Here is a 56,588-nt window from a genome sequence, read left to right as displayed (position 1 = left end):
GCCGGTCTGGCCGGGAACGGCCTGCGCCGGGGCGACCGGATCGCCTACCTCGGCTTCAACAGCGTGACGTTCTTCGAGACGTTGATCGCGGCAGCCCACCTCGGGGCGGTCTTCGTCCCGGTCAACTTCCGGCTCGCCGCCGACGAGGTGCGCCACATCCTGAACGACTGCGGCGCCCACACCCTCGTCGTCGAGGAGACCCACCGCGAACTGGCCGAGTCGATCGCGGACGAGGTCCCGGCACGCCGGCACCTCCTGGTCGACACCGACCCCGCCTGCCCCCCGACCACCACCGCGGCCCCCCTGTGGACCCCCCTGTCGTCCTGTCTGGGCGGCGACCGGACCACCCGGGAGCCCGTGCCGCTGTACGACGACGATCTCGCCGTGCTCATGTACACCTCGGGCACGACGGGCCGGCCCAAGGGCGTCATGCTCAGCCACGGCAACATCTGGTGGAACGCGGTCAACGTCGACAGCGTCGTCGACACCCGCGCCGACGACGTGAACCTGGCCGTCGCCCCGCTGTTCCACATCGGCGGACTCAACGCCCTCACCCTGCGCACCCTGGTGCGCGGCGGCACCGTGATCCTGCGCCGCGGCTTCGACCCGGCCCAGTGCCTCGACGACCTGGTGCGGCACCGCGTCTCCACCTTCTTCGCGGTGCCCGCCATGTACGCCGCCCTCGCGCGCGTGCCCGGCTTCGCCGAGGCCGACCTGGGCGCCCTGCGGTCCGCGATCGTCGCCGGGGCCCCCGTACCACCGCAGCTGATCAGGGACTACGGCGAGCGCGGCATCCTGCTCCAGCAGGCGTGGGGGCTGACCGAGACGGCACCGTTCGCGACCTACCTGCCGGCCGGGCTGACCCTGCGCAAGGCGGGCTCGGCGGGGGCGCCCATGCCGTACACCGAGATCTGCCTCGTCGACCCCGTCACCGGCGTACGCGTCCCGGAGGCGGACGCGCGCGGCGAGATCTGCGTCCGCGGCCCGAACGTGACCGCCGGCTACTGGAACAACCCGGTCGCCACCCGCGCAGCCATCGACGACGCCGGCTGGTTCCACAGCGGCGACATCGCGTACCGGGACGAGGACGGCCACTACTACATCGTCGACCGCCTCAAGGACATGATCATCAGCGGTGGGGAGAACGTGTACCCCGCCGAGGTGGAACGCGTCCTCGCCGCCTGCCCCGGGGTCGTGGAGGCCGCCGTCATCGGGGTGCCGGACCCGAAGTGGGGCGAGACCGTGCTCGCCGTCCTCACCTGCGAGCCGGGCGTGGCGCCCACCGTGGAGGAGGTCCGCGCCTACGCGGGCGACCACCTGGCCCGCTACAAGCTGCCCACGCGCGTGATGGTGGCCGAGCGGCTGCCCCGCAACGCCAGCGGCAAGCTGGTCAAGGCGGAGCTGCGGCGCTGGGTCGAGGCGCACCGGCCCGCCGGGACGGTGTGAGCCCCGGCATGGCCGGCGCCTTCGGCACCGTACCGGCGCTCGGCGAACCCCGGCTCGGCGACAGGTGGCGGCTGCGCGCCCTCGTCGGGCCGCCCACCGGGCCTCCTCCCCGTCCGGGGGAGCGGACGTACGCCGTGCGCGCCGCGGCCGGCGGACCCGAACTGCTCCTGGACGTCCACCGCGTCTTTGCCCATCCGGTGCGCGCCTGCTATCCGTTCGGCGCCCACGATCTCGTGGTCGGCCTCGTCCTTCCGGGGCCCGACCCGGCCGGATCCGGGCGCGCTCTGGCCGCGCGTCTGCTGCGCGACCTGGTCCCCGCCCTGTTCGCCCTCGACCCACGGTGCCGCCGGGTGGTCGCCGCCCCGGACGAGGACGACACCGCCGGCCGGCTCGCCCTGGCGGAGGGCGGCTTCCGCCGGGTCGCGGAGGCGGACCTGCCCGGCGGCAGTGTGGTGCTGTTCGCCGCGGAGCCACCGCGGATCACCGCACTGTCCACGGCCCTGGACGACATGCCCCACTGACGACATGCCCCACTGACGGATCCCGCCCGCTGGCCCCGACCGGACCCGAGCCGGCCGGGGCAGCGGGCTGCCCGCGCCCAGGCACCGGCACAGGTCCGCCACAGGTCCGGCGCAAGTCCCGGTCCAGGCTGTTCCGCCGCCGGTCAGGGCGTCTTCGCCCCTCGCGCCCAGGGTGTGCTGCACAGCGGCACACCGGCTATGGCCCGATGCCCGGTCGGGGCGAACGTGAACGCGTGCTAGCTGCAACCGCGATTTCCCAGAGCGCCACCGACCCCCTGTCGGGGCTGGTCCTGCGCGACGTGCCCAGACCCGAGCCGAGGCCCGGCTGGTCCCGGGTGCGCGTCGAGGCCTCCTCCCTGAACATGCACGACCTCTGGACGCTGCGCGGCGTGGGCCACCCCGCCGACCGCCTCCCGATCGTCCTCGGCTGCGACGCCGCCGGCTACGACGACGACGGCAACCCGGTCATCGTCCACCCGGTGATCGGCGACCCGGACGCCGGAGGCGGCGACGAGACCCTCGACCCGAACCGCGCCCTGCTGTCCGAGCGGCACGACGGCACGTTCGCGGAGTACCTCGTCGTACCCACCCGCAACCTGGTGCCGAAACCGGCCTGGCTGTCCTTCGACGAGGCCGCCTGCCTGCCGGTCGCCTGGACCACCGCGTACCGCATGCTGTTCACGCAGGCCCGGACCAGGGCCGGCGACCGGGTGCTCGTGCAGGGGGCGGGCGGCGGGGTCGCCTCGGCCGCGATCAGGCTGGCCGTGGCGGCGGGGGCCGTCGTGTACGCCACCAGCCGCAGCGAGACCAAGCGCGCCGAGGCCCTCTCGTGGGGGGCGCGGGCCGCGCTGCCCACCGGTGAGCGGCTGCCCGAGCGGGTCGACGTCGTGATCGAGACCGTCGGCGAGGCGACCTGGTCGCACTCCCTGAAGTCGCTGCGGCCCGGCGGCACGGTCGTCGTCGCCGGCGCCACCAGCGGCGCCAACCCGCCCGCCGACCTGAGCCGGATCTTCTACCTCCAACAGCGCGTCCTCGGTTCCACCGGCTGCACGCGCGCCGAGCTGGTCGCGATGCTGCGCATGCTCGAGGCCACCGGCGTGCGTCCGGTGATCGACCGGGTCCTGTCGCTCTCCGGCATCCACAAGGGCTTCCAGCTCATGATCGACGGTGAGCTGACCGGAAAGCTCGTCATCCACCCGCCGGCTCCCCGGCAGTAAGGAACCACCAGCCATGACCGCCGCAGCCGTGGGACTGTCCCACTCGCCGCTCATCGGCAGGAACGACCCGGACGCCGAGGTCCTGGCCCGGGTCGACCGGGCCGTGGCGGACGCCCGGGAATTCGTCCGCGCGTTCGACCCCGACCTCGTGGTGCTGTACGCGCCCGACCATTACAACGGGTTCTTCTACAACGAGATGCCGCCGTTCTGTCTGGCGACCGAGGCGCACGCGGTGGGGGACTTCGGTTCCCCGGCGGGCCCGCTGTCGGTCGACACGGGCGCGGCCAGGGCCCTGGCGCAAGGTGTCCTCGACCGGGGCGTGGACCTCACCGTGTCCGCCCGGATGACCGTCGACCACGGGTTCGCGCAACCGCTGGAGGTGCTCTTCGGCGGCATCGACCAGGTGCCCGTCGTCCCCGTCTTCGTCAACGGGGTGGCCACCCCGCTCTGCCCCGTCAGCCGGATCAGGGCCCTCGGAACGGCGGTGGGCGAGGCCGTCGCGGACCTCGACCGGCGGGTGCTGTTCCTCGCCTCGGGCGGTCTCTCCCACGACCCGCCCGTCCCGGTCCTCGACGGCGCTCCGCCGCGGGTCGCCGACGCCCTCATCGAGGGCCGCCCGCCGACCCCCGAGCAGCGGGCCAGGGGCGAGGAACGCGTGGTCCGGGCCGGCCGTGACTACGCCGCCGGGTCGACCGCGATGATCCCCATCAACCCCGCCTGGGACAACCGGCTCCTCGACCACCTCGAGCGCGGCGAGCTCCCCGAGTTCGACGCGTGGACGGTGGAGTGGATGGCGAAGGAGGGCGGCGGCTCGGCGCACGAGGTCCGCGCCTGGATCGCGGCGTTCGCCTCCCTCGCGGCGACCGGCCCGTACGCCATGACGTCCCGGTTCTACGAGGCGATCCCCGCGTGGATCGCCGGGTTCGCCGTCGCCACGGCGCAGGGGCGGTGACCGTGACGGCACACACGCCCCTGGCCGCGGACGCGGTGGCACGGGCCGCCGCCCGGCTCCGCACCGCCGTCGACGAGGGCCGCCCCGTCGCCCCTGTACGCGATCTGATCGGCGAGCACGACCTGGCCGCCGCCTACGCCGTACAGCGGGAGCTGACCCGCCGTCGGCTGGCGGACGGAGCGGTCGTGGTGGGCCGCAAGATCGGCCTGACCTCCCCCGCCGTCCAGCGTCAACTCGGTGTGGACCAGCCCGACTTCGGGGTGCTCTTCGCCGACATGGACGTCTCCGGCGAGGCCGAGGTGCCGTCCGGGCGGCTGCTCCAGCCGAAGGCCGAGGCGGAGATCGCCTTCGTCCTCAAGGAGGACCTGGCCGACGGTGATCTGGACGCGGCGCGGGTACGCTCCGCGGTCGACCACGCGGTCGCCGCGCTGGAGATCGTGGACAGCCGCATCGCCGACTGGGACATCCGCCTCACCGACACCGTCGCGGACAACGCCTCCAGCGGACTGTTCGTCCTCGCGGACCAGCGGGTCGGCCTGGACGCGTTCGAGCCGCGCGAGACCGTCATGCGGCTGTACGCCGACGACGTGCCCGTCTCCGAGGGCCACGGCGCGGCCTGCCTGGGCGACCCGCTCAACGCGCTGGCCTGGCTGGCCCGTACCGCGCTGGAGTTCGGGGACCCGCTGCGGGCCGGGCAGGTCGTCCTGTCGGGCGCCCTCGGCCCCATGGTCCCGGCCCCGCCCGGCACCCGGATCCGGGCCGAGATCGGCTCGCTCGGCGTTGTCACCGCCTCGTTCTCCGAGAAGAGGGACATATGACCACCCCCAGGACCAGGGTCGCCAGGACCAAGGTCGCCGTCATCGGGTCGGGCAACATCGGCACCGACCTGATGATCAAGGTACTGCGTCTGTCGGACAGGCTGGAGATGGGTGCCATGGCCGGCATCGATCCCGCCTCCGACGGGCTCGCCCGGGCCGCACGGCTGGGCGTCCCCACCACGCACGAGGGCGTCGACGGCCTGATCGCGCTTCCCCACTTCGACGAGATCGACATCGTCTTCGACGCGACCTCGGCCAGGGCGCACCTCGCGAACGCCGCGAAGCTCGCCCCGTACGGCAAGCGGCTCATCGACCTCACCCCCGCCGCGATCGGCCCCTTCGTGGTCCCGCCGGTCAACCTGGACGAGCACCTGGACCTGGGGGCCGACAACCTCAACATGGTCACCTGCGGCGGCCAGGCCACGATTCCCATGGTCGCCGCCGTCTCCGCGGTGACACCTGTCCACTACGCGGAGATCGTGGCATCCATCGCCTCCAGGTCGGCGGGTCCGGGCACCCGCGCCAACATCGACGAGTTCACCGAGACCACCGCCCACGCCATCGAGTCCGTCGGCGGCGCGGCCCGCGGCAAGGCGGTCATCATCCTGAACCCGGCGGAACCACCGCTGATCATGCGGGACACCGTGTTCTGTCTGACCGGCGACGTCGACCGGGACGCCGTACGCGCCTCGGTGGCGGCCATGGCCGAGCGGGTCGCGCAGTACGTGCCCGGCTACCGCCTCAAGCAGGAGGTGCAGTTCACCCCGGTCACCGACGACGAACCCGTGCACACGCTCGTGCCGCGGGACGCGGGCCCGGTCACCACCCGGGTGTCGGTGTTCCTCGAAGTAGAGGGCGCCGCCCACTACCTGCCGGCCTACGCCGGAAACCTGGACATCATGACGTCGGCCGCCCTCCGGGTCGCCGAGTCGATCGCACAGCGCAGCACGGCCCCCGCGGAGGCGACCCGATGACGACCCCGGCGACAACCGCAGCGACAACCACAGCGACAACCGGACCGGCAACCGGACCGGCAGCGGGAACGGCAGCGGGAACGGCAACGGGAACGAAGCTCTACATCCAGGACGTCACCCTGCGGGACGGCATGCACGCCATCCGGCACCGCATCGAACCCACCGACGTGGCCCGCATCGCGGCCGCCCTCGACGCGGCCGGAGTCGACGCCGTCGAGGTCGCCCACGGCGACGGCCTCGCGGGCGGCTCGCTGAACTACGGCCCCGGCAGCCACACCGACTGGGAGTGGATCGAGGCCGCGGCCGACAGCATCGAGCACGCGCGCCTCACCACCCTGCTGCTGCCCGGCATCGGCACCATCAACGAACTGGAGCGCGCCCACGCGCTCGGCGTCCGCTCGGTGCGCGTGGCGACCCACTGCACCGAGGCCGACATCGCCGCCCAGCACATCGCCAAGGCCCGCGAACTCGGGATGGACGTCGCCGGGTTCCTGATGATGAGCCACATGGCCCCGCCCCGCGAACTCGCCGCGCAGGCACGGCTGATGGAGTCCTACGGCGCCACCTGCGTGTACGTCACGGACTCCGGCGGCCGGCTCACCCTCGACGGCACGCGCGAGCGCGTCCGCGCCTACCGCGACGTGCTGGACCCGGCCACCGAGATCGGCGTGCACGCACACGAGAACCTGTCCCTGTCCGTCGCCAACAGCGTCGTCGCCGTGGAGGAGGGCGTCACCCGGGTGGACGCCTCCCTCGCCGGTCAGGGCGCCGGCGCGGGGAACTGCCCGATCGAGGCGTTCATCGCCGTGGCGACACTCCAGGGCTGGACACACGGCTGCGACCTGTTCGCCCTCCAGGACGCGGCGGACGATCTGGTCCGGCCGCTGCGCGACCGCCCCGTGACCGTCGACCGCGAGACGCTGACCCTCGGCTACGCGGGCGTGTACTCGTCCTTCCTGCGGCACGCCGAGACGGCCGCCTCCCGCTACGGCGTGGACGCCCGGACCCTCCTGCTGGAGGTGGGCCGCCGGGGCCTCGTCGGCGGCCAGGAGGACATGATCATGGACATCGCGCTCGACCTGGCGGCAGCGGGTGAGGCAACCGCCCGACGATGACCCTCTGTTGGCTGGCGCCGGCCGGCGATCCTGGACACACTGCCGGTATGACGGGTGACCCGGGGCTGTTCACCCCCAGCAGCGTGACATGGCAGATGCACGGCGACCCCATGATGTGGGTCGCCGGCATCCGCGCCCTCTACCTCCAGGCGCTCCATCCGCGGGCCGTACGCGGGGTCATGGAGAACTCCGACTTCCGGCGTGACGCCTGGGGCCGGCTCATGCGCACCGCGAACTTCGTCGGCACCACGACGTACGGCACCACGGAGGCCGCCGAGAAGGCGGGGGCCCGGGTCCGCAAGATCCATCGCATGCTCTCCGCCACCGACCCCGACACCGGCGAGCGGTACCCGGTCGACGAACCCGCGCTGCTCCTGTGGGTGCACTGCGCCGAGATCGACTCCTATCTGCACGTCCTGCGCCGCTCCGGCTACCCCCTCACCGACGCCGCCGCCGACCGCTACATCTCCGAACACCGCGTCAGCGCCCGCCTGGTGGGCCTCGACCCCGCGGGCGTACCCGCCAACCGGGCCGAGCTGGACGCCTACTTCGAGAAGGTACGGCCCGAGCTCGCCGCCGGGGCCGATGCCATGGCCGTGGACGACTTCCTGCGCAGCCCGCCCGCCCACCCCCTGCTCGTCCCGGCGCGCGCCCTGCTGTGGCGGCGCGTGGCGAACCTGGCGTACGCCTCTCTGCCGCCGTACGCCCACGACCTGTACGGCAGACCGGCGCCGCGACCCGCCACCGTCACCCGGGGACTGCGCGCGACGGGCACCCTCCTGCGCTGCATCCCCGCACGGCTGCGCTGGCAACTCCCGCCCAAACACATCCTTCGGGCCATGGCGAGGCTCGGCCCGGACACCCGCCCCGCACCCTGCAAAGTCCCGCTATAGACCGCCATACTGGACGGGTCGGGCGGGGCCGGACAGTACGGGGGCGGCGGTCACCATGACGGAGAGCAGGCTGATCCAGGGCCGGTACCGGCTGCTGGAGCTCATCGGGCGCGGCGGCATGGGCGAGGTGTGGCGCTCGCGCGACGAGTCGCTGGGCCGGCAGGTCGCCGTGAAGTGCCTCAGGCCGCCCGGCCCGCACCACGATCCGGCCTTCTCGCGGGTGCTGCGCGAGCGGTTCCGCCGCGAGGCCCGCGTCGCCGCCGGGCTCCAGCACCGCGGGATCACCGTCGTCCACGACTTCGGCGAGTCCGAGGGTGTCCTGTTCCTCGTCATGGAGCTCCTGGACGGCCGCAACCTGTGCCGGCTGCTCGACGACGACGAACGCCGGCCGCTGCCCGTCCCGGACGTCGTGGACATCGCCGAACAGGTCGCCGCCGCCCTGGCTTACACGCACCGACAGGGCATCGTGCACCGTGATCTGAAACCGGCGAACATCGTGCGCCTCACCGACGGCACCGTGAAGATCTGCGACTTCGGCATCGCCCGCCTCGGCCATGACATCGGCTTCACCGCCAAGCTCACCGGCACCGGCATCGCGCTCGGCACCCCGCACTACATGTCCCCGGAGCAGATCGGCGGGGACGAGGTCGACCAGCGCAGCGACCTGTACTCGCTGGGCTGTGTCCTGTACGAACTCGCCACCGGGGCACCGCCGTTCGACCTCGGCGACCCCTGGGCGATCCTGATCGGCCACCGTGACACCGCGCCCCGGCCGGCCCGCGAACAGCGCCGGGACCTGCCCGACTACCTCGACCGGATCATCCTCGACCTGCTCGCCAAACGACCCGGACAACGCCCTTGCGACGCCCGTGAGGTGGGGCGCCGGATCACCGAGGGCCGCACCACCCCGCCGTACGTGCCGACCCTCGTCACCCGCCCGACAGAGCCGTACGGGCCCGAGTACGCCGGACGGGAGCCCACCGGCCCCGAGTACGCCGGACCAGAGCCCACCGGCCCCGGGCGGGCCCCGCTGCCCGGCTGGACCCGCGGTATGACCACCGGACACAAGGCCGCCCGCACCGCACTGCTCCCGGCACCCCCGGACGCCGGAGCCGCCCTGACCGGCGAATGGATCCCCCGCCCGGCCCTCGGCACGGTCCAGACCCCGCCCGAGCCGGACGCCCCGTCCCCGCACACGCTCGCCGTGCTCGCCGGACGGCACAACGCCGGCCTCAGCCTCGGCCGGCTCGGCCGCTGGAGCGAGGCCGGGGAGGTGCACCGCGCGGTCGCCGCCGAACGCGCCCACCTGCTCGGCCCCGACCACCCGGACACCCTCGCCAGCCGCTACGAGGTCGCCGTCACGCTCAGCCGCACCGGCCGGGCCGCCGACGCCGTCCGCGAGTACCAGCACGTGGCCGCCGCCCGCACCCGGATCCTGGGCGCCGACCACCCCGACACCCTCGCCACCCGCCAGGAGACGGCCTACGCGCTCGGCCTGCTCGGCCGGCACTTCGACGCCCACCAGCTCTACACCTCGGTCCTCGCCGCCCGGGAGCGCACGGCGGGCCCCGACCACCCCGACACCCTGCGCTGCCGCCACAACCTCGCCTTCAACCTCAGCAGGCTCGGCCGGCTCGAGGAGTCGTATCGCATGGCGTGCGAGGTGGCCGCCGCCCGGGCCCGTGCGCTGGGCCAGGAGCATCCGGACACCCTCCTCACCCGCTACGAAGTGGCGTACACGCTGGGCCAGTTGGGCCGCTGGTCGGAAGCGCTCCAGACCTACCGCGAGGTCGCCGACGCCCGCGCCCGGGCGCTCGGCCCCGACCACCCCGACACCCTCGCCGCCCGCTACGAGACCGGCATCAGCCTGGGCCGCCTCGGCCGCAGCACGGAGGCGCTCCAGCTCTACCGCGGCCTCGTCGACGACCGCACCCGGGTGCACGGCCCCGCCGACCCCGAGACCCTGCGCGCCCGGCACGGCCTGGGCGTCAACCTGGGCCGCCTCGGCCACTGGGAGGAGGCCCTCGCCGAGTCCCGCGACGTCTGCGCGATCCGCGAGCGCGTCCTCGGCGCCGACCACCCGGACACCCTGGTCAGCCGACGCGAGGTGGCCGTCTGCCTGGGCTGGCTGGGCCGCTGGGCCGACGCCCTGACCGAGTACCGCCGGGTGGCCGCCGCCCGCGAACGCCTCCTGGGCGCCGGCCACCCCGACACCCTGGCGATCCGCGGTGACGAGGCCCACTGCCTGGAACGCCTCGGCCGCGGCCGGGAAGCTGTGGCGCTGTACCGGAGGGTGGCGGCGCTGAGGGAGAGGCGGGCGGCGGGCGGGGCGTGAGCCACGCGGCGCGCAAGGGGGCGCGAGGTGGGGACCGGGCGGTTCACGACCGACCGGGAGCCCCGGCCTTGCACCCGCACCCGTACCCGCGTCAGTTCCCGGCCGGTGCTCCAGGACAGTCCGGCCCGCCCCGTCTCACTCCCAGCCCAGCTCCGTGTACGACCGTCCGCCACGGATGCCGTCGACCGCCGCCCGCGCGTAGTCGACCATCGGCTCCGGGAGCGCGTCCAGCGGCCACCAGTCCCAGCCCAGGCACTTGTCCGGTTCGAGCAGCCGCGGTTCGCCGCGCCAGCGGCGGGCGCGGAACACGAGCTGGATCCGGGGCCGCCGGAGGAAGCCGTTGTCGACGTGGACGGTGTGCACCAGCTCCACGTCCGCCGGGTCGATCTCCAGCCCCGCCTCCTCCCCGGCCTCCCGCACCAGACAGGCCACGGCCGACTCCTGTTCGCAGTGCCCGGCCAGGAAATGGTGGGTCAGGGGCGCGAAGGCCGCGTCCGGATGGCGCAGCCCGAGCAGGATCCTGCCGTCCCGCTCCAGGTAGAGATGGACGCCCACGACGTGCGGGGCCTCCCGCCGCACGGGCACGCTCCCGTCGCCCCGGTGCAGCGCGAGCACCTCGGCCGCCCACGGCGCCATCACGAGATGCCGGACCGTCGCCGCGTCGAAGAAGGCGAACATGATGCCCTCGCCGACCGGCAGCCGTGCCGGGTCCCCGTCCCAACGCCCCACGAACACCCGGGTGTTGCCGATCACCGTGAACCGGGTCAGCCCCTCGACCACCAGACCCGTCTCCTCGAGGAGTTCCCGCGCGACCCCCTCCTCGGGCGTTTCGTCCCCCTCCCGGGCGCCGCCGGGCAGCGACCAGGCGCCCGGATCCCAGATCGCCTTGTACGCGTCCCGCAGATGCAGCAGGTACTGTCCCCGTTCGTTGACCAGGAGCGCGGCCGTATGGCTCGGCTCGGTGTCCATCGAATACCCCCTCGTGTCCAGGCTGCGTGTCCAAGCTGACGTAGATCGTGTTACGAAGAACCATGCCTGCTCACGAGGGACACCACACCTACGACGCCGTCATCGTCGGCGGCGGACACAACGGCCTGGTCGCCGCCGCCTACCTGGCCCGGGCCGGACGGTCCGTGCTGGTGCTGGAACGGCTCGACCACACGGGCGGCGCCGCCGTCTCCACCCGCCCCTTCGCCGGCGTCGACGCCCGGCTGTCGCGCTACTCCTACCTGGTCAGCCTGCTCCCGCAGAAGATCGTGAAGGACCTCGGCCTGCGCTTTGGCGTCCAAGGGCGCACGATCTCGTCGTACACCCCCGTCGAGCGCGGCGGACGGCCCACGGGACTCCTCGTCGGCGGGGGAGAGGAGCGCACCCGGGAGGCCTTCGCGCGGCTGACGGGCGGGGAGCGCGAGTACGCGGCCTGGCAGCGCTTCTACGGCATGACCGGGCATGTCGCCCAGCGGGTCTTCCCCACGCTCACCGAACCCCTGCCCACCCGGGAGGAGCTGCGCCGCCGTATCGACGACGAGGAGGCCTGGCGCGCGCTGTTCGAGGAGCCGATCGGGGCCGCCGTGGAGGCGAACTTCACCGACGACCTCGTACGCGGCGTGGTCCTCACCGACGCCCTCATCGGCACCTTCGCCGACGCCCACGACCCCTCCCTCAAGCAGAACCGCTGCTTCCTCTACCACGTCATCGGCGGCGGCACCGGCGCCTGGGACGTGCCCGTCGGCGGCATGGGCGCCCTCACCGACGCGCTGGCCGCCGCCGCGCGCGACGCCGGAGCCGTCATCGCCACCGGCCACGAGGCCGTCCGTATCGCCACCGACGGGCGCAGCGCCGAGGTCACCTGGCGCACCGCCGACGGCGAGGGCGTCACCACCGCCCGCCACGTCCTGGTGGGCGCCTCCCCGCAGGCCCTCGCCGCCCTCACCGGCGACGCGCCGCCCGCCCCCGCCGAGGGCGCCCAGCTCAAGGTGAACATGCTGCTCAAGCGGCTGCCCAGGCTACGGGACGGTTCCGTCGATCCGCGCGAGGCGTTCGCCGGCACCTTCCACATCGCCGAGGGATACGAGCAGCTCGCCACCGCCCACGCCCAGGCCGCCGCCGGTGAGCTGCCCACCGCCCCGCCGTCCGAGATCTACTGCCACTCCCTGACCGACCCGACCATCCTCGGCCCCGACCTGGTCGGGCGGGGCTACCAGACCCTGACCCTGTTCGGCCTCCACACCCCCGCCCGGCTCTTCGCACGCGACAACGACGCCGTACGCGAGGAACTCCTCGGGGCCACCCTCGCCCAGCTCGACGCCCATCTCGCGGAACCGCTGGCCGACTGCCTCGCCACGGACGCCGACGGGCGCCCCTGCATCGAGGCGAGGACCCCGCTCGACCTGGAACGCGACCTCGGCCTGCCCGGCGGCAACATCTTCCACCGCGACCTGTCCTGGCCGTACGCGGACGAGAGCACCGGCCGCTGGGGCGTGGAGACCCCGCACGCCAACATCCTGCTGTGCGGCGCGGGCGCGGTCCGCGGGGGAGGGGTGAGCGGGGTGCCCGGGCACAACGCGGCGATGGCGGTACTGGAGGCGACCGCGGACCTCTAGATCCCAAGTCGACCCCGACCCAGTAAATCTGACGGTCTATCAGAAAACCTCTTCCGTCGGCCGGTCCGGTGCGGCATCCTGCGCCCATGCAGACGGAGCTGAGCAATCACCTGGGAGTCGAGCACGCCGTCTTCGGCTTCACGCCGTTCCCCGCCGTCGCCGCGGCCATCAGCCGCGCGGGCGGCTTCGGCGTGCTCGGCGCGGTCCGCTACACCGCACCCGACGACCTCAAACGCGACCTGGACTGGATCGAGGCGCACGTCGACGGAAAGCCGTACGGGCTCGACGTCGTCATGCCCGCGAAGAAGGTGGAAGGCGTCACCGAGGCCGACGTCGAGGCGATGATCCCCGAGGGGCACCGGCAGTTCGTGCGGGACACCCTCGCCAAGTACGGCGTCCCCGAGCTGGCCGAGGGCGAGGCGTCCGGCTGGCGGATCACCGGCTGGATGGAGCAGGTCGCCCGCAGCCAGCTCGACGTCGCCTTCGACTACCCGATCCGGCTGCTCGCCAACGCCCTCGGCTCCCCGCCCGCCGACGTCGTCGACCGCGCCCACGAGCGCGGCGTGCTGGTCGCCGCGCTCGCCGGGAGCGCCCGGCACGCCCGCAAGCACCAGGAGGCGGGCATCGACATCGTCGTCGCCCAGGGGTACGAGGCCGGCGGGCACACCGGCGACATCGCCTCGATGGTGCTCACCCCGGAGATCGTGGACGCCGTCGATCCGCTGCCCGTCCTCGCGGCCGGCGGCATCGGCAGCGGACGCCAGATCGCCGCCGCCCTCGCGCTCGGCGCCCAGGGCGTGTGGCTCGGCTCCCTGTGGCTGACCACCGCCGAGGCCGACCTGCATTCGCCCGCCCTCACCCGCAAACTGCTCGCGGCCGGCTCCGGCGACACGGTCCGCTCCCGCGCCCTCACCGGCAAACCCGCACGTCAGCTCCGTAGCGAATGGACCGACGCCTGGGACGACCCGCACGGCCCCGGCACCCTCCCCATGCCCCTGCAGGGCCTGCTGGTCGCCGAGGCGGTCTCCCGCATCCAGAAGTACGAGGTCGACCCACTGCTCGGCACGCCCGTCGGGCAGATCGTCGGCCGGATGAACGAGGTCCGCCCGGTCCAGGCGGTCTTCGACGACCTCACCCGCGGCTTCGAGCAGGCCCTGGACCACGTCAACCGCATCGCCGGAAGGAGCGGCCGGTGACCGGCACGAGTACGGCTCCCGCGGGCTTCTGGGCCCAGGCGACCGCCGACCCCGACCGTACGGTCCTGATCGCGCCGGACGGCGAGGAGTGGACCGCCGGACGGCTGCACGCCGCCGCGAACCGGCTGGTGCACGGACTGCGCGCGGCAGGCATGGAGCGCGGCGACGCCTTCGCGGTCGTCCTGCCCAACTCCGCCGAGTTCTTCACCGCCTACCTCGCCGCCACCCAGGCCGGCTTCTACCTCGTCCCCGTCAACCACCACCTCGTCGGCCCCGAGATCGCGTGGATCGTCTCCGACTCCGGCGCCAAGGTCCTCATCGCCCACGCGCGGTTCGCCACCGAGGCCCGCCGGGCCGCCGACGAGGCCGGGCTCCCCGCGAGCCACCGCTACGGCGTCGGCGACGTCGAGGGCTTCCGGCCGTACGCCGAACTCCTCGACGGACAACCGGAGTCGGCGCCCGGCGACCGCACCCTCGGCTGGGTCATGAACTACACGTCCGGTACGACGGGCCGCCCGCGCGGCATCCGGCGCCCGCTGCCCGGCCGACTCCCCGAAGAGGCGTACCTGGGCGGCTTCCTCGGCTTCTTCGGCGTGCGGCCCTTCGACGACAACGTCCACCTGGTGTGCTCACCGCTCTACCACACGGCGGTCCTGCAGTTCGCGGGCTCCTCCCTGCACATCGGCCACCGCCTGGTCCTCATGGACAAGTGGACGCCCGAGGAGATGCTCCGCCTCATCGACGCCCACCACTGCACCCACACCCACATGGTCCCCACCCAGTTCCACCGGCTCCTGGCCCTCCCCGAGGCCGTCCGGCAGGCGTACGACGTCTCGTCCATGCGGCACGCCATCCACGGCGCCGCGCCCTGCCCGGACCACGTCAAGCGGGCGATGATCGACTGGTGGGGCGAGTGCGTGGAGGAGTACTACGCGGCCAGCGAGGGCGGCGGCGCCTTCGCGACGGCCGAGGACTGGCTGAAGAAGCCCGGCACGGTCGGCAAGGCCTGGCCCATCAGCGAACTGGCGGTCTTCGACGACGACGGCAACCGCCTCCCGCCCGGTGAACTCGGCACGGTCTACATGAAGATGAGCACCGGCGGCTTCGCCTACCACAAGGACGAGGCGAAGACGAGGAAGAACCGCATCGGCGACTTCTTCACGGTCGGTGACCTGGGCGTCCTCGACGAGGAGGGCTACCTGTTCCTCCGCGACCGCAAGATCGACCTGATCATCTCCGGCGGCGTCAACATCTACCCCGCCGAGATCGAGTCGGCGCTCCTCGCCCACCCGGCCGTCGCCGACGCCGCCGCCTTCGGCATCCCGCACGACGACTGGGGCGAGGAGGTCAAGGCGGTCGTCGAACCGGCCCCCGGCCACGACCCGGGCCCCGACCTCGCCGCCGCCCTCCTGGCCCACTGCGCCGACCGCCTCGCCGGCTACAAGCGGCCCAAGTCCGTCGACTTCATCACCGAGATGCCCCGCGACCCCAACGGCAAGCTGTACAAGCGGCGCCTGCGGGAGCCGTACTGGGAGGGCCGGACCCGGCCCGTGTGACCCGGCCCTCCCGCCGACGTCCTCCGGGCTCGACTTGACCTGTCCCGGTGGCCCGTCGAGGATCATGTGCCATGACGTCCGGACACGGCAGTACGGTCGACGGGGTGCTGCGGCGCAGTGCTCGCCGCACCCCCGCGCGCGTCGCGGTCGAGTACCGCGAGCGCGCCTGGACCTACGAGGAACTCGACGTCGCGGTCTCCCGCGCGGCGGGTGTCCTGCTGGGCGAGGGGCTCGCTCCGGGCGACCGGGTCGGCGCCTACGGCCACAACTCCGACGCCTACCTCATCGCCTTCCTCGCCTGTGCCCGCGCCGGCCTGGTCCACGTCCCCGTCAACCAGAACCTCACCGGCGACGACCTGGCGTACATCGTCGAGCAGTCGGGCAGCACGCTCGTGCTGGCCGACCCCGGCCTGGCGGAGCTGCTCCCCGACGGCGTACGGACGCTGTCCCTGCGCGACGCCGACGGCTCGCTCCTCGGCCGGCTGGCCGACACGGAGCCGTACGACGGTCCCGAGCCGCGCACCGAGGACCTGGTGCAGCTGCTCTACACCTCCGGTACGACCGCCCTTCCCAAGGGCGCGATGATGACCCACCGGGCGCTGGTGCACGAGTACCTCAGCGCGATCGCCGCTCTCGACCTGAGCGCCGGCGACCGCCCCGCGCACTCCCTGCCGCTGTACCACTCGGCCCAGATGCACGTGTTCCTGCTGCCGTATCTCGCGGCGGGCGCGACCAACCTCATCCTCGACGCGCCCGACGGAGACCGGCTGTTCGACCTGATCGAGGAGGGGCGCGTCGACAGTCTCTTCGCGCCGCCGACCGTCTGGATCGGCCTGGCGGGCCGCCCCGACTTCACCACCCGCGACCTGAGCGGGCTCCGCAAGGCCTACTACGGGGCGTCGATCATGCCGGTGCCCGTGCTGGAGCGCCTGCGCGAACGGCTCCCGAGGCTCGGCTTCTACAACTGCTTCGGCCAGAGCGAGATCGGCCCCCTCGCCACGGTCCTCGCCCCGGACGAGCACAAGGGCCGTATGGACTCCTGCGGCCGTACGGTGCTGTTCGTGGACGCCCGGGTCGTCGACGAGAACGGCGAGGACGTCCCCGACGGCACCCCGGGTGAGATCGTCTACCGCTCACCCCAGTTGTGCGAGGGCTACTGGGAGAAACCCGAGGAGACGGCCGAGGCCTTCCGGGACGGCTGGTTCCGCTCCGGAGATCTGGCGGTGCGCGACGCACACGGCTACTTCACCATCGTCGACCGGGTGAAGGACGTCATCAACTCCGGTGGTGTACTCGTCGCTTCACGGCAGGTCGAGGACGCCCTCTACACCCATGAGGCCGTGGCCGAGGCGGCCGTGATCGCGCTGCCCGACGAGAAATGGATCGAGGCGGTCGCGGCCGTCGTCGTCCCGCGCGGCGAGGTGACCGAGGACGAACTCATCGCCCACGCCCGCGAGAAGCTCCCCGGCTTCAAGGCCCCGAAGCGCGTGTTCTTCGTGGACGAGCTCCCGCGCAACGCCAGCGGGAAGATCCTCAAGCGCGAACTGCGGGACCGGTTCGGGTCATGACTCCTTCGGGCGCTGGTCGACGATCCGCCTGATCCTGCCCACCGACCGCTCCAGCGACTCCGGTTCGACGATCTCGACGGCCACCGACACCCCGATGCCGTCCTTCACGGCGCCCTCGGGGAGCACCTCCCCGGTGATCGGATCGACCGCCTCCGGGTAGAAGTGGTCCTTCCAGATGTGCAGCCCGTCCTTCGTCTCCACGCACTCCTGTGCGACCCGAACCGCTCCTCGATCTCCTGCCGCATCTGCTCCGTCCACGGTTCGGCACCGAAGATCCCCACCCGCAGGGAGGTGGAGCGCGGGTCGACGCCCTGCCGCTCGAACTCGTCCAGCAGGGTGAGCAGGTACGACGGGGGCACCATGATGATCCGGCGCCTCAGGTCCTGGATCAGCTGCACCTGGCGGGACGTCATGCCGCCGGACGCGGGGATCACCGTACAGCCCCCGGTCCTCCCGCCGACACCCCCTCGCATGCAACAAGCCCGCCCGCGTATCCGGCCCCGGCTTCCCCCGCCACCTCGACCGGAGAATGACCAGCCTTTCCCGCAGCCGCGGTCAGGCCGGGAGGGCCAGGTTGCGGTGGCGGGATGTGACGATGCCGACCGTCGCGAGGGCGGTGAAGGCCACGAGGAGGGTGAGGACAGGGGCCATGGTGATCGCGGCGGCAGGTGCCTTGGGAGTATGGGTGAACGGCGAGAGGTCCTGGGCCCACTGGGGCCATTTCAGGCTCGGGCCGAACAGCGGGCCCAGCAGGACGGACGCCATGAGCGCGGTCCAGGAGACCGGTCCGGCCCACCGCGGCAGCAGCCCGACCACCGCGACCACGACACCGCCGAGCACCAGGATCCCCGGCAGCTGGGCGAGCGCGGCCGTCGCCAGCTCGCCCACCTGGGCGGTGACACCTCCGCCCAGCGTCCGGCCGGCCGTCACTCCCATGCCGGCAGCGAAGAGCAGGAGGAGCCCGGCGGCGCCGAGCACGGCGTTCATGATGTGGGCCGTCACCCACCGTGCCCTGCTCACCGCCGTCGCCAGGACGGGCTCCAGACGGCCCTGGGTCTCCTCGGCATGCATGCGCAGCAGGATCTGCACGGTGTAGATCGCGGCGGCCATGCCGGCCATCCCGATGATCGAGGTGCGGTAGGCGTCGACGATCCGCGCCGTGCCGCCCACGCGCGTGTACCAGTCGCGGGCCGAGCCGTCCATGTCCGCGACCTCGCCGCCGATGGCACCGAGGACCAGACCGAAACCCAGCATGCCGACCGCCCAGGCGACCAGGGTGCCGCGCTGCAGCCGCCGGACCAGCCCGAACGGGCTGAGCAGCCCGGGCGCGGCCTCGGCGTGGCCGCGCCGCTCGGGGAGCAGGCCCCTGCCGACATCCCGTCGGCGCACCAGCGCTCCGGCCACGCCGAGCAGGACGGCGAAAAGGACGGCGAACAACGCGAGCGGCCACCAGTGGTCGCCGCCGAACGGCCGCATCTGCTGGCCCCAGCCGATCGGTGACACCCAGGACGGCCAGGCACTGACCACCCGCAGCCCGCTCGCATTGGCCCGGCCGAGCATGTTCCCGACGCCACTGAGGAGGAAGGCGAGCCCGAGGACCGCCGAGGCGATACCGCTCGCCCCGCGCGTGGTGGACGACAGCTGTACGGCGATCGCGGCCACGCCGGCGAACACGATGCCCACCGCGCCGACCGACGCGCCGGCCGTGACCGAGCCCGCCCCCGGCTGGCCGTTCACGATCATCGCCAGGGCCAGCAGCGCCGAGAGCGCGAGGTTGGCGCCGACCGTGACGACGACTCCCGCGGCGAGCCCCGTGTACCGCCCCACGACTGTCGCGCCGAGCAGGTCGGCGCGCCCGGTCTCCTCGTTCTGGCGGGTGTGCCGCACCACGGCGAACGTGCTCATCAGCGCCGTGAGCACCGCCAGCGTGAGATAGCCGCGGACCAGTGTGTAACCGCCGACGGTGGCGCCGGAGGCGAGGCCCAGCATGCGCATCGCCGCGTTGCCCGCCATGAGCTCGGTCTGTTCGATCACGTCCTGGCGCGTGGGGAGGCCGCTGACGCTCATGGCGGTGATACCGGCCATGAAGGCGCTCAGTCCGAGAAGCCAGGCGCAGAGGGTGAACCGGTCGCGCCGCAGCGCGAGCCGGGTGAGCGCGACCGTACCGGTCAGCCCGGTCATCGCGAACTCCTCAGGACCGCTCCGGCGTCCGAGGCGGCCGAGGCGTGAAAGGCGTCCGGAGCGTCCGGGAGGCCCATGTCCTCTCCGTAGTGGCGCAGGAACAGTTCCTCGAGCGTGGGTGGCGAGCTGGTCAGCCCACGGACGTCGAACGTCACCAAGTGCCGCAGCACCTCACCCAGTTCACCGGGGTCCACGCTGAACCGCGCACGGGTGTGGTCCTGGCGCAGGTCGTGCACCCCGGGCACCTCGCCCAGCGCGTCGATCGGCTTGGCGGTCTCGACGGTCACCGTCGTACGGGTCAGATGGCGCAGTTCGTCGAAGGTGCCCGACTCGGCGGCCCGGCCCGCGCGGATGATGGTGACGCGGTCGCACAGCGCCTCCACCTCGGACAGGATGTGGCTGGACAGCAGCACGCTCCGGCCGGCCCCGCGCAGTTCCCGGACCACCTCCTGGAAGACCGCCTCCATCAGCGGGTCGAGACCGGAGGTCGGCTCGTCCAGGAGATACAGCTCGACATCGGAGGCGAGGGCCGCCACGAGGGCCACCTTCTGCCGGTTGCCCTTGGAGTAGGCGCGACACCGCTTGCCCGGGTCGAGTTGGAACCGCTCCAGCAGGTCGGCCCGGCGCTTTTGGTCGAGGCCCCCGCGCAACGCGCCCAGCAGGTCGATGACCTCGCCCCCGGTGAGGTTCGGCCACAGATTCACCTCGCCCGGCACGAACGCCAGCCGGCGGTGGAGCGGGACCGCGTCCCGCCACGGGTCCCCGCCCAGCACCGAGACCGTACCGGCGTCCCTGCGCAGCAGTCCCAGCAGGACCCGGAGCGTGGTGGTCTTGCCGGCGCCGTTCGGCCCCAGGAAGCCGTGTACCTCACCGGTTCCCACGGTCAGGTCGAGACCATCGAGGGCCCGGGTCGCCCCGAACTCCTTGACCAGTCCGGAAACCGAGATCGTCGCTGTCACGTCCGCTCACCTCATCGCGAGCATCCTTCGCCTCTCATCGCCAGCGTCCACGCAGAAGGCGACCTCGGGGTAGGGCCGAACCGTCCCTGGTCCCGGGCCGATCGTCCGTGCGTACGAAAACTCCTGTGCGTCGGCTCGCACACCTCTGCGATCATCCCCGAATGGCCCACAGTCTTGAATCGCTGGTCATCCGGCACACCCACCGCCTTTCCTCTCCCGAAGGCTCCGCCGGGGAAGGAGCCACCGCCGCACGGCAGTTCGACGCGGCGCTGACCTCCGTGGGCTTCAAGCTCTCCGCCGAGCTGCTGGAGCGGCTGTCGGGCCTGTCCGAGGCCACGGTCGTCGCCACAGCCAGGCGGACGCTGCGCACCGTGAGCGAGATGGTGGGCGACCACGTCCGGCACAACGCGTACTTCATCGACTTCCCGGCGAACGTGCCGGACACCGAAGAGTTCTGGATGCGCTGTGTGACAAAGGCACTCGGCGACGACAAGGCGCGCGAGAACGTGCTGACGCAGCTGGCTCACGGGGTGCTGGACCTGCTCAGCCTCCCCACGTACGGCCGCTACCAGCGCACCTACGAGGAGATGCTCGCGGCGCAGGACGAGCTGATCGCCTCTGCGGGCGACCGGGTGACCGTCCTGCACCTCGGGCGGGACCTTGACGACGAAGTCACGGACCTGTATCTGGCCTTGGCGGGCAGTACCACGCCACTGGGCGAGGACCATCTGCGCGACCTCAAGATCCTCGCCGAGCGGTGCGCGCTCGGCCCCCAGCCGGAGTCGATCACGGTCCGGGAGAACCGGGCGGTCGTCAACGAGGCCCGGCTCCGCGTCGGGGCGGACCTCCTCCTCGACACCGTCACCGATGTGCTGCGGCTGGCCTGCGCGCTGTCGGGCGGCGACGTGACGCTGCGGGAGCCGACCCGCTTTCGGACCCTCCCGCGGCCGGCCCGCCGTGCGCTGCTCGCGGGCCTCGACGCCCTGGTCGCGGCGAACCCGGCCAAGCTGGCCGATGTGCACGCGCACCGCGAGCCGTTCAAGCGGCTCGGTGAGCGTCTCCACCCGCACGAGTACCCGCGCTGGCCGCACGCCGCCGATGTGTTCGCCGTGGCGCGGGGCGAGAAGGAGGCACGGTCCTTCGACAGCCGTGTCGAGAAGCTGCTCGACGACTTCGACGTCCTCGGTGCGGTGCAGTTGCTCGCGTCCGCTCCCGGCAAGCTGTTCCGCGCCCTGGACCTCCTGCTGCGTATCGCCGCGGACCAGGAGGAGCGGGACGCGGTGGTCACCGCCGCCGTGCGGGTCGCTCCCGAGGTCTCCGGGCGGGTCGTGCTGTCGGTCCGCGAGCACTTCCAGAACCGGGAGCGGGAGACCGGCCAACCCCGGGTCTTCATCAACCGCCGGGGCCGCGGCTGGGTCGATCGCGACGTCCGGCCGCCCGTCCCCGCCGCCGACCGCGATCGTCTGATCGCCGCCCTCGACGCCGAGATGCGCCGCAGGCTCCCGGCGCCGGTCCGACTGCTCCTCGACCCCGACGTCCTCGACGTGGCGCTCCCGCTCAGCGGCAGGGCGACAGCGGCCGGGCTCGGCGTACTGCCACGCGGTTCGGTCTCGGCGGTCGACGGCGAGCAGTTGCGCTTCTTCGTGTACTGGAAGGAGACCGGGAACCGGACCGACTACGACCTCTCGGCGCTGCTTCTCCACGCCGACTACAGCACCGACTCCTGGCTCTCCTACACAGCCCTCACGGCTGTCGGGGGCCGGCACTCGGGCGACATCACCGAGGCGCCCGACGGGGCCTCGGAATTCATCAACCTGTCCCTGGACCGGGTACGCAGCACCTTCATCGTTCCGCAGGTCGACATCTACGCCGGCGAGAGCTTCGAGGAGGTCGAGGAGTCGTTCTTCGGCTTCATGCTGCGCGACGGTGAGCAGAAGGGCCGGCCGTTCGAACCGCGCACGGTGCGGATGAAGTCGGAGCTTCGCGGGGTGGGTCGAGTGGCGCTGCCGCTGGTGTTCCGGCGCGAGGACGACGGCCGGTGGCGGGCGAAGTGGCTGCACCTGTATCTGAAGGGCATCTCGTCGGCCAACCGGGTCGAGGAGAACCAGGTGTCGGTGTCCAAGGTGGTGCGCGCCGTCGTGGAGCGCGAGCAGTTGACGGTGCGGTACCTGATCGACCTGATGTCCGAAGACGGCACGGCCGTGGATCTGTGGGACGGCGGGCCGGTCCCGGAGGAGCCCGTGACGTACATCGGTCTTGAACGTCCCGAAAGGCTGCACCCGGACTCCCGGGTCATCACCCTCGAAAACCTGCGCGACTTGATACCGGGCTGAGTGCTAGCGTTGACCACGGCGAGGCCATGAAGGGGCTTCCTTCTCAATTCCTTTCCTGAAAAAAGTTCTTTCGCTTTCCTCGCCGTGGACTTCGACCGGGAGGCGCCCGCCGGTGAAGCGCTCAGCGGTTCTCCGCCACCGCCACCTCCCGCGCCCACCGGTAGTCCGCCTTCCCGCTCGGTGAGCGGCGGATGGCCTCGGCGATCACCAGCTGACGCGGGATCTTGTAGCCCGCGAGCCGGGCCCGGCAGTGGGTCTGGATCTCCTCCAGGGACGGGCGCGGCGCCCCGGTGCGGACCTGCACGACCGCAGCCACATGGTTGCCCCAGGTCGCGTCCGGCACCCCGGCCACCAGGGCGTCGTACACGTCCGGGTGCGACTTCAGGGCCTGCTCCACCTCCTCGGGGTACACCTTCTCGCCCCCGGTGTTGATGCACTGGGAGCCCCGGCCCAGGACGACCACCACGCCGTCCTCGTCGATCGTGGCCATGTCGCCCAGCAGCACCCAGCGTTCGCCGCCCTTCTCGAAGAACGTCTCGGCTGTTTTCGCCGGGTCGTTGTAGTAGCCGAGCGGGACGTGACCGTGCTGGGCGACACGGCCGACCTCACCGGGGGCGATAGGCTCGTGTGTCGCCGGATCGACCACCCGGGTACGGGAGTTGACCCGGATCCGGAAACCGCGCTCCGGGCCCGAGTCGTCCGTCGCCGTCCCGTTGAAGCCGGACTCCGAGGACCCGAAGTTGTTCAGCAGCATCGCGTTCGGCATCAGCGCCCGGAACTGGCCCCGGACCGTGTCCGACATGATCGCCCCGGAGGAGGACACACTGAACACCGACGAGCAGTCGGTGCCCTTCATCGGCCCTTCCAGCGCGTCGATCAGCGGCCGCAGCATCGCGTCCCCGACCAGGGCGATCGCGTTGACCTTCTCCTTCGCGATGGTCCGCAGCACCTCATCGGGCACGAACTTGCGGTGCAGCACCACCCGTTGGCCGAAGTTGAAGCCGATGAAGGCGGTGAGGGTGGACGTGCCGTGCATCAGCGGGGGAGTGGGGAAGAAGGTGATCCCCGAGCCGCCCGCCGCGACCCGCTCGGCGAGTTCCTCCGGCTTCTTCACGGGCTCACCGGTCGGCGCCCCGCCTCCCAACCCCGAGAAGAACAGGTCCTCCTGACGCCACATCACTCCCTTGGGCATGCCCGTCGTGCCGCCGGTGTAGATGATGAACTGGTCGTCGCCCGAGCGGCCCGGGAAGCCGCGCTCCGGTGAGCCGGCCGCCTCGGCGTCCGTGAAGGCGGTGACCCCCTCGCCCGCCGGGCCGACGCACACCAGATGCCGCAGCGCCGGAGCCTGCGGCAGCGCCGCCGCCACCCGGTCCGTGAACTCCGCGTCGAAGACCAGCCCGACGAGGTCCGCGTCCCGGTAGAGATAAACCAACTCCTCTTCCACGTAGCGGTAGTTCACGTTGACCGGCACGATCCGCGCCTTCAGGCAGCCCAGCACCGTCTGCAGGTACTCGACGCCGTTGTACAGATGCAGGCCGATGTGTTCCCCCGGGCGGATCCCGCTGTCCAGGAGGTGGTGGCCGATCCGGTTGGCCGCCGCGTCCAGCTCGGCGTACGTCAGCCGGCGCTCCGCACCCGTGCCCGGATGGTCGACGTACACGAGCGCCTCGCGGTCCGCCGCCACGTCGACGACCGACTCGAACAGGTCGGCAAGGTTGTACTCCACCGCTCCTCCTGACCCTGGGCGCCCCGGCTCGTGCAACGGTTCGCCGGTCATCAGAGCAAAGGGCGCGGCAACTGGGAAGGGTTCGCGCCAAGAAATCTGACTGAGTGTCAGAAAACTCTTGAAGTGCCTGCACAGCTCCTGCAACCTGTTCTCGTTCTTTCCGAGGGGAGATGTGCGATGGGCGGAACCGAACACCTCACCGTGCGGCGCGAGGGCGCCACACTCGTGCTCACGCTCAACCGGCCTCAGGCCAAGAACGCGCTCTCGATCGGCATGCTCGTCGGCCTGTACGACGGCTGGCTCGAGGCCGACGAGGACGACTCGGTCCGCTCGATCGTCCTCACCGGCGCGGGCGGCAGCTTCTGCGCCGGCATGGACCTCAAGGCCCTGGCCGGGAAGGGCATGGAGGGCGAGCGGCACCGCGACCGGCTCAAGGCGGACCCCGACCTGCACTGGAAGGCGATGCTGCGCCACCACCGGCCGCGCAAACCCGTGATCGCCGCCGTCGAGGGGTACTGCGTGGCGGGCGGCACCGAGATGCTCCAGGGCACCGACATCCGCGTCGCCGGGGAGTCCGCCACGTTCGGCCTCTTCGAGGTGAAGCGCGGCCTGTTCCCGATCGGCGGCTCCACGGTCCGCCTGCAGCGGCAGATCCCGCGCACCCACGCCCTGGAGATGCTGCTCACGGGGCGCCCGTACAGCGCCCGGGAGGCGGCGCACGTCGGTCTGATCGGGCATGTCGTCCCGGACGGCCAGGCCCTCGACAAGGCCCTGGAGATCGCTGAACTGGTCAACTCCTGCGGTCCGTTGGCCGTGGAAGCGGTCAAGGCCTCGGTGTACGAGTCCGCCGAGATGACGGAGACCGATGGGCTTGCCGCCGAACTAGAGCGGGGATGGCCTGTTTTCGACACCGCCGATGCGAAGGAAGGGGCGCGTGCTTTTGCGGAGAAGCGGGCGCCCGTTTACAAGCGCGCGTGAGTCTCGCTGGAGGGGCCGTTCGCAGACTGCGGCCGTCTGTGGCTGGTCGCTCCCCCACTCTCGGCTTCGCTCGAGCGGGGGACCCCCATCGCGGCGGAGCCGCATATGTCACAGCCCCGCGCTCCTTTGGGGCGCGTCCCCACCGGCCTTCCTGAGGAGGCAAGCCCCGATGCCCGAAGTACTGAAAGCCCCCCTCGTCGTCGAGTTCCCCTTCACCCGGTCCCTCGGGCCCGTCCAGAGTGCCTTTCTGACCGGGCTGCGGGAGCAGGTCGTCCTCGGGGTGAAGACCACCGACGGCCGCACCCTCGTGCCGCCCGTCGAGTACGACCCCGTCACCGCCGACGAACTGCGTGACCTCGTCGAGGTGGCTCCCACCGGGACCGTCACCACCTGGGCCTGGAATCACGAGCCGCGCCGAGGGCAGCCCCTCGGCACCCCCTTCGCCTGGGTTCTCGTCCGGCTCGACGGCGCCGGCACCGCCCTGCTGCACGCCCTCGACGCCCCCGGCCCCGACGCGGTCCGCACCGGTATGCGGGTGCGGATCCGCTGGGCCGAGGAGCGCACCGGCGCCATCACCGACATCGCGTGCTTCGAGCCGTACGACGGCGAGGCGGAGCAACTGACCGGTAGCTACCGTGAGTTCGAGGACAAGGTCGCCGGGATCGTCGCGCCCGCCCGCCTCGACTACACCTACTCGCCCGGCCGCGCCCAGTCCGCGTACATCAACGCCCTCTCGGGGCGGCGGACCGTCGGCGAGCGCTGTCCCTCCTGCCGCAAGGTGTACGTCCCGCCGCGCGGCGCCTGCCCGACCTGTGGCGTGGCCACCGCCGAGCAGGTCGAGGTCGGGCCGGCCGGCACGGTCACCACCTTCTGCATCGTCAACATCAAGGCGAGGAACCTCGACATCGAAGTCCCGTACGTCTACGCCCACATCGCCCTCGACGGCGCCGACCTCGCGCTGCACGGACGCATCGGCGGGATCCCGTACGACCAGGTGCGGATGGGCCTCAGGGTCGAACCGGTGTGGACGGACGGCGGCCGTTACCCGGACCACTACCGGCCGACCGGCGAACCCGACGCGGACTATGAGACATACAAGGAGCTCCTGTGATCCGGGACATCGCCGTCGTTGCCTTCGGGCAGAGCGACACCCTGCGCACCACCGAGGAGATGTCCGAGGTGGAGATGCTCATGCCCGTCCTGCACGACGTCCTCGAACGGACCGGCCTGAAGACCGCGGACATCGGCTTCACCTGCTCCGGCTCCAGCGACTACCTCGCCGGCCGCGCCTTCTCCTTCACCCTCGCCCTCGACGGCGTCGGCGCCTGGCCGCCGATCTCCGAGTCCCATGTGGAGATGGACGGCGCCTGGGCGCTGTACGAGGCGTGGACGAAACTGCTGACGGGGGACGCCGACACCGCGCTGGTGTACTCCTACGGCAAGTCCTCGCCCGGGTCGGTGCGTGACGTGCTCACCCGCCAGCTCGACCCCTACTACCTCGCCCCCCTGTGGCCCGACTCCGTCGCCCTCGCCGCCCTCCAGGCTCAGGCGCTGATCGACGCGGGCGACACCGACGAGCCCGCCCTCGCGGGGATCGCCTCCCGCAGCCGCGCGACCGACAACCCGCACGCCCAGCTGCGGGGTACGGTCCCGCACGGCGACTATCTCGTACGGCCCCTGCGCACCGGCGACTGCCCGCCGAACGGCGACGGCGCCGCCGCCGTGGTCCTCGCGGCCGGGGAACGCGCCCGCGAGCTGTGCGCGCGCCCCGCCTGGATCCGGGGCATCGACCACCGCATCGAGGCCCACTCGCTCGGTGTGCGTGACCTGACCGACTCGCCTTCCACCCGGCTGGCCGCCGAGAAGGCCGGCGCCTTCGAACGGCCCGTCGACACCGCCGAACTGCACGCGCCGTTCACCTCGCAGGAGGTCGTGCTCCGCAAGGCGCTGAAGCTCGGCGACGACGTCCGCGTCAACCCGTCCGGGGGCGCCCTCGCCGCCAACCCGATCATGGCCGCCGGGCTCATCCGCATCGGCGAGGCCGCCGCCCGGATCCACCGGGGCGAGTCCGACCGGGCCCTCGCCCACGCCACCTCCGGCCCGTGTCTGCAACAGAACCTGGTCGCCGTACTCGAAGGGGATCCGCGATGAGCAAGGAGCCCGTGGCCGTCGTCGGGATCGGCCAGACCAAGCACGTGGCGGCCCGACGGGACGTCTCGATCGCCGGACTCGTCCGCGAGGCCGCCGGGCGCGCCCTCGCCGACGCCGAGTTGACGTGGGCGGACATCGACGCCGTGGTCATCGGCAAGGCGCCCGACTTCTTCGAGGGCGTGATGATGCCCGAGCTTTACCTCGCCGACGCGCTCGGCGCGGTGGGCAAGCCGATGCTGCGCGTGCACACGGCGGGCAGCGTCGGCGGCTCGACGACACTGGTCGCGGCCAACCTCGTGGCCGCCCGCGTTCACGGCACGGTCCTCACCCTCGCCTTCGAAAAGCAGTCCGAGTCCAACGCCATGTGGGGCCTGTCCCTGCCGGTCCCCTTCCAGCAGCCGCTGCTGGCCGGGGCGGGCGGCTTCTTCGCCCCGCACGTGCGCGCCTACATGCGGCGCAGCGGCGCGCCCGACACCGTCGGCTCGCTGGTGGCGTACAAGGACCGGCGCAACGCGCTGAAGAACCCGTACGCGCATCTGCACGAGCACGACATCACCCTGGAGAAGGTCCAGGCCTCGCCGATGCTGTGGGACCCGATCCGCTACTCCGAGACCTGCCCCTCCTCCGACGGCGCGTGCGCGATGGTCCTCACCGACCGCGCGGGCGCGGCCCGTTCACCCCGGCCGCCCGCCTGGATGCTGGGCGGCGCGATGCGCAGCGAACCGACCCTCTTCGCGGGCAAGGACGCCGTGTCCCCGCAGGCCGGCAAGGACTGCGCGGCCGACGTCTACCGCCAGGCCGGCATCGGCGATCCGCGCCGGGACATCGACGCCGTCGAGATGTACGTGCCGTTCTCCTGGTACGAGCCCATGTGGCTGGAGAACCTCGGTTTCGCCGCCGAGGGCGAGGGCTGGAAGCTCACCGAGTCCGGGGTCACCGAGCTCGACGGGGACCTGCCCGTCAACATGTCGGGCGGGGTCCTGTCCACCAACCCGATCGGCGCCTCCGGCATGATCCGCTTCGCCGAGGCGGCTCTCCAGGTGCGCGGCCAGGCCGGGGAACACCAGGTGGAGCGGGCCCGCAAGGTCCTCGGACACGCCTACGGCGGCGGTTCGCAGTTCTTCTCCATGTGGCTCGTGGGAGCGCGGCCACCCGAGTCCTGAAAGGCACGCTCCACGTGCTCTGTCGGCACCCGGGACCGATCGCTAGGCTGGCCCGCGGACGACGAACCGGGAGGAGCACGGACGTGGCCGAGAGCACCATCCAGCAGCAGCCGCTCACGGGCTGGGACAAGCCGGAGCTGGACCTCAGCAACGCCGAGTGGCAGTCCAGCAGCCGGGGGCGGGGGGATGTCCAGATCGCCTTCGTCGAGGGATTCATCGCGATGCGCAACAGCGAGCGCCCCGAGAGCCCGTCTCTGATCTTCACGCCCGCGGAGTGGGGCGCGTTCGTCTCGGGCGCGCGGGAGGGAGAGTTCGACCTGACGTAGGGCCCGACCGAATCGGGGGTGTTCCCTCCGTTTTTCCGGACACGCGACCACGGACGTCCTTACGGGGCCCCGGCTGGGCAAGGCTGGCCCCAGCAGGACGAAGGTCGTACTCCGGAGGTGAGGACCATGAGCACCCTGCCGGTCGTCGCGGCGGTCGACGGTTCCGACGACAGTCTGCGCGCCCTCGACTGGGCCACCGACGCGGCCCGCCGCCGGGAGGCGCCGCTGCGCGTGGCGCACGTACGGCACCACTCGGCCTGGGCGCCGCCCGGCGTCCCGGTCGCCGTGCCCCTGCCCCCGGAGGACGACCCGGTCCTCGCCGACGCCCGCGCCCGCCTGGCGGGGGCCGAGCGGCCGCCGGAGGTGGAGTACTCCGGTCTCGACGGCGCCCCCGGCGCCCTGCTCCCCGAACTCGGAGCCGAGGCCCAGCTGCTGGTGCTCGGCTCGCGCGGCCGCGGCGGCTTCGCCAGCCTGCTGCTCGGCTCCAACGGGCTGACCGCGGCCCGCGACGCCGAATGCCCCGTCGTGATCGTGCCCCGCCCGGGCCGCCCCGTCGACGTCACCCTGCCCACCGAGCCCGGCCCCCGGGTGGTCGTCGGCCTCAAGACCGACAGCCCCGACGACGCCGCCCTCGACCTCGCCTTCACCGAAGCGGGCCTGCGCGACGCACGCCTCCAGGTGGTCGCCGCCTACCCGTGGCCGATCCAGACCTGGGTGGCCCCCGGTGACCTGCCCATCACGGTCTACGACCAGGACGCCATCGAGCACGAGATCCGCGCCCTCACCGACGGCTTCCTCGCCCCGTACCGCGCGCGCCACCCGGACGTCCGCGTGGACGCCGTACCCGCCCCCGGCGACGCGGCCGGACTCCTCGTCGCCGCCTCCAAGGACGCCGCACTGGTCGTCGTCGGCCGTCACCGCCGCCGGCTGCTCGCCCCCGCCCGCATGCTCGGCTCCGTCACCCAGGCCGTCCTGCTGCACGCGGCGAGCCCGGTCGCCGTGGTCCCACCGGCCCCGGCCGAGGAATGACCCCCCGGCTCGCCCTCGACCCGGCCCTGACCGTCCGCCACGACGGCGACGGCGACGGCGGTATCGCCGACGACCTGGGCGCGAGAGCGGCCCGCCACCACGAACGCCACAAGAAGGTCGCGAACTGATAACCAACGGGGCGCTGTCCCACCAAAGGGGTGCGGGGAACTGCGCGATCAACCACAAACCACCCGCACGCGAAAACCGGCCGATCCCCCCGGGGCCGTACCATGGCGGCATGTCGTTCCTCCGCCGCCGCAGCGCCACCCCCGCCGGCCCCGATTTCGACGTCCTGGCCATGGACCCGGGCGATTGGCCCGGCAACCTCGGCGCCGGCCTGCTGCCCGCCCCCGACGGCAGCTGCCAGGGCGTCTTCCTGCGCTACGACCTGTTCGGCGGCCGCGGCCCCGCGATGATCATCGGAAACCTCCCCGAGGGCTCCCCGGCCCGCGAGGTCGCCGAGGGCGAGATCCCCTTCGAGGTGGCCCAGCTGCTGCTCGCGCTGGAGAACGACGAGGAGGTGACCGTCGTCGGCACCGAGGACATGCCGGTGATGCAGGGCGACAACCTGCTCATCGTGCGCCGGCTGAAGCTCTCCGAGGGCCGGATCTCCTGCGTCCAGTTCGACCGCAGCGACAACGTCCTGGTGACCATCGCCGCCTGGGACCGCCCCATCACCGACGACCTGTACGCCCTGCTGAAGCCTCTCCCGGCGGAGCTGTTCCAGCAGGGCTGAGGCGTCAGGACCCCGGGACGACCGTCACGTCCGCGGCCCGGACGAACGCCACCCGGTGGCCGTACTGGATCTCGTAGTACTTGTCCTTGCCCGCGACCACCCGATGCGTGCTCGGGTCGAAGCCGCCCGCGTAGAGGTACTCACCCGGCACCCTGTCCCCGGCCACGTACAGCTGGCCCTTGGGCAGGGTGTACGGCAGCGCGGAGACCGGCTGCACCGGGATGCCCGCCGGGTAGGCGGAGGCCTCGGGGTAGGCGCGCCCGTACACCGCAACGCTGTCCAGGCCCGTCCGCGGCGTGATCAGCGTTCCGCGGGAGGGCACCGCCGCCGGCCTGTCCTTCGGGTTCCTGAACCAGGCCTTGCGGCCCAGGTACCAGATGGCCGTCCAGTCGCCCCAGGTGCCCGCGACCGCGAACTGCTGGCCGGTGGAGACCCGTGACGAGAGGTCGTTCACCCCGGTCGTCGGGGTGCCGCCCAGACCGGGGTCCTTGACCAGCGCCGACTTCTCGTCGTGGTCGGAGTACAGCCGCACCGCGCTGGAGCCGTGCGCCGCGCACACCTTGCCCTTGCCGCCGCAGTCCAGGTACGCGGGCCGGTTCACGGCGTAGTCCGGCCGGATCGTCACCACGCGGCTGCCGGCGGGCGCCGTGGCCGCCAGGGGCCGGCCCAGCAGCTCGAAGTAGTGCCGCCAGTCCCAGTACGGGCCCGGGTCGGTGTGCATCCCGCGCACGTTCGCCGTGGTCGGGCCGGGCACGGTGTCATGGCCCAGGATGTGCTGCCGGTCCAGCGGGATGCCGTACCGCGCGGCCAGGAACGCCACCAGACGCGCCGACGACCTGTACATCGCCTCCGTGTACCAGGAGTCCGGCTGGGCGAGGAAGCCCTCGTGCTCCAGGCCGATCGAGTTCGCGTTGACGTACCAGTTGCCCGCGTGCCAGGCCACGTCCTTCACCCGTACGTGCTGGGCGATGTGACCGTCGGTGGAGCGCAGCGAGTAGTGCCAGGACACATAGGTGGGGTCCTGGACCAGGTTGATGACCCCCTCCCAGCCGCCCTCGGTGTCATGGATGACGATGTACCTGATGGGCGAGGACGCGGGCCGGTCGGCCTCGTCGTGGTTGCCGTAGTCGTCGGTGCCGAACGCCTCGTACGGCGCCGGGATCCGCTCGCAGGACACCCCCGTCGGGCACTCGGTGCCCTCGGCGGAGCCCTGGCGCAGACCGGCCCGGTCCAGCTGGGTGATCCGTGGATCGAGGTCCGGCTGCGCGGTGAGCGCGATCCGTTCACCGGCGTCGGTGACCCGCCGCTTGCCGGTGCGCATCACCTCGAACACGTCGTTCGCGTACGCGGCGGCGGTCTCGGTGTCGTCCGCGCCCGAGAACCGCGCCACCGCGCCGTACCAGTCGGCCGGGTCCTCGCTCAGCGGCTCACCGAGGTACTCCTGGGCTTCGGCGAGCAGGGCGGCGCCGCCCGCCACATTGGCGGCCGGGTCGGTGCGCAGCTTCGCGGCGCTCAGACCGGTCAGCTTCGCGGCCCGGGGGAGGGTCCGCAGCCGGGCCGGGATCGCGTCGCCGGACGGCAGCCGCACCCGAGGATGCCGGGCCCGGCGGGCGGAGTCGCCGCGGGCGTCCTCCGCGGCCTCGCTGTGGTGCGGGGTGGCGGCCAGGGCGGTACGGGCGTCCGTCAGGTGCATCGGGCCGTAGCCGCCGGTCACGCTCGGCGCCCCGGCGTGCGTGTCCCAGCGGGACTGGAGGTAGGAGACGCCCAGCAGCACACTCTGCGGTACGTGGTACCGGGCGGCCGCCGTGGCGAAGGCCTTCTGCAGTCGGGGTGCCTCGGCAGCCGAGGGCGACGCGCCGAGCAGCGGCAGCAGCAGAGCCGCCGAGGCGACGGCCCCGGCGGCTCTGCGGAAGGTGAAGGGTGGTCGGGGGTGGGCGACGGGTCCTGGCAAAGCGGCCTCCTCGGTGGGGCGATGACCTGCCGGTAACCCGTCAATAATGACCATATACAGGGCATTTGCCGTGGTAGCGACGCACGAAGGTCCGCGGTGCGCCGCCGTTCCGGCCCACTGCGGACCTTCGCCCCCTCAGCGAGTGCCGATCAGGGATTGGCGATCAGCGAGTGCCGACCGCCGCGCGCACGGCCCGGCGGGCCAGTTGGCAGTCGTCGTGCAGTCGCCGCAGCAGCAGTCGCTGTTCCTCGCCGGACGGCGCGGCACCCGCGTGGGCCGCCCCCGGGGCCGTCGGGGCCGCGTCGTGCATCGAGCGCTGCACGGCCGTCTCGTAGGTGCGGATCTCCCGGGTCAGCACCAGCATCAGGTTCACCAGGAACGCGTCCCGGGAGGCCGGTCCCGCCGACTGGGCGATCTGGCTGATCTGACGGCGCGCCACCGGCGCGTCACCGAGGACCGACCACAGCGTCGCCAGGTCGTAGCCCGGCAGGTACCACCCCGCGTGCTCCCAGTCCACCAGCACTGGACCGGCCGGTGAGACGAGGATGTTCGACAGGAGGGCGTCGCCGTGGCAGAACTGGCCCATGCCCTGACGGCCCGCGGTGGCCGCGATGCCGTGCAGCAGCTTCTGCAGGTCGCCCATGTCCCGGTCGGTGAGCAGACCCAGCTCGTGGTAGCGGGCGATCCGGGCCGCGTAGTCCAGCGGCGCGTCGAAGGTGCCCGCCGGCGGCCGCCAGGCGTTCAGCCGGCAGATCGCGCCGAGCGCCGCCCTGATGTCCGCCCGCGGCGGCGCCTCGGCCGGGTGCCGCTGCAGGGCCGCCACCCGCCCCGGCATCCGCTCGATCACCAGGGTGCAGTTGTCCGGGTCCGCCGCGATCAGTCTCGGCACCCGCACCGGGGGGCGCTGCCGGACGAACGTGCGGTACGCGGCTATTTCGTGCCGGATCCGCTCGGCCCACACGGGCGAGTGGTCCAGTAAACACTTCGCGACGGCCGTGGTGCGCCCGGTCGTGCCGACCAGGAGCACCGAGCGTCCGCTGCGGCGCAGCACCTGCACCGGGGCGAACTCCGGACAGATCCGGTGCACCGAGGCGATCGCGGTGCGCAGCTGCGCACCCTGGGGGCCGGACAGGTCGAGCCGCCCGCTGAGCGGCTGTGTGCCGTGCCCCGTGGGACGGCGGACACCGCCCGCGCCGAGCACGGGGGCCGCCGTCCGCTGCGGGGCGAGGTAGGGGCCGCCGCCGCCCGGGCGGGAGTGCAGCGACCGGGGCGGGGCGGACACGGAGGACGATGCTGCGTACATGGGCGGAACAGATCCCTTCGTGTGCCTGCGAGTCAAAGCGCTGCCCCGACCGACCACCCGGGTGCACCCTGGGGAATGTCCCTCGGCGACCGGGTCGGGGTGGCGCGTTCCTACCTGACACCCGTCGCCCAGTGGCACACCATCTGGCGGACCCTGGCGAACCCTGGCGAATAGTCGCCCGGCAACTTTCCCAGGGCTACTGTCAACTCAGCCGAGAACCTGGGGGCTTACGTGAGCGGACAACCCAACACCCGCCTGGCGGACCTGTTCGGCCTGGCCGGCTGGTCCAAGGGTGAACTCGCGAGGCTGGTCAACCGGCAGGCGGCGGCCATGGGCCACCCCCAGCTGTCGACCGACACCTCCCGGGTGCGGCGGTGGATCGACATGGGAGAGATCCCGCGCGATCCGGTGCCGCGGGTGCTGGCTGCCCTGTTCACCGAGCGTCTCGGTCGTGTCGTGACCATTGAGGACCTCGGTCTGGTCCGGCACGGGCGTACGGGGAAACGGCCGGGCGGCGGGAGTGCGGAACATCCCGACGGCGTGCCGTGGGCGCCCGAACGGACTGCCGCGGTCCTCACCGAATTCACGGGAATGGACCTCATGCTCAACCGACGCGGCTTGGTGGGCGCGGGTGCCGCGCTCGCCGCGGGATCAGCACTCAGCAGTGCCATGTACGAATGGCTGCACACCGACCCCACCCTCTCCGCCGACGCTCCCGTCCTCGACAACCCCCTCCTCCCGCATGCCGACCCCGCCGGGTTCGACCGCTACGAGGCCGCCCCCATCGGGGCGGAGGAGATCGAGGAACTGGAACAATCGGTCGAGGTGTTCCGAGCCTGGGACGCGGCCCGCGGAGGCGGGCTGCAGCGCAAGGCCGTCGTGGGACAGCTCAACGAAGTCGGCGGAATGCTCGCCTACCACCATCCTGCCCATCTCCAGCGGCGCCTGTGGGGCGTCGCCGCCAACCTCGCCGTCCTCGCCGGCTGGATGTCGCACGACGTCGGCCTCGAACCCACCGCCCAGAAGTACTTCGTCATCGCCGCCCATGCCGCACGGGAGGGCGGCGACCGGCCGCGGGCGGGTGAGGCGCTCTCCCGCGCGGCGCGCCAGATGGTCCATCTCGGCCGGCCCGACGAGGCCCTGGACCTGATGAAGCTGGCCCAGTCCGGGTCCGGCAGTCAGGTGCTGCCGCGCACCCGGGCGATGTTCCACACCATCGAGGCCTGGGCGCAGGCGTCGATGGGCAAGGGCCAGGCCATGCGCCGCACCCTCGGCCAGGCGGAGGACCTCTTCGTCTCCGACCGGGCCGATGTGGAACCGCCGTCCTGGATGCAGACCTTCAAGGACGAGGATCTGTACGGCATGCAGGCCCTGGCCTACCGCACCCTGGCCGAGTTCGAGCCGCAGGCGGCCGTCCACGCCCAGTACTACGCGGAGAAGGCCCTGGCGCTCCGGGTCGACGGACGGGAGCGGTCGAAGATCTTCGACCATCTGTCCATGGCCTCCGCCTGCTTCATCGCGGACGACCCCGAACAGGCGGACCGCTACGCCCGGCTGGCCCTGGTGTCGATGGGCTCGAACTCCTCCCGCCGCACCTGGGACCGGCTGCGCGAGATGTACCGGCTCACCGCGGAGTACGCCGGCTACCCGAGCATCAGCGAACTGCGTGAGCAGATCAGGCTGGCGCTGCCGAAGCCGAGGGGAGGGCGGGGCGGCAACACCGCTCAGACGTGAATGAGTTGGCGGTCGGCGGAAGACCACCGGACCGAACGGTCAGTTAACCGAACCACGTTGATCAGTTGATCACCGGGTGACCCGGGCGACGAGCACGCAGGCGTCGTCTTCGCGCCCGGTCTCGCCGAACTCCTCCACGACCGTCCGCATGCAGTCCTGTGCGGTGCGCGCCTCGTGGAAGCGGGGGGCGAGGTCGAGGAGTCGGTGTGTGCTGTCGCCGGGTACCAGCCCGGTGGTGTGCAGCAGGAGCAGGTCGCCCGTCTCGAGGGTCGTTTCGGCCTGCCCGTAGAGGGCGCCCGTGGTGGCGCCCAGGAGGACACCGTCGGGTGTGTCGAGCCGGCGCCCCGTTCCGTCGCGGAACAGCAGCGGGGCGGGGTGTCCGGCCTGCGCCCAGGTGAGGGTGCGGGGCTCGGGCCGGTAGCGGCAGCACAGGGCACCGGCCAGCGCCGGCTGGACGGTGGCGTCCAGTAACTGGTTGAGCCAGGACATGAGCTGGGCGGGTCCGGCGCCGGCCATGCCCATCCCGCGCAGGGCGCCCAGCAGCATCGCCGTGTCCGCGGTGACGGCCGGGCCGTGGCCGGTGAGGTCGCCGACGCTCAGCAGTGTCTGGCCGTCGGGGAGTTCGAGGGCGTCGTACCAGTCCCCGCCGATGAGCGAGCCGGTCGCGGCGGGCAGATGGCGGGCGGCGAGGTCGAGGGTGTCGGTGCCCCGGTGCGGGAGCCGCACGGCGCCGCGCCCGGGTGGGAGCACGGCCTCCCGCAGCTCGACCGCGAGCCGGCGCTCGCTCTGCCGGTGGCGGTGCAGCGAGTCACGGGTCTCGCGCACCTCGCTCTGGCTCCGGCGCAGTTCGCTGACGTCCCGCAGCACGGCCCACATCGAGGCGGTGGCGCCGTCGGCGTCGAGCACCGGCTCGCCCATCATGTGCACGGTCCGCACCCCGCCGTCCGGCCGGACGACGCGGAACTCGCCGTCGATGGGCCGGGCGTCCACCAGACAGTCCGTGACCATCACGGTGAGCTTGGGCCGGTCCTCGTCGAGGACGAGGGAGGGCAGTTCGTCGAGGGTGAGCGCGGGGGTGGCCGGATCGCGGCCGAGGATGCCGTAGAGCTCCTCGGACCAGACGGCGTCGTCCGCCAGCAGGTTCCACTCGGCGCTGCCGACCCGGCTGAGCAGTGACTCCCGGTGAGCGGCGGCAGGCGCCGGCGGGGGGCCGTCCCGGAGCTGGGCCAGGTGGGCGTCGAGGTCCTCGAGCTGGTGCAGCGCCAGGTCGCACAGCGCCCGCTGCCAGCGGCCCTGCGGGTCCCCGGTGTCGATGCCCTGCGCGTCCCGTCGTACGGCGTCCACGTCGACCTTGAGCCGTCGTGTCTGCGTGATCAGCGCGTCGACCGAGCCGCGTCCCGGCGGCTGGGCGGCGGGATGGTCCGCAGACAGATGGGACGGCATGACGCACTCCGATGCGGGACGGTACGACGAACGGGGAGGGCACGACGAACGGGGACGGAAGGGCCGTTACGACTGTTGCACAGCCCGCGACGCCGTGTAAGGGATTTGGCAACACACGATTCGGCGGTGTCTCTGGCATATGCCTCTGTCCCCGAGCCGGGCTCGCGGGGGTGCTGGTCCTGCGCCGGGAGGAGGGTCAAGTCGTAGGTGGCGTACGTGACTTGAGGGGCGGGAGGGGGCTACGGGAGGACCTTCAGTCGAGTGTTCGACGGCTGTTTGTTCAGGAAAACGATGCCGTGACGCAGATCACATCAAGTCGCACCCGCTTTCGCGTAATGCGATCGGCACCTCCGGGGTCCTACAAGCATGGACATCACCCTCGAACAGCCCGTCCGCGCGCGCCTGATCACCGCCGAGGACCAGGAACTGCCCGTCGCCGCCACGCTCCGCTACGCCTCCGACGACCCGTTCGCCGTGCACCTCGACTTCCCGGCGGAGATCTCCCTCGCCGACGAGGCCGCCACCTGGACCTTCGGCCGCACCCTGCTGGAGGAGGGCCTGTGCGGCCCCGCCGGCACCGGCGACGTGCACCTGTGGCCCTGCGGTCCGACCCGAACGGTGGTGGAGCTGCACTCGCCGTTCGGCATGGCCCTGCTCCAGTTCGACACCTTCGCCCTGCGCCGCTTCCTGCTGCGCAGCTACGCCGTGGTGCCGGCGGGACAGGAGGACGTCGGGGCCGCGGTCGACGAGGGGCTGCAGGCCCTGCTCGGCAATGTCTGAGGCCGGGCGGTCTCAGGCGTCGTGCCCGGCGTACAGGTCCGGACGCCCGGCGAGGGCGATTGTGATGCGCTCGCCGCTCTCCAGTGCCCGCACGCCGGCCTCCGCGACGGCGGAGGCCGCGTAGCCGTCCCAGGCGGTCGGGCCGGTGACCCGCCCCCGCCGGGCCGCGTCGACCCAGCTCTGCACCTCGCGGTCGTAGGCCGCCACGAACCGGACCAGATAGTCCTGCGGCACCTCGGTCGCCGCGTCGCCCCGCGCGGTCACCAGCATCCCGTGGTCGTCGCCGATGCGCGCGCTGCCCGCCTCGCACACGGCCTCGCAGCGCACCTGGTAGCCGAAGCCGCAGTTGACGAAGACCTCCACGTCGACCAGGGCGCCCCCGTCGGTCTCGAACACCACGAACTGCGGGTCGAGCAGCCCCTGCGGAGCCCCGGACGAGGGGCGCGGCCGCAGCACGCCGACCGCGGTCAGTTCCTGGCCGAGCAGCCAGCGGGCCGCGTCGATCTCGTGCGACACCGAACTGTCGATCAGCATCGCGCTGGTGAAGTCCGGCGGAGAGGAGACGTTGCGGTGCACGCAGTGCAGCATCAGCGGCCGCCCCAGCCTCCCGTCGTCCAGCACGGCCTTGAGCCGGCGGTACTCGGCGTCGTGGCGCCGCATGAACCCGACCTGGGTGAGCCGCCGGCCGAGACGTGCCTCCGCCTCGACGATCCGCAGGGCCCCCGCCGAGTCCGGCACCATCGGCTTCTCGCACAGCACCGGAAGCCCCCGGGCGAGCGCGGCGAGCAGGGCCTCCTCGTGCGCGGGACCGGGCGAGGCGATCAGCACCGCCTCCACTCCGGGGGCGTCCAGCGCGGCCTCCGTCTCCGTGTGGACGAGGACTCCGTCGATGCCGGCGACGGCGTCCTTCGCGCGCGCCGTGTCGAGGTCGGCCACGGCGGCGACCCTGGCTCCGCTCACCACGCGGTCGAGGCGCCGGATGTGGTCGGCCCCCATGTGTCCGGCCCCCAGCACCGCCACACCCAGCAGGTCACCCACGCGCGCTCCCCCCTCCGGGCCGACGATCATCTCGTAGCGTACGCGGGGCGGGCGGGGGTGTGGCAGTGCGCGGCGCGGGGCTCTCAGTACCGCAGGACGCCCGCGATCCCCGCCTCGTTCCCCAGCGTGCCGTCCGGTACGAAGCGCACGTCGGCGCCCGTCTCCAGGCACTGTTCGACGATCTCGTCCACGATGTCCTCGCGCGCGTCGAGGTCGCCGCTGAGCGCCGGGATCAGATGGTCGCCGTCGTCCCGAACCGTCACGCGGTAGTTCTCCTCGACGGCCAGCAGTCGCACCCGGCCCTCCCGGGCGTTCTGCCACACCTCGTCGACACCGGCCGCGAACTCCTTGCGGCCGAGGGCCGATTCGAGCGCCCGGCTGACCGTGTCCACGCTTCTGCGGGCCTCGGCGGCGACCATCGGCCGTACCGCCTGCCACACCGCGTCCGGGGTGCCGTGCGACAGCCCGCCGTGCGGGACGTGCACCGCGGCCCGGGTGACGGTGCCGATCTCGTCGAGGGCCGAGAGGGCCGCCTGTTCACCGGTGACGTACAGCGGACGCGGGGCGAGCCGCAGCAGCCGGTTCATCGCCGTGTCGGCGTCGCGCAGGAAGTGGCGGGTGTCCTCGTCGCGGAAGGTGCTCTTGGTGTCGCCGATCTGCTCCCGGCGCTCGGCGTCGAAGTTCTCCTGCCGGCGGACCAGCGGGAAGCCGCCGATGTCCTCCTCGGTGACCCGGTCCAGCCCGCCGTTCCACAGGGTGACACGGTCGGCGGAGACCGACAGCACCCAGTACGGCCGCTCGGCGGCCTGCGCGGAGACCAGGTTGCGGGTCAGGAAGGTGTCCGAGAGCACGACCCGCTCCGGCACCGCGCGGGCCAGTGACCACACCTGGTGCTCACCGGGCGCGGCGAAGATCACGAGCCCGTCCTCGGTGTACGTCAGGTCGACCTCGGCCAGGGCCCGGTCGAGCTGCTCGGCGACGTCCACGCGCCGCTCACGGGTGACCGCCGGGTCGGCTTCCAGCTGTTTCTTCGCCTCGGCCACGACATTGCGCAGCCGGACCCGGTCCTGGGCGTTGTCCGGCTCCCTGCGGTGCGTCGGGGTCAGCACGGAGACCGCGGGATAGGGCCGCGGGCGGCGCAGTTCGGAGAGGGTCGCGGGGCTGAGTGCGTGCTCCATATGAGCACCATAGGACCGATTCACGTATGGGGCATTCGGGGTAACCAGTGCAAAGCCGTCAGTAGGCCGTCCCGTTGGGCGCGGCCGCGGCATCTCCTCGGAAAAGTCCCGCGTTTCCTCGGCGTACGACGGTGACGACGACCCCGGCCGCCGGTTACCGTACGCGTCAGTAACCGGGACGTACCGCAGGAGGCACCCATGCCGCAGCTCGAAGTCGACGGCGCAGCGCTGACGTACGACGACGAGGGACCGCGCGACGGCGGCGGGACGCCCCTGGTCTTCGTGCACGGCTGGACGGCGAACCGGCACCGCTGGGACCACCAGGTCGCCCACTTCGCCGAGCAGCGGCGGGTGGTCCGGTTCGACCTGCGCGGCCATGGCGAGAGCGCCGGGGCCGGGGTGAAGACGGTGGCCGAGCTGGCGAAGGACCTGATCGCCCTCCTGGACCACCTCGAGATCGAGCGGTGCGTCCTGGTCGGCCACTCGATGGGCGGGATGATCGCGCAGACCGTCGCCCTCTCCCACCCCGGGCGGGTGGAGCGCATGGTCCTGGTGAACTCCATCGCCCGGATGACGTACAGCCGGGGCCGGGGCCTGCTGATGGGCGCCTCCACCCTCGTCCCCTTCAAGCTGTTCGTCGCCACCAACATCCAGCGTGCCTTCGCGCCGGGCTTCCCCCGGGAGGAGATCCGCCGGTACGTCGACTCCTCCGCCGACACCCCGCGCGAGGTTGTCATGACGCTGTACGGCGCCATGCGGGCCTTCGACGTCCTGGACCGGGTCGGGGAGATCCAGGCCCCCACCCTGATGATCCACGGCTACCACGACATCCAGCTGCCCGTGCGGCAGATGCTGCGGATGGCGAAGGCGTACCCGGACGCCACCGTGCGCATCCTCGACGCAGGTCACGAACTGCCCGTGGAGAAGCCGGCCGAGCTGACGGCGGCGATCGACGCGTTCGTGAGCTGAAGCGACGCGGCTGTGCGGGGGCGTGGTCAGCCGAAGGCGTCCGGGTCCGCCGCGGCCCAGTCCGCCGCCCAGCCGGGGGGTGGTCCGGCCGACAGGGCGCCCGGCTCCAGCCACTCGTACAACTCGGCGTAGGAGCGGACGGTCCCCGCGTCCGTACGGCGCAGGAGATGCCCGGGGGTGAGCGCGCCCGGCTCCCGTACGCCCAGCGCCGCCATGATCCGGACGGCGCTGCGGACCGTCGCGCGCTGGTAGTGACGGACCCGCCGCGCCTTGTCGCCGACGTGCAGGGCCCACACCCGCCACGGGTCCTGGGTGGCGATGCCGACCGGACAGGCGCCGGTGTGGCAGCGGCCGGCCCCGACACAGCCGACGGCGGTCATCATCGCGCGGGCCGCGTTGGTGTAGTCGGCGCCCTGAGCGAGCCGTCGGACGATGTCCGCACCGGTGGCGATCCCGCCGCTCGCGCCGATCCGGATCCGGTCCCTGAGACCGGTGCCGACGAGCGCGTTGTGCACGGTGATCAGCCCCTCGGTGAGCGCCATCCCCGGCCGGTCCACGCACCCCGGCGGCCCGGCGCCCGTCCCGCCCTCCGCCCCGTCCACCACCACGAAGTCGGGCGTCACGCCTTCCGCGAGCATCGCCTTGCACACCGCGAGGAACTGCCGCCGCGACCGCACGCACAGCTTGAGGCCGGTCGGCTTGCCGCCCGCCAGCTCCCGCATCCGGGCCAGGAACAGCACCAGTTCACGCGGCGTCGAGAACTCCCGGTGACACGGCGGTGAGATCACCGCCCTTCCCTCCGGCACCCTCCGTTCCCGTGCGATCTCCGCGCTCACCTTCGCCCCCGGCAGCACCCCGCCCCCGCCCGGAGCGGCCCCCTGCGACAGCTTCAGCGACACGCACCTCACCTCGGGCAGCGCCGCCCGGTCCGCGAACTCCCGCTCCTCGAAACCCCCGTCGGGTGTGCGGCAGCCGAAGTAGCCGGAGCCGATCTCCCAGACGAGGTCCCCGCCGCCGCGCAGATGATGGTCCGACAGCCCGCCCTCCCCGGTGTCCTGCGCGAAGCGGCCCAGCGCCGCACCCCGGCCCAGGGCGAGAACGGCACGGGAGGACAGCGCCCCGAAGCTCAGCGCGGACACGTTCAGCAGAGCCATGTCGTACGGCAGTCTGCAGTCGGGACCGCCCACGCGCACCCTCGGCTCCTCCTCGGGCGGCGGAAGAGGACTCGCCGACGGCGCGAAGAACTCGTACCCGTCCTGCTCGCCGGCAGGCGGGGGTGCCGGTTCCCGCACCGGATGTCCCAGCCGGCCGACGAGGGGATGGTTGCGCAGCAGCGCGCGTCGGCGCTGCGCCATGTCCCACGCGCCCAGGAGGGCCAGGGCGAGCAGCGGGCCCGCCGCCCACCACCACCGGGCGGACACCGTGTACGACGCGGTCAGCGCCCCGGCCGCACAGAGGACGACGAGCAGTAACGGCGTGTACCGGCGCACTCAGTCGCCGTCCTCGCCGGGCAGGCAGGAACTGCCGCTGCGCGGGAGTGAACCGTAGAGCAGGAAGTCGTCGACCTTGCGGTGCACGCACTTGGACGAGCCGTATCCGGTGTGGCCCTCGCCCCTGTTGTCGAGCACGACGGCCGAGTCGCCGAGCCGCTCGCCCGTCTCCACGGTCCAGCGGTACGGCGTGGCCGGATCCCCGCGGGTTCCGACCAGGAGCATCTTCGGCGTGTCGAGGTCCTTGACCTTCTCTCGGATGAAATCGGTGCCCCGGGGGCGGCCATAGCAGAGCAGCACCTCGGACAGACGGTGCCGGCCGAAGACCGGTGACGCCTTGTCGTACTCGGCGCGCAGCCGCTGGAGATCCGCGGTGATCCGCCCGGCGGTGGGACGGTCGGGGTCGTCGGCGCAGTTGATCGCCATGTACGCCGCCGCGAGGTTGTCGAGGGGGACGTCCTCGGCGTCGACGAGAGGGCTGGGGGAGGGCGGGGGCTCGCCGCTCCGGGTGCGGGCCGGGAGGGTGAGGCCGCCGGTGGCGAAGGCCATCACCCCGGAGGGGTCGCCGTCCTCGACGAGCCGGGCGAGGGCCCGCTCCAGCGAGGGCCACAGCTCCTTGCTGTACAGGCCCTGCCCGAGGGCGGTCGCCAGGTCCTGTCCGGTGAAGTCGGCGCCGAAGTCCGTCGGCAGCGGATCCTCGTCGAGCGAGCGGACCGTGCGGACCACCTCCTCGCGGGCCGTCCGCGCGTCCGTGCCGAACGGGCAGGCGATGTCCTTCACACACCAGTCGACGAAGTCCTCCAGGGCCACCTGCTGGCCCCGGGCGCCCGCGAGTCCCTGCTCGGTGAGCGGCTCGGTGAGGGTGTCGACGCCGTCGAGGACCACCCGGCCGACCTTGTCCGGGAACCGGGCCGCGTAGACGGCGCCCAGCCGGGTGCCGTAGGAGAAGCCGAGGTAGTTGAGCTTCTCGTCGCCCAGGGCCTGGCGTATGACGTCCAGGTCCTGCGCCGCGTCGACCGTGCCGATGTGCGTCAGGACGGGGCCGGAGTGCCGGACGCAGGAGGCCGCCGTCTCCTTCAGCTTCGCCAGCAGCGCCCGGGGGTCGTCGAGCGCGGAGCCGTCGCCCAGGGCGTCGAGCCCCTCGTCCTCCCCGGCGTCCCCGCAGCTGACCGGCGAGGAGCGGCCGACGCCGCGGGGGTCGAAGGACACCACGTCGTAGCCGTCGGTGAGCTCCATGAAGTCCTTGCCGCCGTAGGCGAGCCCGGGCACGCCCGCACCGCCGGGGCCGCCGAAGTTCAGCAGCACCGAGCCCTTCCTGTCGCCGGTGGCCCGGTAGCGGGCGAGCGCCAGATCGAGGCCGCCCGCCTCGGGGTGCGCGTAGTCGAGCGGCACGGTGACCTTGCCGCACTGGAGGTCATCGGGCACGCCGTCCAGGGCGCAGGCCGACCAGGAGATCTTCTGGTCGTGGAACCGGTCGGGGCCGGTGCTGTCCTCCCCGGCCGCGGCGGCGGCCGTCGGCAGCCCCGTCCCCAGCAGGGTGAGCGCGGCGCCCGTGGCGAGCGCACGGTGGCGCCGAGTCGACAGCATGGCCAGCATCAGTGCCTCCAGGGACGCCCCGCAGCGGACCGGGAACGGGCGTCCCGGATCACGATAGGCGGCCACCGGAAGCCTCGCCTCCGGACGGGCGGCGGTCCCGCGCGGGCCTCGCGGCGACCCGTTTCGCGGCGTGAGGCCGTTCGACCAGGGGCGCCCGATGGGGTGAATGACGGATTGGGCATAACTCGTTCGGTTCGCCCGCGTTTTACCTGGTGCGGGCAAGTGCCCGCGACCTGTATGGCATGTATGGAAGGCAGGGACCCATGAGACGGGCTACCCGAAACGGTGTGCTCGCCGTAGCAGCAGCCTCCGGCGCGATGGCCGCCGTTGCGATGCCGGCGTTCGCCGACTCCTCCGCCGCCGGTACCGCGGCCGACTCGCCCGGTGTGGCCTCCGGCAACGGCATCCAGGTGCCGGTGCACCTCCCGGTCAATCTCTGCGGCAACACCCTGAACGCGGTGGGCCTGCTGAACCCCGCTTTCGGCAACAGCTGTGCGAACAAGGGGGCCGCGCCGAAGCACTCACCGGCCTCCGGGGCGGGCGCGCGCAGCGAGACGGCCGGCTCGCCCGGAGCCGTCTCCGGCAACGATGTGCAGGCGCCGGTCGACCTCCCGCTCAACGCCGGCGGCAACAGCGTGGACATCGTCGGGGGCCTGAACCCGGTGTTCGGCAACCAGTCGGTGAACGGCCCGGTGGACAAGCCCGTCCACCCCGACCGGCCGGGCCGTCCGGCCACGCCCGCGCCGCCCGCGCCGCCCGTGCGTCAGCCGTCGGCCCCCGAGCCCGAGCCCGAGCGTCCCGCCCCGGGCAGGAACACCGTTCCGCACGCCCGTGCGCCCCAGACCCCGGCATCCGAGCGGACCGAGTCCTCCCTCGCCCACACGGGCGCCGACGCGACCCTGCCCGCCGTCGCCGGCAGCGCGGCCGCGGTGCTGGCCGGAGCGGTCCTCTACCGCCGCTTCCGCCCGGGCACGCGGGGCTGAGTCCTCCGCCCTTCGCCGAGGCGATCCGCAGGCCCCCGCCGAACGGGGGACCTGCGGCGCGCTCGGCCGGCGGACGGGCACGGGATTCCCCGAGGCGCCGGGCGCACGGCTCAGGAGCCGGTGCGAACCGCCTCGTCCCAGGCGTGGGGACTGCGGTAGTGGTTCTGGTGCCCTGCGGCGAGCACATGGCGCAGTTCTGCGAAGTGCTCGGTGTCCGCGGGGAGTTCCAGCCGGTCAAGGAGGGCCGACGCGGCGGCCGGCTCCAGGTCGCCGTGGACATCGTGATAGCTCGCCCGCAGACCTCCGAAGAGGGCCGAGTGCAGCGCGGGGAGCCGCACGGCGGTGCGGTACGCCGGCTCCTTCACCGGCCAGGGCACCGGGCCCGAACACTCCAGAACCCGACGGGCCCGGCGGAGCAGGGCTTCCGACGGTTCCGCCACCACTCGGTCGATGTCGTTGCCGAGCACCTCGGCGAAGGCCGTCGCGGCGGTACCGCGGTCCTCGAACCAGTCGACCCACAGCGAGTACGTCAGAGCCTCGGCGTCCCGGTCCGCCTCCAGACGCCGACGGTAGCCGCCCCACAGCGCGTCGGCCGGCAGGGGGCCCTCCGGGCCTCGGTCGGCGAACCGCATCTCACACGTCACCCAGTACGCGTCGAGGAGGTCCAGCAGCCCGAAGGCCAGCCGTACCTGGTCGGCCGCCCGCATGTCCTCGGTGAAGACGCCGCCGGCCCAGGACTGCGCCACCTGGTCGGCAGTGAGCAGCACGTCCGGTGCCTCGATGCTCACCCACCCGTCGCGCACCCGGCTGACGCCCTGATCCGCCAGCCAGCGTTGCGCCGCCTCCCATGCCTGCGTCTCCATCCGGGAAGTATGACAAGCCTCGCCGGACCCCGAAGGCACAGCACAGGACCGCGCCGTGCCGCGCCGCCGGACGAGTGCCCGCGGCCGTGCTCAGCCGCCGTGAAACCGCCGGTGCAGCGCGCGTACCTCCTCGACAAGCTCCGGAACCGGGCCCTCCACGGTGACGCCGGGCGCGATCTCGTGCACCGGCAGGGTCCGCACCGGCGGCGCCGGTACCCCCAACTCCTTCAGCCAGGAGGCGAGCTGGCCGGACGAGGCGATGTAGACGATCCGGCCGAGGCCGACCCAGGCGTGGGCGGCCGCGCACATCGGGCAGTGCTCACCGGAGGTGTAGACCGTGGCCGCCGCCCGCTCCTCGGGTGTCAGCCGGGCCGCCGACCAGCGGGCCGGCTCGAACTCGGGGTGCCGGGTGCGGTCGCCGCCCGCCACCCGGTTGTGGTCCTCGGCGAGCACCGAGCCGTCCCCGCCGACCAGCACCGACCCGAACGGCTCGTCCCCGGCCTCCAGCGCCTCGCCGGCCAGCTCGACACAGCGGCGCAGATACGGCAGCTCGCCCTCCTCGACCACGGCTCACGACTCCTCTGACGGCGGGATGATCTCCGGCGTGGCACAGCCTGGGCCGCACGGCGGGGTCCGGCGCCGTTAATTCCGTTGTGGGGCGCGGCAGCGGGATGCTGGAGTGGCCGTATGGATCATGCCGCGGTACTCGCCCTGTACGACCGGGACATGCGCGAAGGCGCCCGCCCCGAGAGCTCCGACGCCCGGGTGGAGCGGATCGGCGGTGTGGTCCGCCACGTCGGCGGCGAGGGCGGCTGGAACGGGGTCCTCTGGTCGGACCTGGACGGCACGGACGCCGACGCGGCGATCGCCGCCCAGATCGCCTACTTCACCGGGCGCGGCGCGGAGTTCGAGTGGAAGCACCACGGCCACGACCGGCCCGCGGACCTGGGACGACGGCTCGCGGACGCCGGGTTCACGGCCGAACCCGAGGAGACCCTGATGATCGGCGAGACGAGCGACCAGCTCGTCGACGCGCCGCCGCCGGAGGGCGTCCGTATCGTGCCGGTGACCGACCGGGCGGGCGTCGAGCTCATGGTCGCGGCCAACGAGAAGGCCTTCGGCCATGACGGCTCCTTCCTGCGGGACCTCGTGCTCGCCCGGCTCACCGCCGACCCCGACACGATCGTCGCCCTGGTCGCCCTCGCCGGGGACGAACCGGTGAGCTCGGCGCGGATGGAGCTCATCCCCGGCACCCGGTTCGCCGGTCTTTGGGGCGGCGGCACCGACCCGGCCTGGCGCGGCCGGGGCATCTACCGCGCCCTGATCGCCCACCGCGCCCGCGTCGCCGCCGAACGCGGCTACCGCTACCTTCAGGTCGACGCATCGGACCAGAGCCGGCCCATCCTCGAACGCCTCGGCTTCCACGCGCTCAGCACCACCACGCCGTACATCTACAAGCCGTAGCGGCTTCGGCGACAGGTTTCAGCCCAGCCCGAAAGCGTCCGCCAGCAGATCGATCTGGGCCGTGAGCAAAGTGGCCCCGTCGTGCCCCATGCCCTCGAACTGGCCGGACACCTCGAGGCCCGCGGCGCCGTGCATGTGCGTCCAGGCGAGCACACCGCCGGCCAGGGCGACGCCCTCCGCGCCGGCGGGCACCTGGGCACGCGCCCATGCCGCCACCGCCGTGTCCTTCGCGGCCCACTCCGTCATCTGGGCCACCACCGGCCGTACCGAGGCCGAAGGCTTCGCCTCCGCGAACGCCGGAAGGAACGGTCCGAGCACCGCACGGGCACTGTCCAGCGTGTCCGCCGGAGCGGTGTAACCGGGCACCGGAGTGCCCTGGATCAGCAGATAGCGGTGGGGCTCGGCCACGGCCCAGCTCCGGGAGGCCGCCGCCAGCGCCTGCAGCCGCGCACGGGGCGAGGTCTCCTCGGGCAGAGCCCCGGCCGCCGCCGCGACGGCCCCCGCCAGATCGGCGTACGCGTCCCGGATCAGGTCCGTCAGCAGCGCGTCCCGGCTGTCGAAGTACCGGTAGAGCGCCGGACCCGACAGGCCGACCTCCTTCGCGATCCGGGTCAGCGCCACGGCCCCCGTCCCGCCCTCGGCGAGCTGTCCGAGCGCGATGTCCTTGATCTCGGCCCGCGTCTGCTCGCGGTACCGCGCCCTCGGGCTCTGCGCACTGCCGGCCACCGGCGCTCCTCTCTCCTGCACGGCTCTCACCACGGCAGCCGTGTCCCTGGTGACACACCTTAACGAAGGTCCGGACCTCCCACGCTTGCTAGCTATCCTCGCAAGAGTTACAGTCTCTAACTGTTGCGACTGGCTGTCATGACCGGACGGCCGGAAAACCAGCGAGAGGACCTGCCATGTCTGCCGTCACCGGCGAGAACCGCACCCTGCACACCGTCCTCGGCTCCGGCCCCGCCGGTACCGCGCTCGCCCGCGAACTCGTCCGCCGGGGGCACGCCGTACGGCTCGTCGACCGCAAGGGCGAGGGCCCCGTGATCGAGGGGGCCGAGCGGTACGCGGCGGACGTCAGCACGCCGGAGGGCGCACGGGCGGCCGTGGCCGGCGCCGGAGTGGTGTACCACTGCGTCAACGTCGGCTATCACCTCCAGGTCGAGGCGATGCCCCGGATCCAGGAGGCCGTCCTCGGCGCGGTCGAGAGCTCCGGAGCACGGCTCGTCGTCCTCGACACGCTCTACCCGTACGGCGAGACCGGGGGAGCGGTGATGACCGAGGAGACCCCGTGGAGGGCGACGACCCGCAAGGGCCGGATGCGGGCCCGGCTGGACGAGAAGTACCTCGCCGCCCATCGTGAGGGCCGGGCCCGGGTGGTGCTCGGCCGCTCCGCCGACTTCGTCGGCCCCGGCGTGCTCAACTCCACCCTGGGGGGAGCGGTCTTCCCGGCCGCGCTCACCGGCGGAGAGGTGCTCGGCATCGGCGACATCGACCTGCCGCACAGCTACACGAGCATCCTGGACGTGGCGGCCGGCCTGGCCACCCTCGGCGAACACGCCGAGGGCGACGGACGGGTCTGGCACCTTCCGGCCGCGGCCGCCGTCAGCACCCGCGCGATACACGCGATGATCGAGCGACACCTCGGCGGCCCGCTGAACGTCCTCGTCGTCGAGGAGCCCCGCCCCTACGGCCCCTTCGACGAGCAGTTCATGGCCGAGTACGCCGAGATGTTCTACCAGCACACCGAACCCCAGATCATGGACTCCTCGGCCTTTGAGAAGGCCTTCGGCGTGACGCCGACATCGTTGGAGGAGACGGTGGCCGTGACGCTGACGTGGTACGAGGGGCTGCTCGGCGGGCGGTGAGGCGCGGGTGGTGAAGCGCGGGCGAGGCGGGCGCCCCGTCCTGGGCCGTCCGGGACGGGGCCTTCACCAGCCCTGCGCGCTCAGAGCCTGTGTCATGTCCCCGGCCGGGGACATGACACAGGCTCTCACCGTCGTGTCTTCGCCCGGTCCAGCGCCGTCACGCCGACCGCCGCGAGGCCGATCTGGATGAGCCACTCGATCCAGTCGACCCCCTTGGTGTCGGCCACGCCCAGCACCGCGGCGATGGCCGACCCGACCAGCGCGGCCGCGATGCCGACCGCGATCGTCCACAGCAGGCCGATGCGCTGGCGGCCCGGAACCGCGAGCCGTCCGAGCACACCGATGATGATGCCGATGAAGATGGCACTGATGAGGCCGTCGATCTCCATCTCCGCCCCTCCTTGATGAGAGCCCGTCGCCTGGCTTGTGCCCGCTGGGGGGTGGGGCATTCTGTTCCGGATCCGGCTTCTGACGTTTTCGCGCACGTTATTGCCCGCGTTTGATGTTCACAGGGCCGTCATGCCATGTACCTTTCAATAAGTCCACGCGTGTAGAACCCTTCTTGGCGAGGTCTACGCGCGCAGATCGACCGCCGCACCCGCCCTCTCCCCACCCCCTCACGGAGGTTCGCCGGATGCCCGGATCACAGAGACGTCCCCGGAAGGTCCCCACGCTCCTGGCCGGCTTCGGTCTGCTCGTCACCGGAGCAGCCCTTCAGGTCAGCGCCACCGCAACCCCCGCTCACGCGGCCACCCCCCACCGCATCCTGTTCGACAACGGCCACGCCGAGACGGCCGGCAACGCCGACTGGATCATCTCCACCAGTCAGCCCGACCCGCTCGGCGAGGACTCCTCGCCCTCCGTCGAGACCGACTGGACCGGCGCCATCTCGTCCTGGGGCGTGGCCCTGCAGAAGACGGGGGACTACAGCCTCAAGACCGCCACGAGCGCCCTCACCTACGGCGGCTCGTCCTCGACCGACCTGTCGAACTTCGACACGCTGGTCCTGCCGGAGCCCAACACGCTGTTCACCACCGCCGAGAAGACGGCGATCATGAACTTCGTGAAGAACGGCGGCGGCCTCTTCATGATCTCCGACCACACCGGCGCCGACCGCAACAACGACGGCGAGGACGCGGTCGAGATCCTCAACGACCTGATGACGAACAACAGCGTCGACTCGACCGACCCGTTCGGCTTCTCCGTCGACTCGCTCAGCATCAGCTCCGACTACCCCTCGGCCATCAGCGACAGCACCGACCCGGTGCTGCACGGCTCCTTCGGCACCGTCAGCAAGAGCCTCATCGCGAGCGGTACGACGGCCACTCTCAAGCCCGCCGACAACTCCAGCGTCAAAGGCCTGCTCTACCGCACCGGCTACTCCGGCAACACCGGGGCCTTCTTCGCCACCAGCACGTTCGGCAGCGGCCGGGTCGCCTTCTGGGGTGACAGCTCGCCCATCGACGACGACACCGGCCAGTCCGGCAACACGCTCTACGACGGCTGGAACGACTCCGGCGCCACCAACGCGGCCCTCGCCCTGAACGCCACCGAGTGGCTCGCCGGCGCGAGCGGCAGCGACGACGGCGGTGACGACGGCGGCGGCTCCGGCACCTGCACCGCCGCCCAGCTCCTCGGCAACAACGGCTTCGAGTCCGGCGCCGGCACCTGGAGCGCCACGAGCGGTGTCATCACCAACTCCTCCAGCGAGTCGGCCCGTACGGGCTCCTACTACGCCTGGCTCGACGGCTACGGATCGGCCCACACCGACACGCTCTCCCAGTCGGTGACCATCCCGTCCGGCTGCACCACGGCCACCCTCAGCTTCTATCTCCACATCGACACGGCGGAGACGACCACCAGTACGGCGTACGACACGCTGAAGGTCCAGGTGCTCAACAGCTCCGGGACGGTGCTGGGCACGCTGGCGACCTACTCCAACCTCAACGCCGCCAGCGGCTACACCCAGCGCAGCTTCAGCCTCGCGAGCTACGCCGGCCAGACCGTCACGCTCAAGTTCACCGGCACCGAGGGCTCCACGCTCCAGACGTCCTTCGTCATCGACGACACGGCGCTCAACGTGAGCTGACCCTTCGTACGACGGCCGGGGCCCGCACCGTGGGCCCCGGCCGTCGCCGTCCGCCTCCCGGCATTGACATGCAGGTAATTGCCTGCATAACGTGGGGTGTGCGATCGGGTGACGAGCCGGGCGCGGACCCGGCCATGGACAAGGTCTTCAAGGCGCTGGCCGACGACACGCGCAGACGCCTGCTGGACCGGCTGCGCGCGCGGAACGGCCAGACGCTGGGTGAACTGTGCGCGGATGTCGAGATGGCCCGGCAGTCGGTGACCCAGCACCTGGCCGTGCTGGAGGCCGCCAACCTGGTCGCGACGGTGCGCAGGGGGCGGGAGAAGCTCCACTACCTCAACCCCGTCCCGCTCCACGAGATCCAGGAGCGGTGGATCGACAGGTTCGAGCGCCCGCGGCTGCGCATGCTCTCCGACCTCAAGCGACGAGCCGAGGAAGCCATGACCGGCAAGCCCGCATTCGTCTACGTCACCTACATCGCCAGTACGCCCGAGAAGGTCTGGGACGCCCTCACCGACGCCGACCTCACCGCCGCCTACTGGGGACACGGCAACGTCTCCGACTGGCGGCCGGGCTCCCGCTGGGAACACGTGCGCACCGACGGCTCCGGCATCGCCGACGTCGTCGGCACCGTCGTCGAGAGCGACCGTCCGAACCGGCTGGTCGCCACCTGGGCCGCGCCGGACGAGGCGGACCGCCCGGACCGGCACTCCCGGGTCACGTTCGACATCCGGCGTCACGCCGACATCGTCCGCCTCACCGTGACCCATGAGGACCTCAACGACGAGGGCGAGCTCTCCGACGTCTCGGACGGCTGGCCGGCGGTGCTGTCCAACCTCAAGTCGCTCCTGGAGACCGGCAGCCCGCTGCCCCAGGAGCCCTGGTCGGCGCCGGGGGCGTGAGCGGCGCGACGCGGCCCGGCCGACCCGTATGACACGGGCCGGCCGGGCCGCCTTTCCGGTTCGGGGGGCGGGGGTTACGGCTTCGGGGCGCTCCTCGCCGCCGTGAAGGCGCACATCATCCCCAGGATCACCGCCAGGGCGCCGATGATGATGTTGTTGACCACGACGCCGGCGTCCGGGCTGTCCCCGACGACCCACGGAGCGATGATCATCCACACGCCGAGCGCGCACATGGCCCAGCTCAGGCCGTACATACGGCCCGGAGCGGCGGTGAAGCCGAGGGCCAGCAGGCCGATCGCGATGCCCACGACCAGGTTGTGGGTCATGAGGTCGGGCTGGCTGGTGGTGTAGTGGAGCACCCACGGTGACACCGCGCAGTACAGACCGAGCAGGAACACCGGTCCGTCCACGAGTGCCACGTCACGGCCGTCACCGATCACGGCCTCGTAGCGTGCCCGCATCTCGGATACGTCGGGGTGGGTCGATATGTCACTTCTGTGTGGCGAGACGTTGGCCATTACTCGTCTCCTTCGACTGCAGGCCTGACCGCGTCTGGTGCGGTGTGCGGTAAGCGCCGCGCACACACATTCTGCGCTTATTCCATCTTTATGTGTAGAGGTCGGCCTGTGTGTGCAGAGGGCTGAGGCGGGGATCGCCCAGGGAGTACCGACGCTCCCCGGGATGTTCAGTCGTGGCCGCGCGCCCGCCTGAAGCGGGCCAGCCCGTCGGCGAGGTCGACGGCCGGATCCGGGTAGTCGAGCGCCGCCCGGTCCGGGCCGCGCAGCTTCCACGGTTCGTGCACCGCCGGACCCTCCGGGTCCGCCGGCTCGGGCACCCAGCACCGTACGTACGCCGACGTACAGCGTCTTGGTGAGGAAACTCGCCGCCGACAGCCGCTCCCGGTTGTGCATCCAGCCCTCGTGCCGCAGCTGCCGCATCGCCGCGTCCACCACCGGGTCGCCGGTACGGCCCTCCCGCCACGCCTCCACGTCCTCGCCGGCCGTGCGCTCCGTACGCCACCGGTCGTGCCGGGTGCGGTAGTCCGCCACCGCGGCGGCCGGCCGGGCGGCCGGCACCTGGCGGTGGAAGTCGCGCCAGGCGACCCGCCGTACGAACGCCTCGGCGCCCGGCCCGCCCACGGCGCGCGCCCGGTGCACCAGCTCGACGGGGGGAGAGGGTGCCGAAGTGCAGATGCGGCGAGAGCCGGGAGGTCGCGTCCCCGGCCAGGTCGTCGTGCCGGTCCTCGTACGAGGCGACGCCCGAGCGCAGCCAGGCGGTCAGCCGTTCCCGGCCGCCCCGTACCACCCGCGGCGCGCCGCGCACTTCCCTGAGCCGCTGCCGCGACCAATGCCCGCAGTACGGCGTGAAGACCGCGAAGTGGTCCGAGGGGCCCGGGGCCAGCACACCGGGGTCCACCACCGTCGTCACCGTGCCGTGCACGTACAGACGGACGCCCTCCGTCTCCAGGGCGTGCCGCAGCCGCTCCTCACGGCGCTGCGCGTACGCGCCCCGTCCGCCGCCAGCTGGACCTCGTCGGCCCCCGCCTCGGTGGCCACCTGGTGCACCTCCTCCACGGATCCCCGGACCGCACCACCAGCCGGCCGCCCCGCCGGCGCAGGCCCGCGTCGAGATCAGCGCAGACAGTCGGCGAGGAACGCCAGCCGGTTGGGCGCGGCGAACCCCGCGCCGTCCACCGCCCGGTCGCGCACGAACAGCGGAACCACCTCACGTGGCCCGTCGAGCGCCGCGCGCAGCGGAGGGTGGTCGTGCAGCCGCAGGTCGGAGGTGAACAGGACGACCGAGACGTTCATGGGACGGGTTCCGGGGCACTCAGGGCGTCGAGATGTACGCGGCGTGACTCCGCCGTCTGGCCTTGGACCAGGAGGAACAGGGCTTCCCTTGCCAGTCTCTGTGCCCTGTTCGTCAGGAGTATCGCGCGGCCTCCTCCCGCCACCACGGCCGCCGTGGTCGCTGTCCGCATCAGTTCGTAGGCCTGGGTCCGCAGGGCCAGGCGGTCTTCGAGGTGCTCGTGGGGCCGCGCCTCGTCGGACAGGGCGTAGGCCTGGTCGCGCACCTTCCTGACGCGGGGGCGCAGGCGGGCGGCCGTCTCGTCGTCCGACACGTCCAGCAGGTCCAGTGCCGCCTCCGTGATACCGAAGACCGCCGGATTGGCGTTCACCGTCCTGAGGCGGTCCGTCGCCGACCAGCGCTCGTGCGGGGTGCGCAGGGCCACAGCTTCGTCCGGGAGCCACAAGCCGTCCAATTCCAGGGACACCGTGCGGGCCGCCGTGAGCGCGGCCAGGTGGAGCGGGGCGGACGCCCGCAGGCCCGGCTGGTCCCGGGCCTGTGTGAAGGCGAACAGGGCCTCGTCGGCGTCCGTGACCCCGGCGAGGAGCATCACGTCGTTCAGTCCCCAGCCGGTGTACCACGGGACCCTGCCGTCGAAGCGCCAGCCGCCCCGCTCGCGGGTGGCGTGGACGGGGATCCGGGGGTGGGCGCGCAGATGGGCGTACGCCACCCCGGACAGCAGTTCGCCGGTCGCCAGCCGGCCCAGCAGGCGCTCCCGCACCGCGCCCTCGCTCTTCGCCAGGGTCAGCACCGGCGTGTGGTGCTGCGTCTGCACGAACCAGGTCGAGCAGCAGGCCCCGGCCAGGATCTCCGCCGTCTCCCGCACCACCGCGCCGGGTGCCTCGGCGCCGCCGTACGCCTTCGGCGCGTTGAGTCCCAGCAGGCCCGAGCGTCTGATCTCCGCCAGATGGCCCACCGGCACCTCCCCCTGGTCGACCTGTTCGGCGTGCGGGGCGAGCAGGCCGTCGGCGAGGCGGCGGGCGCGGACGACGAGGGGGTGCGGTGCGGTCATGGGCAGGATTCTTTCCCGTGTCGGGGTGTGAGGTGTCGATCCGGGGGACTGCCGTTCGTGTAGGAGGTGAGAGAACGGCTTAAGGGCACGAAGCCAAGGAGGACGTCATGAAGCACTACCTGCTCAGCGTGGTCCAGCCGACCGGCGGTCAGCCGCCCGCCCCCGACGAGCTGGCCGAGATCATGCGCCGGGTGGAGGCGTACAACGACGAGCTGCGCGCCGCCGGGGCATGGGTCTTCGCCGGTGGTCTGAACGGCCCCGAGACGGCCACCGTGCTGCGGCCGAAGGACGGTGATGTGCTCATCACCGACGGGCCGTACGCCGAGGGCAAGGAGTATCTCGGCGGGCTGTGCCTGATCCGGGCCGCCGACCTCGACGAGGCACTGGAGTGGGGCCGCAAGGCCGCCCTGGCCATCACCCTTCCCATCGAGGTGCGTCCGTTCGCGGACCTGCACTGAAACCTGACCCATGGGTGACACCGTCGACGTCGAGGCTGTCTTCCGCGCGGAGTACGGCCGGGCCGTCGCCGTCCTGGTCCGCCGGCTGGGCGACATCGACCTCGCCGAGGAGGCGGTCCAGGACGCCTTCGCCACGGCCCTCGCCCGCTGGCCGGAGACCGGGCCACCGCCCAGCCCGGCCGGGTGGATCATCACCACCGCCCGCAACCGGGCCGTCGACCGGCTGCGCCGCGAGGCCGGCCGGGACGCCCGGCACGCCGAGGCGGCCCGGCTGTACGACGCCCAGGACACGCCCGTGGAGGAGGGGCCCGTGCGTGACGACCGGCTCCGTCTGATCTTCACCTGCTGCCACCCCGCGCTCGCCCCGCAGGCGCGGGTCGCCCTCACCCTGCGGCTGCTCGGCGGTCTGACCACCGCCCAGATCGCCCGCGCGTTCCTCGTCCCCGAACCGACGATGGCCCAGCGTCTGGTCCGCGCCAAGGCGAAGATCCGCGACGCCCGCATCCCGTACCGGGTGCCTCGCGACGCCGACCTCCCCGACCGGCTGGGCGGCGTGCTCGCCGTCGTCTACCTGATCTTCAACCAGGGGTACGAGGGTGACCCCGGCCTGTGTGCGGAGGCGCTGCGTCTCGGCCGGCTGCTCGGCGAGCTGATGCCGGACGAGCCCGAGGTCACCGGGCTGCTCGCGCTGATGCTGCTCGTCGACTCGCGCCGGGACGCTCGCCAGGACGCCGACGGCACGCTCGTACCGCTGCCCGAGCAGGACCGTGCCCGCTGGGACCCGGCGCCGATCGCCGAGGGACAGGAGCTCGTCCGCCGCTGTCTGCGCCGCGACCGGCCGGGGCCGTA

49 protein-coding genes and 2 pseudogenes (2 of these 51 cut by a window edge) are annotated in these 56,588 nt (G+C 72.4%); 32 read left to right on the top strand and 19 right to left on the bottom strand.

Going from position 1 to position 56,588, the window contains the following annotated elements; translation table 11 throughout:
• The 9 genes from ACLZN2_RS24405 to ACLZN2_RS24365 all read left to right on the top strand — a co-directional run.
• A protein-coding gene (locus tag ACLZN2_RS24405; RefSeq protein ID WP_416981137.1) for an acyl-CoA synthetase crosses the window boundary here: on the top strand, positions 1–1,446 show its 3' portion. 132 nt of this gene lie to the left of the window's left edge; only the last 1,446 of its 1,578 coding nucleotides appear in the window; its start codon lies beyond the left edge, outside the window; its stop codon occupies positions 1,444–1,446.
• 8 nt (positions 1,447–1,454) lie between these two features.
• Positions 1,455–1,967, top strand: coding sequence for a GNAT family N-acetyltransferase (locus ACLZN2_RS24400; RefSeq protein WP_416981136.1), 513 nt, complete (start codon positions 1,455–1,457; stop codon positions 1,965–1,967).
• 233 nt (positions 1,968–2,200) lie between these two features.
• Positions 2,201–3,184 (top strand): zinc-binding dehydrogenase, encoded by a 984-nt coding sequence (locus ACLZN2_RS24395; protein ID WP_416981135.1) that lies wholly within the window; start codon positions 2,201–2,203, stop codon positions 3,182–3,184.
• Positions 3,185–3,197: 13 nt separating this feature from the next.
• The gene (locus ACLZN2_RS24390) at positions 3,198–4,136 is read left to right on the top strand and encodes a 3-carboxyethylcatechol 2,3-dioxygenase (protein WP_416981134.1); all 939 of its coding nucleotides are present in this window, start codon (positions 3,198–3,200) and stop codon (positions 4,134–4,136) included.
• On the top strand, positions 4,133–4,954 hold the full coding sequence (locus tag ACLZN2_RS24385) for a 2-keto-4-pentenoate hydratase (protein WP_416981133.1): 822 nt from the start codon (positions 4,133–4,135) through the stop codon (positions 4,952–4,954). The genes ACLZN2_RS24390 and ACLZN2_RS24385 overlap by 4 nt, the downstream gene beginning before the upstream one ends.
• Positions 4,951–5,928: an acetaldehyde dehydrogenase (acetylating) gene (locus tag ACLZN2_RS24380; RefSeq protein ID WP_416981132.1), complete on the top strand. Its 978-nt coding sequence runs from the start codon at positions 4,951–4,953 to the stop codon at positions 5,926–5,928. The genes ACLZN2_RS24385 and ACLZN2_RS24380 overlap by 4 nt, the downstream gene beginning before the upstream one ends.
• On the top strand, positions 5,925–7,043 hold the full coding sequence (gene dmpG, locus ACLZN2_RS24375; RefSeq protein WP_416981131.1) for a 4-hydroxy-2-oxovalerate aldolase: 1,119 nt from the start codon (positions 5,925–5,927) through the stop codon (positions 7,041–7,043). The genes ACLZN2_RS24380 and dmpG overlap by 4 nt, the downstream gene beginning before the upstream one ends.
• A 47-nt stretch (positions 7,044–7,090) precedes the next feature.
• Positions 7,091–7,936 (top strand): oxygenase MpaB family protein, encoded by an 846-nt coding sequence (locus ACLZN2_RS24370; RefSeq protein WP_416981130.1) that lies wholly within the window; start codon positions 7,091–7,093, stop codon positions 7,934–7,936.
• A 55-nt stretch (positions 7,937–7,991) separates the two neighbouring features.
• Positions 7,992–10,271, top strand: coding sequence for a tetratricopeptide repeat protein (locus ACLZN2_RS24365; RefSeq protein WP_416981129.1), 2,280 nt, complete (start codon positions 7,992–7,994; stop codon positions 10,269–10,271).
• Between the two features lie 135 nt (positions 10,272–10,406).
• On the opposite strand, the gene ACLZN2_RS24360 is transcribed toward ACLZN2_RS24365, so the two are convergent.
• Entirely contained in the window at positions 10,407–11,240 is an 834-nt protein-coding gene (locus ACLZN2_RS24360; protein WP_416981128.1) for an NUDIX hydrolase, read from the bottom strand.
• A 62-nt stretch (positions 11,241–11,302) separates the two neighbouring features.
• Between ACLZN2_RS24360 and ACLZN2_RS24355 the strand changes: the two genes are divergently transcribed.
• The 4 genes from ACLZN2_RS24355 to ACLZN2_RS24340 all read left to right on the top strand — a co-directional run bounded on the left by ACLZN2_RS24355 (position 11,303) and on the right by ACLZN2_RS24340 (position 17,194).
• Positions 11,303–12,874, top strand: coding sequence for a phytoene desaturase family protein (locus ACLZN2_RS24355; RefSeq protein ID WP_416981127.1), 1,572 nt, complete (start codon positions 11,303–11,305; stop codon positions 12,872–12,874).
• An 86-nt stretch (positions 12,875–12,960) separates the two neighbouring features.
• Positions 12,961–14,070 (top strand): NAD(P)H-dependent flavin oxidoreductase, encoded by a 1,110-nt coding sequence (locus tag ACLZN2_RS24350; protein WP_416981126.1) that lies wholly within the window; start codon positions 12,961–12,963, stop codon positions 14,068–14,070.
• Positions 14,067–15,626, top strand: a complete 1,560-nt coding sequence (locus ACLZN2_RS24345; RefSeq protein WP_416981125.1) for an acyl-CoA synthetase — start codon at positions 14,067–14,069, stop codon at positions 15,624–15,626. The genes ACLZN2_RS24350 and ACLZN2_RS24345 overlap by 4 nt, the downstream gene beginning before the upstream one ends.
• A 71-nt stretch (positions 15,627–15,697) precedes the next feature.
• On the top strand, positions 15,698–17,194 hold the full coding sequence (locus ACLZN2_RS24340; RefSeq protein WP_416981124.1) for an acyl-CoA synthetase: 1,497 nt from the start codon (positions 15,698–15,700) through the stop codon (positions 17,192–17,194).
• Here ACLZN2_RS24340 and ACLZN2_RS24335 read toward each other — a convergent pair.
• From ACLZN2_RS24335 to ACLZN2_RS24325, 3 genes and pseudogenes are all read right to left on the bottom strand, one after another.
• Positions 17,189–17,661, bottom strand: a pseudogene (locus ACLZN2_RS24335) (hypothetical protein); the annotation flags it as partial. The gene ACLZN2_RS24340 and the pseudogene ACLZN2_RS24335 sit on opposite strands and share 6 nt — an antisense overlap.
• 88 nt (positions 17,662–17,749) lie before the next feature.
• Positions 17,750–19,375, bottom strand: coding sequence for an ABC transporter permease (locus tag ACLZN2_RS24330; protein WP_416981123.1), 1,626 nt, complete (start codon positions 19,373–19,375; stop codon positions 17,750–17,752).
• The gene (locus tag ACLZN2_RS24325; protein ID WP_416981122.1) at positions 19,372–20,334 is read right to left on the bottom strand and encodes an ATP-binding cassette domain-containing protein; all 963 of its coding nucleotides are present in this window, start codon (positions 20,332–20,334) and stop codon (positions 19,372–19,374) included. The genes ACLZN2_RS24330 and ACLZN2_RS24325 overlap by 4 nt, the downstream gene beginning before the upstream one ends.
• A gap of 161 nt (positions 20,335–20,495) precedes the next feature.
• Here ACLZN2_RS24325 and ACLZN2_RS24320 point away from each other — a divergent pair, with 161 nt between their 5' ends.
• Entirely contained in the window at positions 20,496–22,667 is a 2,172-nt protein-coding gene (locus tag ACLZN2_RS24320; protein ID WP_416981121.1) for a hypothetical protein, read from the top strand.
• Between the two features lie 121 nt (positions 22,668–22,788).
• Here the strand turns inward: ACLZN2_RS24320 and ACLZN2_RS24315 are convergent, their stop codons facing one another.
• Positions 22,789–24,393 (bottom strand): acyl-CoA synthetase, encoded by a 1,605-nt coding sequence (locus tag ACLZN2_RS24315; protein WP_416981120.1) that lies wholly within the window; start codon positions 24,391–24,393, stop codon positions 22,789–22,791.
• 177 nt (positions 24,394–24,570) lie between these two features.
• Here ACLZN2_RS24315 and ACLZN2_RS24310 point away from each other — a divergent pair, with 177 nt between their 5' ends.
• The 8 genes from ACLZN2_RS24310 (at position 24,571) to ACLZN2_RS24275 (ending at position 30,776) form a co-directional block, all read left to right on the top strand.
• Positions 24,571–25,371 carry a crotonase/enoyl-CoA hydratase family protein gene (locus ACLZN2_RS24310; protein ID WP_416981119.1) on the top strand — a complete coding sequence of 267 codons (801 nt, stop codon included), beginning with the start codon at positions 24,571–24,573 and terminating at the stop codon, positions 25,369–25,371.
• 169 nt (positions 25,372–25,540) lie between these two features.
• A complete protein-coding gene (locus tag ACLZN2_RS24305) occupies positions 25,541–26,482 on the top strand; it encodes a Zn-ribbon domain-containing OB-fold protein (RefSeq protein ID WP_416981118.1) in 942 nt (313 codons plus the stop codon).
• Positions 26,479–27,522 (top strand): thiolase domain-containing protein, encoded by a 1,044-nt coding sequence (locus ACLZN2_RS24300; protein ID WP_416981117.1) that lies wholly within the window; start codon positions 26,479–26,481, stop codon positions 27,520–27,522. Before ACLZN2_RS24305 ends, ACLZN2_RS24300 begins: the two co-directional genes overlap by 4 nt.
• Positions 27,519–28,685, top strand: coding sequence for a thiolase domain-containing protein (locus ACLZN2_RS24295; RefSeq protein WP_416981116.1), 1,167 nt, complete (start codon positions 27,519–27,521; stop codon positions 28,683–28,685). The genes ACLZN2_RS24300 and ACLZN2_RS24295 overlap by 4 nt, the downstream gene beginning before the upstream one ends.
• Before the next feature lie 83 nt (positions 28,686–28,768).
• The gene (locus tag ACLZN2_RS24290) at positions 28,769–29,011 is read left to right on the top strand and encodes a DUF397 domain-containing protein (RefSeq protein ID WP_403827414.1); all 243 of its coding nucleotides are present in this window, start codon (positions 28,769–28,771) and stop codon (positions 29,009–29,011) included.
• Positions 29,012–29,137: 126 nt separating this feature from the next.
• Complete coding sequence (locus ACLZN2_RS24285) at positions 29,138–30,040, top strand: universal stress protein (protein ID WP_416981115.1); 903 nt, start codon at positions 29,138–29,140, stop codon at positions 30,038–30,040.
• Positions 30,037–30,168 (top strand): hypothetical protein, encoded by a 132-nt coding sequence (locus tag ACLZN2_RS24280; protein WP_416981114.1) that lies wholly within the window; start codon positions 30,037–30,039, stop codon positions 30,166–30,168. Before ACLZN2_RS24285 ends, ACLZN2_RS24280 begins: the two co-directional genes overlap by 4 nt.
• Before the next feature lie 110 nt (positions 30,169–30,278).
• Entirely contained in the window at positions 30,279–30,776 is a 498-nt protein-coding gene (locus ACLZN2_RS24275) for a hypothetical protein (RefSeq protein ID WP_351606116.1), read from the top strand.
• A 4-nt stretch (positions 30,777–30,780) separates the two neighbouring features.
• Here ACLZN2_RS24275 and ACLZN2_RS24270 read toward each other — a convergent pair whose 3' ends face one another.
• Positions 30,781–32,781 carry an N-acetylmuramoyl-L-alanine amidase gene (locus ACLZN2_RS24270; RefSeq protein ID WP_416981113.1) on the bottom strand — a complete coding sequence of 667 codons (2,001 nt, stop codon included), beginning with the start codon at positions 32,779–32,781 and terminating at the stop codon, positions 30,781–30,783.
• A gap of 109 nt (positions 32,782–32,890) precedes the next feature.
• Positions 32,891–34,030: an aminoglycoside phosphotransferase family protein gene (locus ACLZN2_RS24265; protein WP_416981112.1), complete on the bottom strand. Its 1,140-nt coding sequence runs from the start codon at positions 34,028–34,030 to the stop codon at positions 32,891–32,893.
• A gap of 231 nt (positions 34,031–34,261) precedes the next feature.
• Here ACLZN2_RS24265 and ACLZN2_RS24260 point away from each other — a divergent pair, with 231 nt between their 5' ends.
• Positions 34,262–35,764 carry a hypothetical protein gene (locus ACLZN2_RS24260; protein WP_416981111.1) on the top strand — a complete coding sequence of 501 codons (1,503 nt, stop codon included), beginning with the start codon at positions 34,262–34,264 and terminating at the stop codon, positions 35,762–35,764.
• 69 nt (positions 35,765–35,833) lie between these two features.
• On the opposite strand, the gene ACLZN2_RS24255 is transcribed toward ACLZN2_RS24260, so the two are convergent.
• Entirely contained in the window at positions 35,834–37,207 is a 1,374-nt protein-coding gene (locus ACLZN2_RS24255) for a PP2C family protein-serine/threonine phosphatase (protein ID WP_416981110.1), read from the bottom strand.
• Positions 37,208–37,573: 366 nt separating this feature from the next.
• Between ACLZN2_RS24255 and ACLZN2_RS24250 the strand changes: the two genes are divergently transcribed.
• The gene (locus tag ACLZN2_RS24250) at positions 37,574–37,987 is read left to right on the top strand and encodes an SsgA family sporulation/cell division regulator (protein WP_416981109.1); all 414 of its coding nucleotides are present in this window, start codon (positions 37,574–37,576) and stop codon (positions 37,985–37,987) included.
• 12 nt (positions 37,988–37,999) lie between these two features.
• On the opposite strand, the gene ACLZN2_RS24245 is transcribed toward ACLZN2_RS24250, so the two are convergent.
• Complete coding sequence (locus ACLZN2_RS24245; protein WP_416981108.1) at positions 38,000–39,025, bottom strand: Gfo/Idh/MocA family protein; 1,026 nt, start codon at positions 39,023–39,025, stop codon at positions 38,000–38,002.
• 83 nt (positions 39,026–39,108) lie between these two features.
• Positions 39,109–40,203, bottom strand: a complete 1,095-nt coding sequence (locus ACLZN2_RS24240) for a chemotaxis protein (RefSeq protein ID WP_416981107.1) — start codon at positions 40,201–40,203, stop codon at positions 39,109–39,111.
• 198 nt (positions 40,204–40,401) lie between these two features.
• Between ACLZN2_RS24240 and ACLZN2_RS24235 the strand changes: the two genes are divergently transcribed.
• Positions 40,402–41,172: an alpha/beta fold hydrolase gene (locus tag ACLZN2_RS24235; RefSeq protein ID WP_416981106.1), complete on the top strand. Its 771-nt coding sequence runs from the start codon at positions 40,402–40,404 to the stop codon at positions 41,170–41,172.
• A 26-nt stretch (positions 41,173–41,198) separates the two neighbouring features.
• On the opposite strand, the gene ACLZN2_RS24230 is transcribed toward ACLZN2_RS24235, so the two are convergent.
• Positions 41,199–42,662, bottom strand: a complete 1,464-nt coding sequence (locus ACLZN2_RS24230) for a glutamate synthase-related protein (protein ID WP_416981105.1) — start codon at positions 42,660–42,662, stop codon at positions 41,199–41,201.
• Positions 42,663–44,258, bottom strand: a complete 1,596-nt coding sequence (locus ACLZN2_RS24225) for an alpha/beta hydrolase (RefSeq protein ID WP_416981372.1) — start codon at positions 44,256–44,258, stop codon at positions 42,663–42,665. It abuts the gene before it with no gap.
• Between the two features lie 317 nt (positions 44,259–44,575).
• Here ACLZN2_RS24225 and ACLZN2_RS24220 point away from each other — a divergent pair, with 317 nt between their 5' ends.
• A complete protein-coding gene (locus ACLZN2_RS24220; RefSeq protein ID WP_416981104.1) occupies positions 44,576–45,241 on the top strand; it encodes a chaplin in 666 nt (221 codons plus the stop codon).
• A 110-nt stretch (positions 45,242–45,351) separates the two neighbouring features.
• On the opposite strand, the gene ACLZN2_RS24215 is transcribed toward ACLZN2_RS24220, so the two are convergent.
• Both ACLZN2_RS24215 and ACLZN2_RS24210 read right to left on the bottom strand, forming a co-directional pair.
• Positions 45,352–46,104 carry a hypothetical protein gene (locus tag ACLZN2_RS24215; protein WP_416981103.1) on the bottom strand — a complete coding sequence of 251 codons (753 nt, stop codon included), beginning with the start codon at positions 46,102–46,104 and terminating at the stop codon, positions 45,352–45,354.
• Between the two features lie 90 nt (positions 46,105–46,194).
• Complete coding sequence (locus tag ACLZN2_RS24210) at positions 46,195–46,671, bottom strand: nucleoside deaminase (protein ID WP_416981102.1); 477 nt, start codon at positions 46,669–46,671, stop codon at positions 46,195–46,197.
• Positions 46,672–46,791: 120 nt separating this feature from the next.
• Between ACLZN2_RS24210 and ACLZN2_RS24205 the strand changes: the two genes are divergently transcribed.
• The gene (locus ACLZN2_RS24205) at positions 46,792–47,568 is read left to right on the top strand and encodes a GNAT family N-acetyltransferase (protein WP_416981101.1); all 777 of its coding nucleotides are present in this window, start codon (positions 46,792–46,794) and stop codon (positions 47,566–47,568) included.
• Between the two features lie 18 nt (positions 47,569–47,586).
• On the opposite strand, the gene ACLZN2_RS24200 is transcribed toward ACLZN2_RS24205, so the two are convergent.
• Positions 47,587–48,294, bottom strand: coding sequence for a TetR/AcrR family transcriptional regulator (locus ACLZN2_RS24200; RefSeq protein WP_416981100.1), 708 nt, complete (start codon positions 48,292–48,294; stop codon positions 47,587–47,589).
• A 176-nt stretch (positions 48,295–48,470) separates the two neighbouring features.
• Here ACLZN2_RS24200 and ACLZN2_RS24195 point away from each other — a divergent pair, with 176 nt between their 5' ends.
• A complete protein-coding gene (locus ACLZN2_RS24195) occupies positions 48,471–49,430 on the top strand; it encodes an NAD-dependent epimerase/dehydratase family protein (protein ID WP_416981099.1) in 960 nt (319 codons plus the stop codon).
• 125 nt (positions 49,431–49,555) lie between these two features.
• Here ACLZN2_RS24195 and ACLZN2_RS24190 read toward each other — a convergent pair whose 3' ends face one another.
• Entirely contained in the window at positions 49,556–49,819 is a 264-nt protein-coding gene (locus ACLZN2_RS24190; protein ID WP_416981098.1) for a GlsB/YeaQ/YmgE family stress response membrane protein, read from the bottom strand.
• 245 nt (positions 49,820–50,064) lie between these two features.
• Here ACLZN2_RS24190 and ACLZN2_RS24185 point away from each other — a divergent pair, with 245 nt between their 5' ends.
• Entirely contained in the window at positions 50,065–51,519 is a 1,455-nt protein-coding gene (locus ACLZN2_RS24185) for a hydrolase (RefSeq protein WP_416981097.1), read from the top strand.
• 134 nt (positions 51,520–51,653) lie between these two features.
• Positions 51,654–52,421 carry an ArsR/SmtB family transcription factor gene (locus ACLZN2_RS24180; RefSeq protein ID WP_416981371.1) on the top strand — a complete coding sequence of 256 codons (768 nt, stop codon included), beginning with the start codon at positions 51,654–51,656 and terminating at the stop codon, positions 52,419–52,421.
• A gap of 74 nt (positions 52,422–52,495) precedes the next feature.
• On the opposite strand, the gene ACLZN2_RS24175 is transcribed toward ACLZN2_RS24180, so the two are convergent.
• From ACLZN2_RS24175 to ACLZN2_RS24165, 3 genes and pseudogenes are all read right to left on the bottom strand, one after another.
• Positions 52,496–52,939, bottom strand: coding sequence for an SPW repeat protein (locus ACLZN2_RS24175; protein ID WP_416981096.1), 444 nt, complete (start codon positions 52,937–52,939; stop codon positions 52,496–52,498).
• Between the two features lie 167 nt (positions 52,940–53,106).
• A pseudogene (locus ACLZN2_RS24170) lies at positions 53,107–54,232 on the bottom strand (deoxyribodipyrimidine photo-lyase).
• A complete protein-coding gene (locus ACLZN2_RS24165) occupies positions 54,229–55,281 on the bottom strand; it encodes an acyl-CoA dehydrogenase family protein (protein WP_416981095.1) in 1,053 nt (350 codons plus the stop codon). Before ACLZN2_RS24165 ends, ACLZN2_RS24170 begins: the two are co-directional and overlap by 4 nt.
• 107 nt (positions 55,282–55,388) lie before the next feature.
• On the opposite strand from ACLZN2_RS24165, the gene ACLZN2_RS24160 reads away from it, so the two are divergent.
• Both ACLZN2_RS24160 and ACLZN2_RS24155 read left to right on the top strand, forming a co-directional pair.
• The gene (locus tag ACLZN2_RS24160) at positions 55,389–55,739 is read left to right on the top strand and encodes a YciI family protein (RefSeq protein WP_416981094.1); all 351 of its coding nucleotides are present in this window, start codon (positions 55,389–55,391) and stop codon (positions 55,737–55,739) included.
• Positions 55,740–55,749: 10 nt separating this feature from the next.
• Positions 55,750–56,588: the 5' portion of an RNA polymerase sigma factor gene (locus ACLZN2_RS24155; RefSeq protein WP_416981093.1), read on the top strand. Its footprint extends 361 nt past the window's final position; 839 of the gene's 1,200 nt are visible here — the first part of the coding sequence; the start codon lies at positions 55,750–55,752; the stop codon falls past the right edge of the window.

This window comes from Streptomyces sp. T028, assembly GCF_048159505.1.
Classification (GTDB): Bacteria; Actinomycetota; Actinomycetes; order Streptomycetales; family Streptomycetaceae; genus Streptomyces.
The sequence above is the reverse complement of the archived record's forward strand: the minus strand, read 5'-3'. Positions and strand labels throughout refer to the sequence as shown.

Coding starts and splice junctions, on each gene's coding strand:
- ACLZN2_RS24240 (WP_416981107.1), bottom strand. CDS start 40,203: ATGGAGCACGCACTCAGCCCCGCGACCCTCTCCGAACTGCGCCGCCCG.
- ACLZN2_RS24235 (WP_416981106.1), top strand. CDS start 40,402: ATGCCGCAGCTCGAAGTCGACGGCGCAGCGCTGACGTACGACGACGAG.
- ACLZN2_RS24320 (WP_416981121.1), top strand. CDS start 20,496: ATGGCCCACAGTCTTGAATCGCTGGTCATCCGGCACACCCACCGCCTT.
- ACLZN2_RS24310 (WP_416981119.1), top strand. CDS start 24,571: ATGGGCGGAACCGAACACCTCACCGTGCGGCGCGAGGGCGCCACACTC.
- ACLZN2_RS24380 (WP_416981132.1), top strand. CDS start 4,951: ATGACCACCCCCAGGACCAGGGTCGCCAGGACCAAGGTCGCCGTCATC.
- ACLZN2_RS24370 (WP_416981130.1), top strand. CDS start 7,091: ATGACGGGTGACCCGGGGCTGTTCACCCCCAGCAGCGTGACATGGCAG.
- dmpG (WP_416981131.1), top strand. CDS start 5,925: ATGACGACCCCGGCGACAACCGCAGCGACAACCACAGCGACAACCGGA.
- ACLZN2_RS24185 (WP_416981097.1), top strand. CDS start 50,065: ATGCCCGGATCACAGAGACGTCCCCGGAAGGTCCCCACGCTCCTGGCC.
- ACLZN2_RS24400 (WP_416981136.1), top strand. CDS start 1,455: ATGGCCGGCGCCTTCGGCACCGTACCGGCGCTCGGCGAACCCCGGCTC.
- ACLZN2_RS24220 (WP_416981104.1), top strand. CDS start 44,576: ATGGCCGCCGTTGCGATGCCGGCGTTCGCCGACTCCTCCGCCGCCGGT.
- ACLZN2_RS24350 (WP_416981126.1), top strand. CDS start 12,961: ATGCAGACGGAGCTGAGCAATCACCTGGGAGTCGAGCACGCCGTCTTC.
- ACLZN2_RS24225 (WP_416981372.1), bottom strand. CDS start 44,258: ATGCTGGCCATGCTGTCGACTCGGCGCCACCGTGCGCTCGCCACGGGC.
- ACLZN2_RS24355 (WP_416981127.1), top strand. CDS start 11,303: ATGCCTGCTCACGAGGGACACCACACCTACGACGCCGTCATCGTCGGC.
- ACLZN2_RS24265 (WP_416981112.1), bottom strand. CDS start 34,030: ATGTACGCAGCATCGTCCTCCGTGTCCGCCCCGCCCCGGTCGCTGCAC.
- ACLZN2_RS24160 (WP_416981094.1), top strand. CDS start 55,389: ATGAAGCACTACCTGCTCAGCGTGGTCCAGCCGACCGGCGGTCAGCCG.
- ACLZN2_RS24390 (WP_416981134.1), top strand. CDS start 3,198: ATGACCGCCGCAGCCGTGGGACTGTCCCACTCGCCGCTCATCGGCAGG.
- ACLZN2_RS24250 (WP_416981109.1), top strand. CDS start 37,574: ATGGACATCACCCTCGAACAGCCCGTCCGCGCGCGCCTGATCACCGCC.
- ACLZN2_RS24255 (WP_416981110.1), bottom strand. CDS start 37,207: ATGCCGTCCCATCTGTCTGCGGACCATCCCGCCGCCCAGCCGCCGGGA.
- ACLZN2_RS24270 (WP_416981113.1), bottom strand. CDS start 32,781: ATGGTCATTATTGACGGGTTACCGGCAGGTCATCGCCCCACCGAGGAG.
- ACLZN2_RS24365 (WP_416981129.1), top strand. CDS start 7,992: ATGACGGAGAGCAGGCTGATCCAGGGCCGGTACCGGCTGCTGGAGCTC.
- ACLZN2_RS24180 (WP_416981371.1), top strand. CDS start 51,654: ATGGACAAGGTCTTCAAGGCGCTGGCCGACGACACGCGCAGACGCCTG.
- ACLZN2_RS24165 (WP_416981095.1), bottom strand. CDS start 55,281: ATGACCGCACCGCACCCCCTCGTCGTCCGCGCCCGCCGCCTCGCCGAC.
- ACLZN2_RS24205 (WP_416981101.1), top strand. CDS start 46,792: ATGGATCATGCCGCGGTACTCGCCCTGTACGACCGGGACATGCGCGAA.
- ACLZN2_RS24275 (WP_351606116.1), top strand. CDS start 30,279: ATGTCGTTCCTCCGCCGCCGCAGCGCCACCCCCGCCGGCCCCGATTTC.
- ACLZN2_RS24305 (WP_416981118.1), top strand. CDS start 25,541: ATGCCCGAAGTACTGAAAGCCCCCCTCGTCGTCGAGTTCCCCTTCACC.
- ACLZN2_RS24175 (WP_416981096.1), bottom strand. CDS start 52,939: ATGGCCAACGTCTCGCCACACAGAAGTGACATATCGACCCACCCCGAC.
- ACLZN2_RS24280 (WP_416981114.1), top strand. CDS start 30,037: ATGACCCCCCGGCTCGCCCTCGACCCGGCCCTGACCGTCCGCCACGAC.
- ACLZN2_RS24295 (WP_416981116.1), top strand. CDS start 27,519: ATGAGCAAGGAGCCCGTGGCCGTCGTCGGGATCGGCCAGACCAAGCAC.
- ACLZN2_RS24190 (WP_416981098.1), bottom strand. CDS start 49,819: ATGGAGATCGACGGCCTCATCAGTGCCATCTTCATCGGCATCATCATC.
- ACLZN2_RS24360 (WP_416981128.1), bottom strand. CDS start 11,240: ATGGACACCGAGCCGAGCCATACGGCCGCGCTCCTGGTCAACGAACGG.
- ACLZN2_RS24340 (WP_416981124.1), top strand. CDS start 15,698: ATGACGTCCGGACACGGCAGTACGGTCGACGGGGTGCTGCGGCGCAGT.
- ACLZN2_RS24195 (WP_416981099.1), top strand. CDS start 48,471: ATGTCTGCCGTCACCGGCGAGAACCGCACCCTGCACACCGTCCTCGGC.
- ACLZN2_RS24285 (WP_416981115.1), top strand. CDS start 29,138: ATGAGCACCCTGCCGGTCGTCGCGGCGGTCGACGGTTCCGACGACAGT.
- ACLZN2_RS24215 (WP_416981103.1), bottom strand. CDS start 46,104: ATGGAGACGCAGGCATGGGAGGCGGCGCAACGCTGGCTGGCGGATCAG.
- ACLZN2_RS24330 (WP_416981123.1), bottom strand. CDS start 19,375: ATGACCGGGCTGACCGGTACGGTCGCGCTCACCCGGCTCGCGCTGCGG.